52 protein-coding genes and 5 tRNA genes (2 of these 57 cut by a window edge) are annotated in these 56318 nt (G+C 60.4%); 34 read left to right on the top strand and 23 right to left on the bottom strand.

Annotation, left to right across the window (positions count from 1 at the left end):
• Positions 1–277, top strand: the end of a protein-coding gene (locus tag ACM6IT_RS25720) for an undecaprenyl-diphosphate phosphatase (RefSeq protein ID WP_223542357.1). Its footprint begins 557 nt before the window's first position; only the last 277 of its 834 coding nucleotides appear in the window; its start codon lies off the left edge, out of view; it ends in the stop codon at positions 275–277.
• Between the two features lie 55 nt (positions 278–332).
• On the opposite strand, the gene dusA is transcribed toward ACM6IT_RS25720, so the two are convergent.
• Positions 333–1328, bottom strand: a complete 996-nt coding sequence (dusA, locus tag ACM6IT_RS25715; RefSeq protein ID WP_414918953.1) for a tRNA dihydrouridine(20/20a) synthase DusA — start codon at positions 1326–1328, stop codon at positions 333–335.
• 229 nt (positions 1329–1557) lie between these two features.
• Here dusA and ACM6IT_RS25710 point away from each other — a divergent pair, with 229 nt between their 5' ends.
• Positions 1558–1776, top strand: a complete 219-nt coding sequence (locus ACM6IT_RS25710; protein WP_409079151.1) for a hypothetical protein — start codon at positions 1558–1560, stop codon at positions 1774–1776.
• Between the two features lie 50 nt (positions 1777–1826).
• Here ACM6IT_RS25710 and ACM6IT_RS25705 read toward each other — a convergent pair whose 3' ends face one another.
• The 9 genes from ACM6IT_RS25705 to ACM6IT_RS25665 form a co-directional block, all read right to left on the bottom strand.
• On the bottom strand, positions 1827–2255 hold the full coding sequence (locus ACM6IT_RS25705) for a DUF2628 domain-containing protein (protein WP_409079160.1): 429 nt from the start codon (positions 2253–2255) through the stop codon (positions 1827–1829).
• 231 nt (positions 2256–2486) lie between these two features.
• Positions 2487–3272 (bottom strand): transporter substrate-binding domain-containing protein, encoded by a 786-nt coding sequence (locus tag ACM6IT_RS25700; RefSeq protein WP_414918952.1) that lies wholly within the window; start codon positions 3270–3272, stop codon positions 2487–2489.
• 104 nt (positions 3273–3376) lie between these two features.
• A complete protein-coding gene (locus tag ACM6IT_RS25695; protein WP_414918951.1) occupies positions 3377–3664 on the bottom strand; it encodes a type II toxin-antitoxin system RelE family toxin in 288 nt (95 codons plus the stop codon).
• Positions 3654–3893 carry a type II toxin-antitoxin system RelB/DinJ family antitoxin gene (locus tag ACM6IT_RS25690; RefSeq protein ID WP_223457013.1) on the bottom strand — a complete coding sequence of 80 codons (240 nt, stop codon included), beginning with the start codon at positions 3891–3893 and terminating at the stop codon, positions 3654–3656. Before ACM6IT_RS25690 ends, ACM6IT_RS25695 begins: the two co-directional genes overlap by 11 nt.
• Positions 3894–4112: 219 nt before the next feature.
• Positions 4113–5036, bottom strand: a complete 924-nt coding sequence (copD, locus tag ACM6IT_RS25685) for a copper homeostasis membrane protein CopD (RefSeq protein WP_414918950.1) — start codon at positions 5034–5036, stop codon at positions 4113–4115.
• 3 nt (positions 5037–5039) lie between these two features.
• Positions 5040–5423: a copper homeostasis periplasmic binding protein CopC gene (gene copC, locus ACM6IT_RS25680; RefSeq protein ID WP_056722101.1), complete on the bottom strand. Its 384-nt coding sequence runs from the start codon at positions 5421–5423 to the stop codon at positions 5040–5042.
• A 52-nt stretch (positions 5424–5475) separates the two neighbouring features.
• A complete protein-coding gene (locus tag ACM6IT_RS25675; RefSeq protein ID WP_414918949.1) occupies positions 5476–6363 on the bottom strand; it encodes a copper resistance protein B in 888 nt (295 codons plus the stop codon).
• A gap of 10 nt (positions 6364–6373) precedes the next feature.
• Entirely contained in the window at positions 6374–8065 is a 1692-nt protein-coding gene (locus ACM6IT_RS25670; RefSeq protein WP_414918948.1) for a copper resistance system multicopper oxidase, read from the bottom strand.
• Positions 8066–8144: 79 nt separating this feature from the next.
• A complete protein-coding gene (locus tag ACM6IT_RS25665) occupies positions 8145–8873 on the bottom strand; it encodes a murein L,D-transpeptidase catalytic domain family protein (protein ID WP_056722106.1) in 729 nt (242 codons plus the stop codon).
• Positions 8874–8954: 81 nt separating this feature from the next.
• Between ACM6IT_RS25665 and ACM6IT_RS25660 the strand changes: the two genes are divergently transcribed.
• Positions 8955–10709, top strand: a complete 1755-nt coding sequence (locus tag ACM6IT_RS25660; protein ID WP_414914731.1) for a L,D-transpeptidase family protein — start codon at positions 8955–8957, stop codon at positions 10707–10709.
• A gap of 42 nt (positions 10710–10751) precedes the next feature.
• On the opposite strand, the gene ACM6IT_RS25655 is transcribed toward ACM6IT_RS25660, so the two are convergent.
• On the bottom strand, positions 10752–11219 hold the full coding sequence (locus ACM6IT_RS25655) for a hypothetical protein (protein WP_414918947.1): 468 nt from the start codon (positions 11217–11219) through the stop codon (positions 10752–10754).
• A 212-nt stretch (positions 11220–11431) separates the two neighbouring features.
• Between ACM6IT_RS25655 and ACM6IT_RS25650 the strand changes: the two genes are divergently transcribed.
• Positions 11432–13003, top strand: coding sequence for a diguanylate cyclase (locus ACM6IT_RS25650; RefSeq protein ID WP_414918946.1), 1572 nt, complete (start codon positions 11432–11434; stop codon positions 13001–13003).
• 136 nt (positions 13004–13139) lie between these two features.
• Here the strand turns inward: ACM6IT_RS25650 and ACM6IT_RS25645 are convergent, their stop codons facing one another.
• Positions 13140–13463 carry a hypothetical protein gene (locus tag ACM6IT_RS25645; protein WP_082562895.1) on the bottom strand — a complete coding sequence of 108 codons (324 nt, stop codon included), beginning with the start codon at positions 13461–13463 and terminating at the stop codon, positions 13140–13142.
• Positions 13464–13668: 205 nt separating this feature from the next.
• On the opposite strand from ACM6IT_RS25645, the gene ACM6IT_RS25640 reads away from it, so the two are divergent.
• Together ACM6IT_RS25640 and ACM6IT_RS25635 are read left to right on the top strand one after the other, a co-directional pair.
• Complete coding sequence (locus ACM6IT_RS25640) at positions 13669–14463, top strand: exodeoxyribonuclease III (protein WP_056722114.1); 795 nt, start codon at positions 13669–13671, stop codon at positions 14461–14463.
• A gap of 114 nt (positions 14464–14577) precedes the next feature.
• Positions 14578–15408 (top strand): arylamine N-acetyltransferase family protein, encoded by an 831-nt coding sequence (locus ACM6IT_RS25635; protein WP_223542398.1) that lies wholly within the window; start codon positions 14578–14580, stop codon positions 15406–15408.
• A gap of 55 nt (positions 15409–15463) precedes the next feature.
• On the opposite strand, the gene ACM6IT_RS25630 is transcribed toward ACM6IT_RS25635, so the two are convergent.
• Together ACM6IT_RS25630 and ACM6IT_RS25625 are read right to left on the bottom strand one after the other, a co-directional pair.
• Positions 15464–15769: a BrnA antitoxin family protein gene (locus ACM6IT_RS25630; RefSeq protein WP_414918945.1), complete on the bottom strand. Its 306-nt coding sequence runs from the start codon at positions 15767–15769 to the stop codon at positions 15464–15466.
• Positions 15770–15772: 3 nt separating this feature from the next.
• Positions 15773–16054, bottom strand: a complete 282-nt coding sequence (locus tag ACM6IT_RS25625) for a BrnT family toxin (RefSeq protein WP_108217825.1) — start codon at positions 16052–16054, stop codon at positions 15773–15775.
• Positions 16055–16309: 255 nt separating this feature from the next.
• Between ACM6IT_RS25625 and ACM6IT_RS25620 the strand changes: the two genes are divergently transcribed.
• The gene (locus ACM6IT_RS25620; RefSeq protein WP_414914735.1) at positions 16310–17827 is read left to right on the top strand and encodes a nucleobase:cation symporter-2 family protein; all 1518 of its coding nucleotides are present in this window, start codon (positions 16310–16312) and stop codon (positions 17825–17827) included.
• A 125-nt stretch (positions 17828–17952) separates the two neighbouring features.
• Positions 17953–18579 (top strand): TetR/AcrR family transcriptional regulator, encoded by a 627-nt coding sequence (locus ACM6IT_RS25615; RefSeq protein ID WP_056722125.1) that lies wholly within the window; start codon positions 17953–17955, stop codon positions 18577–18579.
• 148 nt (positions 18580–18727) lie between these two features.
• Here the strand turns inward: ACM6IT_RS25615 and ACM6IT_RS25610 are convergent, their stop codons facing one another.
• On the bottom strand, positions 18728–20188 hold the full coding sequence (locus ACM6IT_RS25610) for an efflux transporter outer membrane subunit (RefSeq protein WP_056722128.1): 1461 nt from the start codon (positions 20186–20188) through the stop codon (positions 18728–18730).
• Positions 20189–20404: 216 nt separating this feature from the next.
• On the opposite strand from ACM6IT_RS25610, the gene ACM6IT_RS25605 reads away from it, so the two are divergent.
• A complete protein-coding gene (locus tag ACM6IT_RS25605) occupies positions 20405–21514 on the top strand; it encodes an efflux RND transporter periplasmic adaptor subunit (RefSeq protein ID WP_414918944.1) in 1110 nt (369 codons plus the stop codon).
• Positions 21511–24666, top strand: coding sequence for an efflux RND transporter permease subunit (locus ACM6IT_RS25600; protein WP_414918943.1), 3156 nt, complete (start codon positions 21511–21513; stop codon positions 24664–24666). Before ACM6IT_RS25605 ends, ACM6IT_RS25600 begins: the two co-directional genes overlap by 4 nt.
• 113 nt (positions 24667–24779) lie before the next feature.
• On the opposite strand, the gene ACM6IT_RS25595 is transcribed toward ACM6IT_RS25600, so the two are convergent.
• Positions 24780–24855, bottom strand: a tRNA-Asn gene (locus ACM6IT_RS25595).
• Between the two features lie 227 nt (positions 24856–25082).
• On the opposite strand from ACM6IT_RS25595, the gene ACM6IT_RS25590 reads away from it, so the two are divergent.
• On the top strand, positions 25083–25313 hold the full coding sequence (locus ACM6IT_RS25590; protein WP_056722139.1) for a hypothetical protein: 231 nt from the start codon (positions 25083–25085) through the stop codon (positions 25311–25313).
• Here ACM6IT_RS25590 and ACM6IT_RS25585 read toward each other — a convergent pair.
• The 3 genes from ACM6IT_RS25585 to ACM6IT_RS25575 all read right to left on the bottom strand — a co-directional run bounded on the left by ACM6IT_RS25585 (position 25310) and on the right by ACM6IT_RS25575 (position 27283).
• A complete protein-coding gene (locus ACM6IT_RS25585; protein ID WP_414914739.1) occupies positions 25310–25519 on the bottom strand; it encodes a hypothetical protein in 210 nt (69 codons plus the stop codon). The two genes, ACM6IT_RS25590 and ACM6IT_RS25585, sit on opposite strands and share 4 nt — an antisense overlap.
• A gap of 232 nt (positions 25520–25751) precedes the next feature.
• Positions 25752–26948, bottom strand: a complete 1197-nt coding sequence (locus ACM6IT_RS25580; protein ID WP_008050829.1) for an amino acid aminotransferase — start codon at positions 26946–26948, stop codon at positions 25752–25754.
• Positions 26948–27283: a hypothetical protein gene (locus ACM6IT_RS25575; protein ID WP_223542285.1), complete on the bottom strand. Its 336-nt coding sequence runs from the start codon at positions 27281–27283 to the stop codon at positions 26948–26950. Before ACM6IT_RS25575 ends, ACM6IT_RS25580 begins: the two co-directional genes overlap by 1 nt.
• Between ACM6IT_RS25575 and uvrB the strand changes: the two genes are divergently transcribed.
• Positions 27282–29297 (top strand): excinuclease ABC subunit UvrB, encoded by a 2016-nt coding sequence (gene uvrB / locus ACM6IT_RS25570; protein ID WP_056722145.1) that lies wholly within the window; start codon positions 27282–27284, stop codon positions 29295–29297. The two genes, ACM6IT_RS25575 and uvrB, sit on opposite strands and share 2 nt — an antisense overlap.
• Positions 29298–29405: 108 nt before the next feature.
• Here uvrB and ACM6IT_RS25565 read toward each other — a convergent pair whose 3' ends face one another.
• The gene (locus tag ACM6IT_RS25565) at positions 29406–30896 is read right to left on the bottom strand and encodes an MDR family MFS transporter (protein WP_409079157.1); all 1491 of its coding nucleotides are present in this window, start codon (positions 30894–30896) and stop codon (positions 29406–29408) included.
• 49 nt (positions 30897–30945) lie between these two features.
• Positions 30946–32034 carry an HlyD family secretion protein gene (locus ACM6IT_RS25560; protein WP_056722149.1) on the bottom strand — a complete coding sequence of 363 codons (1089 nt, stop codon included), beginning with the start codon at positions 32032–32034 and terminating at the stop codon, positions 30946–30948.
• A 230-nt stretch (positions 32035–32264) separates the two neighbouring features.
• On the opposite strand from ACM6IT_RS25560, the gene gltX reads away from it, so the two are divergent.
• The 10 genes from gltX to ACM6IT_RS25510 all read left to right on the top strand — a co-directional run bounded on the left by gltX (position 32265) and on the right by ACM6IT_RS25510 (position 38268).
• Entirely contained in the window at positions 32265–33746 is a 1482-nt protein-coding gene (gltX, locus tag ACM6IT_RS25555; RefSeq protein WP_414918942.1) for a glutamate--tRNA ligase, read from the top strand.
• Between the two features lie 256 nt (positions 33747–34002).
• Positions 34003–34078, top strand: a tRNA-Ala gene (locus tag ACM6IT_RS25550).
• A gap of 79 nt (positions 34079–34157) precedes the next feature.
• A tRNA-Glu gene (locus ACM6IT_RS25545) sits at positions 34158–34233 on the top strand.
• Positions 34234–34286: 53 nt separating this feature from the next.
• Positions 34287–34362, top strand: a tRNA-Ala gene (locus ACM6IT_RS25540).
• A gap of 80 nt (positions 34363–34442) precedes the next feature.
• A tRNA-Glu gene (locus tag ACM6IT_RS25535) sits at positions 34443–34518 on the top strand.
• A gap of 186 nt (positions 34519–34704) precedes the next feature.
• Entirely contained in the window at positions 34705–35244 is a 540-nt protein-coding gene (locus tag ACM6IT_RS25530) for a TetR/AcrR family transcriptional regulator (RefSeq protein WP_056722152.1), read from the top strand.
• Between the two features lie 29 nt (positions 35245–35273).
• Entirely contained in the window at positions 35274–36107 is an 834-nt protein-coding gene (locus tag ACM6IT_RS25525) for an alpha/beta fold hydrolase (RefSeq protein ID WP_056722154.1), read from the top strand.
• Positions 36108–36156: 49 nt separating this feature from the next.
• Complete coding sequence (locus ACM6IT_RS25520; RefSeq protein WP_056722156.1) at positions 36157–36606, top strand: acyl-CoA thioesterase; 450 nt, start codon at positions 36157–36159, stop codon at positions 36604–36606.
• A 123-nt stretch (positions 36607–36729) separates the two neighbouring features.
• Complete coding sequence (locus ACM6IT_RS25515; RefSeq protein WP_008050845.1) at positions 36730–37689, top strand: tRNA dihydrouridine synthase; 960 nt, start codon at positions 36730–36732, stop codon at positions 37687–37689.
• Positions 37690–37821: 132 nt separating this feature from the next.
• Positions 37822–38268, top strand: a complete 447-nt coding sequence (locus ACM6IT_RS25510; RefSeq protein WP_057715580.1) for an Hsp20 family protein — start codon at positions 37822–37824, stop codon at positions 38266–38268.
• Between the two features lie 46 nt (positions 38269–38314).
• Here the strand turns inward: ACM6IT_RS25510 and ACM6IT_RS25505 are convergent, their stop codons facing one another.
• Both ACM6IT_RS25505 and ACM6IT_RS25500 read right to left on the bottom strand, forming a co-directional pair.
• Positions 38315–41593, bottom strand: coding sequence for an EAL and GGDEF domain-containing protein (locus tag ACM6IT_RS25505; RefSeq protein ID WP_414918941.1), 3279 nt, complete (start codon positions 41591–41593; stop codon positions 38315–38317).
• A gap of 65 nt (positions 41594–41658) precedes the next feature.
• The gene (locus tag ACM6IT_RS25500) at positions 41659–42549 is read right to left on the bottom strand and encodes a LysR family transcriptional regulator (protein ID WP_056722165.1); all 891 of its coding nucleotides are present in this window, start codon (positions 42547–42549) and stop codon (positions 41659–41661) included.
• A gap of 147 nt (positions 42550–42696) precedes the next feature.
• Between ACM6IT_RS25500 and leuC the strand changes: the two genes are divergently transcribed.
• From leuC to ACM6IT_RS25440, 12 genes are all read left to right on the top strand, one after another.
• A complete protein-coding gene (leuC, locus tag ACM6IT_RS25495; protein ID WP_056722167.1) occupies positions 42697–44115 on the top strand; it encodes a 3-isopropylmalate dehydratase large subunit in 1419 nt (472 codons plus the stop codon).
• 11 nt (positions 44116–44126) lie between these two features.
• On the top strand, positions 44127–44771 hold the full coding sequence (gene leuD, locus ACM6IT_RS25490; RefSeq protein ID WP_056722170.1) for a 3-isopropylmalate dehydratase small subunit: 645 nt from the start codon (positions 44127–44129) through the stop codon (positions 44769–44771).
• Positions 44772–44942: 171 nt separating this feature from the next.
• A complete protein-coding gene (locus tag ACM6IT_RS25485) occupies positions 44943–45710 on the top strand; it encodes a class I SAM-dependent methyltransferase (protein ID WP_414914742.1) in 768 nt (255 codons plus the stop codon).
• Positions 45711–45761: 51 nt separating this feature from the next.
• The gene (gene leuB, locus ACM6IT_RS25480; protein WP_056722174.1) at positions 45762–46844 is read left to right on the top strand and encodes a 3-isopropylmalate dehydrogenase; all 1083 of its coding nucleotides are present in this window, start codon (positions 45762–45764) and stop codon (positions 46842–46844) included.
• Between the two features lie 66 nt (positions 46845–46910).
• The gene (asd, locus tag ACM6IT_RS25475; protein WP_007975660.1) at positions 46911–48023 is read left to right on the top strand and encodes an aspartate-semialdehyde dehydrogenase; all 1113 of its coding nucleotides are present in this window, start codon (positions 46911–46913) and stop codon (positions 48021–48023) included.
• Positions 48024–48231: 208 nt separating this feature from the next.
• Complete coding sequence (locus tag ACM6IT_RS25470) at positions 48232–49242, top strand: aspartate-semialdehyde dehydrogenase (RefSeq protein WP_414918940.1); 1011 nt, start codon at positions 48232–48234, stop codon at positions 49240–49242.
• A 206-nt stretch (positions 49243–49448) separates the two neighbouring features.
• A complete protein-coding gene (locus tag ACM6IT_RS25465; protein WP_414918939.1) occupies positions 49449–52058 on the top strand; it encodes a FimV/HubP family polar landmark protein in 2610 nt (869 codons plus the stop codon).
• A 276-nt stretch (positions 52059–52334) separates the two neighbouring features.
• Positions 52335–53159, top strand: a complete 825-nt coding sequence (truA, locus tag ACM6IT_RS25460) for a tRNA pseudouridine(38-40) synthase TruA (RefSeq protein WP_056722181.1) — start codon at positions 52335–52337, stop codon at positions 53157–53159.
• A 63-nt stretch (positions 53160–53222) separates the two neighbouring features.
• Positions 53223–53849, top strand: coding sequence for a phosphoribosylanthranilate isomerase (locus ACM6IT_RS25455; protein ID WP_414918938.1), 627 nt, complete (start codon positions 53223–53225; stop codon positions 53847–53849).
• Positions 53850–54066: 217 nt separating this feature from the next.
• Positions 54067–54987: an acetyl-CoA carboxylase, carboxyltransferase subunit beta gene (accD, locus tag ACM6IT_RS25450; protein WP_056722184.1), complete on the top strand. Its 921-nt coding sequence runs from the start codon at positions 54067–54069 to the stop codon at positions 54985–54987.
• Positions 54984–56291, top strand: coding sequence for a bifunctional tetrahydrofolate synthase/dihydrofolate synthase (gene folC / locus ACM6IT_RS25445; protein WP_056722185.1), 1308 nt, complete (start codon positions 54984–54986; stop codon positions 56289–56291). Before accD ends, folC begins: the two co-directional genes overlap by 4 nt.
• Positions 56275–56318 carry the 5' end (the start) of an SPOR domain-containing protein gene (locus ACM6IT_RS25440; RefSeq protein WP_414918937.1) on the top strand. Its footprint extends 619 nt past the window's final position, so only the first 44 of its 663 coding nucleotides appear in the window; it begins with the start codon at positions 56275–56277; its stop codon lies off the right edge, out of view. Before folC ends, ACM6IT_RS25440 begins: the two co-directional genes overlap by 17 nt.

The raw sequence follows: 56318 nt of genomic DNA, 5'->3' as shown, positions 1-56318 counted from the left end.
GTACTCGTTCTTCCTGGCAATGCCCACCATGGTCGGTGCGGCAGTGTATTCAGGCTACAAGTACCGGGAGTTGTTCCAGGCCGGCGACCTGCCGGTTTTCGCCCTGGGCTTCGTCACAGCGTTCTTCTTCGCCATGATCGCCGTACGCGGCCTGCTCAAGTTCATTGCGAACCACAGCTATGCCGCCTTCGCGTGGTACCGGATCGTTTTCGGACTGTTGATCCTGGCAACCTGGGCATTCGGTTGGGTGAACTGGACGGCAGCGGCCGCCAGCTGACAGGCGAGCCAGGCGGATCAAACCGCCTGGCTGAAATGGCGAGAACAACCCGGCATTAACGCCCTTCAAGCAACCCGGCAGCTTGATCCAGCAGGGCCAGGGGCTCCTTGGCCTTGTGGATATCCACCGACAACAACTGCCGAAACTTGCGCGCCCCCGGGAACCCGGTCCCCAGCCCCAGCACATGGCGAGTGATGTGGTGCATCGAACCGCCGGCGTCGATGTGTGCAGCGATATACGGCCGCAACTGCGCCAGTGCTTCGGCACGGGTGATCACCGGCGCCGTGCTGCCGAACAGCTGCTGGTCCACCTCGGCCATCACATAAGGGTTGTGATACGCCTCGCGGCCCAACATCACACCGTCGAACGTCTGCAAATGCTCGTGGCAGGCCTCCAGCGTCTTGATCCCGCCGTTGAGGATAATCTCCAGCTCGGGAAAATCCGCTTTCAACCGCGCCGCCACGTCATAACGCAGGGGCGGGATGTCACGGTTCTCCTTCGGCGACAACCCCTCCAGAATCGCAATCCGCGCATGCACGGTAAAACTGGTGCACCCGGCATCCCGCACCGTACCAACGAAATCACACAGCTGCTCGTAACTGTCCCGCCCGTTGATCCCGATACGGTGCTTGACCGTCACCGGAATCGACACCGCATCCCGCATCGCCTTCACACAATCGGCCACCAACTGCGGATGCCCCATCAGGCACGCGCCGATCATATTGTTCTGCACCCGATCACTCGGGCAGCCGACATTCAGGTTCACCTCATCGTAACCATGCTCCTGCGCCATGCGCGCACACGCGGCCAGGTCCAGGGGAACACTGCCACCGAGCTGCAGGGCCAGCGGGTGCTCGGCTTCGTTGTGCCGCAGGAAACGCTCGTGATCGCCATTGAGCAGGGCACCGGTGGTGACCATTTCGGTGTAAAGCAGGGCGTTTTTCGACAGCAGGCGCAGGAAGAAGCGGCAGTGGCGGTCGGTCCAGTCCATCATCGGCGCGACGGAGAAACGGCGGGAGAGCGGGTCAGGTGTGGCGGTGGTTACGGACATGGGGGATCTGGAATCGGTGAGGCTGGGAGGTGGGGAGTTTATCAGGAATGGGCTTGTGGGGCGCGAACGGGTCCCAGGACGATTTAACGGGCGTTGCGTTGCCGACATTTCGACTGTTCCTGAACCGGAGCTGTCGCAGCGCTAAGTTTCATCATGCCTGGCCATTAACCTGCATAGGATCCAGGCCAAAGCACTTCAATCTGCTTCCACACCCACAGGAACCTGCAAAATGATCGCAAACCTGATCAAAGTCTCGCTGATCGCGGGCGCCGTGCTGTTGAGCGCCTGTTCGGGTGTGAGTACCGATGACCGTTATCCGGATGACTCGCAGTCGTCTAACGGTTTCGGTCCAGGGCCGACCCACAACCCCAACCAACTGAATTTACATGGCAGTGCGCTCGGCAACAGCTTCGGCGAGTACAGTTCGGGGTTGTTGCACGACGATTGACCGGTGGCGCAACGGTGGAGTGATTTCCACCGTTGCGCTTCGGGTGAGACTCAGACGAACCTCAAGCCTTCAAAAGGATTCCAGCCTTGCGAACCTTTTACCTGTTTCAGGTAGTAGGCGTAGTTGGCGCTCAATCCGTACATAAGTGCAAAGGCGACGTTCATGCCGGTGTCAAGGGCCTTGGGCGCTTCTTCATAACCCAGCAGGGTGAAAATCAATGCCAGGGCAAAGGAAAGGGCAACGATGATCGCGATGATTGCCAGGTTCTTTTTCCACAGCCCAAGTACGAAGAAATAGATCGGCCCGAAAAAAAACGCGATGAAGTTCAGGTTGATCAGGATGCGCTTGCGCGCTGGCAACTGTTTGAAAGCCGTTTTGAAATCGGGGCTTTTGGGGCTGCCGTGTTGATCAAAAAAAGCGAAACGTTCTTGCCATTTCGGGCTGGCGTTGTAGGTTTGCAATTCATCCGTGCTGCTCATTGTCTGTCCTTTTTTGAGGGGGCTGCTCGGTCGAGGCATCGACCGAGTTTTCGTTCGGTGCGTGTCAACGCGTCTTGCATATGACCGGCTTGCTACCGGTGCGATAGTAGTTTTAATCATGTAACGATATTTAACAAGCCATGAGGTAGAGCCTTGGCGGGCTGTTGGCGCGTCACGGCTTGCGGGACAGTCGATCAGGCGGCGGTCTCCATTTCAGTGGCGGGCACGCCGTTATTTACCCCCAGGCACCGCCAGCCACTGGCGCAGGATCTTCTGGTAGTTGCCTGTCGCTTTGGCCAGGTGCAGCCACTGATCGACGTACAGCTTCCAGGTGATGTCGTCGCGGGGCAGCAGGTAGGCTTTTTCGCCGTATTGCATGTAGTGCGTGGGGTTGACCGCGCACAGGCCCGGCTTGAGCTTCTGCTGGTACAGCGCCTCCGAGGCGTCGGTGATCATCACGTCGGCTTTTTTATCCAGCAGTTCCTGAAAGATGCTCACGTTGTCGCGCAGTTGCAACTGCGCCTTGGGCAGGTAGGCGTGGACGAAGGCTTCGTTGGTGCCGCCGGCGGGTTCGACCAGGCGAACCGTTGGCTGGTTGATCTGTTCGACGGTCTGGTACAGCGCCTGGTCTTCGCAGCGCACCAGGGGGATTTTGCCGTCGACGTCGAGGATGCTGCTGAAGAAGGCTTTTTTCTGCCGTTCCAGGGTGACCGAGATGCCGCCCATGGCGATGTCGCACTTGCCGGCGAGCATGTCGGGCATCAGGGTTTTCCAGGTGGTGGGCACCCACTCGACCTTGACGCCAAGGCTGTCGGCCAGGGCGCGGGCCATGGCGATGTCGATGCCGGAATATTCGCCGTCCTCGGCTTTGAGGGTGTAGGGCTTGTAGTCGCCGGTGGTGCAGACGCGCAGTTGTCCCTGTTGCATGACGCTGTCCAGGTGCGAAGGTTCTGCCAGGGCGCCAAGGGAGAGTGCGAGCAAGCCGCCGAGCATCATTGCTCTTTTGATTTTCGTCATTGTTATCGGGCTTTTGTACTGGAGTGGTTTTGAAGGGGAGTGTAGTGAAACTTTCACCGGAGTGAAAAAATCAGCGCCCCATGGATGGCTAACACCTTGCGTCATTACTTCAAGCGTTCAGCCGCCTTGCGATAAGCCTGCTCACGTTCCCGTTTATCCACGGCTACCACAAACACAGTAATTTCCTGGTCAATCACTTGATAGACCAAGCGGTAACCGCTGCTACGTAGTTTGACTTTGTAGCAGTCGGGAAAACCATGCAGGCGGTTAGCTTCAATGCGTGGATTGTTCAGGATCTCCACCAGCTTCTTTTTGAGCTGCTGTCGGACTGTGTCGCCAAGTTTTTGCCATTCCTTCAATGCACGGGCATCAAACTCAAGGCTATAGGTCATCTATGGAAACCTTTACTCGTTGAGGAGATGCAAGCCGTTCCCGCACGGTGGCCAATAGCGCTTCATCGTCTTCAGTCATCAAGACAGGCTTGAAAGGCAACTGACCACGCTCCGCCACATATTGCAGTGTCTGGCGCATCAGTTCAGAGGGCGTGACGCCGAGTTTTTCCAGTTCGAGATAGGCGCGAGCTTTGAGGTCGTCATCGATACGGATGTTGATAGATGCCATGGGGTAGATTCTCATGTAATGACATTTGTCATTACATTGAATCAAGAGTTCCTCATTGGCAAGTGCGTCAGGACGTACGGCTGATTTAGAGACAATTCGTACTCGGGAGGGTGAAAATGCCTACCAGCAAAGATCCCACAGCCTGGGGCATTGCCCTGGCCTGGCTGGCCCAAGTTTAAATCAGTACGTAAGTGTCAGAGATTTCCCCCTGAAGAGGGCTCACTCCATTTCCGGACTCAACGTCCCCAACCACGCCACCAACCCCACAATCAAAAACGCCGCGGCCATTTCCACTACCACACTGCGCCGAAGCGCATGGGCTGCCACGCGATACTGGCCCTCCCGCAACGACCGCTCCAGCAAGGGGCCAAGATGAAAGCGGTTCAGCGCCGCCAACGCCAGCATCCCGGCAAACAACAGCACTTTGATCGCCAGCAGAACTCCGTACTGGCTGAGTAAAACCTCATCGAGTTTCGGCCCGACGATGAACAGGTAGTTCACCACGCCCGTGACGGTGATGATCAGAACGACCAGCGCGCCGACAAGCTCAAATCGCCTGACTGCGCGAGCCAACAAGCGTATGTGTGCTTCGGTTTGCAGGGCCCGGGGTTGCGCCATCAACGCAAACGCCAGCAGCGCACCGAGCCAGGCGCCGGCGGCCAACAGGTGCAGGATGTCCGTTGTAAAGTGCCAGAAACGGCGGCTGCCGTCGTCCATGGCGCCATGCCCGCTCCAGGCCAGGCTGGCGAGGGCGATGCCGCCGGCCGTGGCGGCGATCACCAGGCTGATGCCGGGGGCGCGTGGGTTGAGCATCAACGCCAAACCCGCGACTGCTAACGCAATCATCCGCACGGCCCAGGCCAACCCCATGTCTGTCTCGGACAGCATCATTTCGAGGTGAGGGCGCAACTCGGTGACGTCTGATTCGCCGCTCATGGCGCGGACCATCAGCACCATGCCGGCGATGGACAGCAGTGCGCCGAGCCCGACTGTTGCCGTCGACAATCGGTGAAAGGGCAACACGGTGCCGGATAGCCGTTCCTGTCCCTTGAGGCTGTAGAGCCCGAACAGCGCCACGCCAAACAACAGCATCAAATCCACATACAACACAAACCGCAGCACGACGTTGGCCGAGTCGCTCATCGATCATTTCACTTTGAAGGTGACGTTGCCGGTGATCGGGTGGGTGTCCGACGACACCGCACGCCATTCGACCTTGTAGGTGCCGGCAGCCAGGGGGGCTGTCGGGGTGATGAACATGGTTTTCGGATCGCTGCCGCCGCTGACCTTGGCCTTGACCGGCATCGGGGCGTGGGCCATGCCGGCCATTTCGGTCATCAGCAGTTTGGCGCCGGAAAACTGGGTGACGAGGTTTTCCGAAAAGTGCAGTTCGATCTTCTCGGGTGGCGCACCTTCCGCGCCATCCGCTGGGGTGGAGGCGAGCAGTTTGGGGTGTGCCTGAGCGAGGGTGCTCATGAGCAGGCCGCTGAGCAACGCGATAACGACGGCGGTGGGTTTGATGATGCGCATGCAAGGTCCTTTACCGCTTGAAGCGGTTGTTGTTGATTTTAGGTGAGTCTGTTCAGAACCACATCCGAATACCGAGCACCAGGCGGGTTTCGCCGCGGTCCTCGTCTTCGTCGTTGGCGTAGTCGGCGGTGTTGCCGTAGGTGCGGTTCCAGGTCACGCCGAGGTAGGGCGCGAATTCCCGGCGGATTTCGTAGCGCAGGCGCAAACCCGCCTCGGTGTTGGACAGCCCCGAGCCGATGCCCCGTTGCGGATCGTTTTTGCCGTAGGCGTTGAGTTCGACGGTCGGCTGCAGGATCAGCCGATTGGTCAGCAGGATGTCGTAGTCGCCTTCCAGCCGCACGGCGCTCTGGCCGCCTTCGCCGATGAAGGCCGTGGCTTCGGCCTCGAAGTTGTACAGCGCCATGCCCTGCACGCCGAACGCGGCCCAGGTTTGCGGGGCGCCGGGTTTGAAGTCCTGGCGCACGCCGCTGACGACGTCCCACCACGGGGAAATGGCGTGGCCCCACAGGGCCTGGATTTCCGCGTCCTCGGTCACGCCGTTGGTGCGTTCGCCTTCGGAGCGCAGCCACAGGCGATCAATGTCGCCGCCGACCCAACCGGACAAATCCCAGGCCAGGGTGCTGCCGTCATCGGCGTCCTGCCATTCCAGTTTGTCGGCGAGGAAGAATGAATTGAGCGTGCTGTCATGTACGTGGTGGCCGGCGGGATCGGCATACACCGCCGCGCGATCGGCGTCGGTCAGCACCGGGATCGGCGTACGGCTTTCGCTGGGGGCGGCGGGCTGCATCTGGCCCTCGTCCATGGTTTGCATCTGATTGTCGTCCATGCCCTGCATCTGGCTGTGGTTCATCTGGCTGTGATCCATGCCTTGCATGTCATCGCTGGCGGCCATCGCCGTCGAGGTCGCGAGGGCCAAAAAAAACGGGGTGAATCGAATCATTGGGTGCACCTCATTCTTCCACGCGAACTTCACGGAACATGCCCATTTCCATGTGGTACAGGAGATGGCAGTGGTAGGCCCAGCGGCCGAGCGCATCGGCAGTGACCCGGTAGGTGCGCCGGGAGCCCGGTGGCATGTCGATGGTGTGTTTGCGCACCATGAACTGGCCGTTCTCGTCTTCGAGGTCGCTCCACATGCCGTGCAGGTGGATGGGGTGCATCATCATTGTGTCGTTGACCAGCACGATCCGCAGCCGCTCGCCGTATTTGAGGCGCAGGGGCTCTGCATCGGAGAACTTCACACCGTTGAACGACCAGGCGAATTTTTCCATGTGGCCGGTCAGGTGCAGCTCTATGGTGCGGCCGGGCTCGCGGCCGTCCGGGTCTTCGAAGGTGCTGCGCAGGTCGGAGTAGGTGAGCACGCGGCGCCCGTTGTTGCGCAGGCCCATGCCGGGATCGTCGAGTTTCGGTGAGGTGGACATGGCTTGCATGTCCACCAGCGGGTTGTCGGTTTCCGAGGCCGGGTGGGACTGCATGCCGGGCATGTTGCTGTGATCCATGCCTGCCATGCTGCCGTGGTCCATGCCGCCCATGCCCATGTCATCCATGGTCACCAGGGGGCGCGGATCCAGTGGCGGCAGTGGCGCAACCAGTCCCGCTTTCAGCGCCAGGGTGCCCCGTGCGTATCCGGTGCGATCCATTGCCTGGGCGAACAGGGTGTAGGCCGCTTCGGTCGGCTCGACGATAACGTCGAAGGTTTCCGCCACGGCAATGCGAAACTCGTCGACGCTCACCGGTTTGACGTGCAGGCCATCGGCGGCGACCACGGTCATTTTCAGGCCGGGGATGCGCACGTCGAAGTAGCTCATGGCCGAGCCGTTGATGAAGCGCAGTCGCAGCTTTTCCCCCGGGCGGAACACCCCGGTCCAGTTCGAATCCGGCGCCAGGCCGTTCAACAGGTAGGTGTAAGTGGCGCCGCCGACGTCCGCCAGGTCGGTGGGGTTCATCTTCATCTCGGCCCACATCTTGCGGTCGGCGACGGTCGGCCCCCAACCTTTTTCGCTGACGTCGTGGATGAAGTCGCCCACGGTGCGTTTGTTGAAGTTGTAGTAATCGGACTGTTTTTTCAGGGTCTTCATCAGGCCGACCGGGTCTTCATCGGTCCAGTCGCTGAGCATCACCACGTAGTCGCGGTCGTACTGGAACGGCTCCGGGTCCTTGGCGTCGATCACCAGCGGGCCGTAGACCCCGGATTGTTCCTGAAACCCCGAATGGCTGTGATACCAGTAGGTACCGTTCTGGCGCACGGTGAACTGGTAGACGTACATGCCGCCCGGCTCGATGCCCTTGAAGCTCAGCCCCGGCACGCCGTCCATGTTCGCCGGCAGCAAGATGCCGTGCCAGTGAATGGAGGTGTTGTCCTTGAGTCTGTTGCGCACCCGCAGCGTCACCGTATCGCCTTCACGCCAGCGCAACAGCGGGCCGGGGATGCCGCCGTTGATGGTCATCGCGGTGCGCGGGCTGCCGCTGAAGTTGACCGGGGATTCACCGATGAACAGCTCGAAATCATTACCGGCCAGCACCTGGGGTTCGCCGGGGCTGCTGATCGCCCAGACCGGCGTGCGCCATAACCCGAGGCCGCCGAAGAGCCCGCCGATGGCCAGGCCTTTGACGAAGGTGCGTCTTGAAGTGTGGGAGTGCATGCCGTGTGTTCCGCCCGTCAGCCTGTTGAACTTGTCGACTAGTCTAGCGGGCGGTGCTTTCAGCAGGCTGAGGCGAAGATTACAGTTTTGACAGGTTGGGCGTCGTTTTCTGGCTTGAAGTGGACTTTTCCCTAGAGGCCACGGTGTCGCCGCCGCAGTTGATGTAGGACGACGACTTCAGCCAGCGTTGGTCCGGGTAGTAGGAAAACAGCAACTGCCCGTCCTTCATCGAATCAATCAGCCGATGGGCAATCGCCGGTCTGACGGCGGGGCAACCCAGGCTGCGGCCGATACGGCCATTGGCGCGGGCCAGCACCGGGCTGACATAGGGCGCGCCGTGAATGACGATGGCCCGGTCAAAGGCGTTGTCGTTGAAGCCGGGCTCCAGGCCTTCCATGCGCAACGAGTAACCGTTCTGGCCGAGGTAGCTTTGCTGGGTGCGGAACAGGCCGAGGCTGGTGGCGTGGCTTTCGTTGCGGTTGGAAAACAGCGTGGCCATGTTTTCACCGCTGTTGCGACCATGGGCGACGAGTTCGTGAAACAGCAACTTGCGCCGCTTAAGATCGAAGACCCACAGGCGTTGTTCGGTCGAGGGCAGGGAGTAATCGATCACCGCCAGTCGTTGGGCGGGGGCGACACCCTGGGCGCGGCTGCATTGGGTGGCGCGAACGGCCAGGGCAATCACTTTGGCGTCGGCGCCGGGTGCTGCTTTGACCAGCGCGTTTTCAAGCGAATCGGCGTAGGCTGACGTTACTGAAAGGCACGTCAGTAAAATGGCAAATAAAAGGCCAAAGCGGTTTAGCGCCATAGTCGGGTCTCATCATGATAATTTCGAGTCTAGCAGCGAGTGGAAAGCTAGCCGTTTGAAACGGAGGATTAAGGATTATCCATGGTGCAATTAACAAGGTCATTCGTCATAAGCCGCATATTTTTTATGGGCTTTCTGATCAGCGGTGCGGCGTTTGGGCAAACTTCGCCGATTGAGCCGGTATCTGCGCCGAGCAGCACAATCGATGCCGCGGCGCCCGACGACGCGGTCGGCCAAGCGATTCAAGCGACGCTCGAACCGCTGCGCTCGGCCTTTCCGCCGTTGCTCACCTCCAGGCGCCATCAGCGTGTGGATGTCAGCCGGGTGGTGCTGGATTTCTATATGCATCGCAACTATCGCGCCGCGTGGACGGACGATCGTGACGTGGCGCAATTGCTCAAGAGCCTCGAAGACACCCGGATCGACGGCCTGAACCCATCGGATTTCCGCATAGCCGAACTGGCCCAGGCCCATGAATCGCTGGTGGCGGCCATGCCATCCACGGCGCAACGGGCGATGTTCGACATGGCGGCGACCCGCACCTTCATCACCGCGCTGCTGCAACTGCGACGGGGCAAGGTCGATCCGTCGCGGCTGGACATTCACTGGAATTTCGAACCTGCCGGCGGCGATGCCCACGAAGACATTAACAATCTGTTTGCCGCCCTCGATGCCCACGACGTGGCGCGTGCATTCGCCGATGCACCGCCTCAGGAAGAGATTTACCGCAATTTGCGTGAAGGCCTGGCCCGGTTGCGTCAGGTCCAGGATGCGGGCGGCTGGCCGAAAGTCACCGAAGGTCAATCGCTCAAGCCCGGTATGGACGGGGTGGCGGTCTCACAACTGCGTGCGCGCCTGGTGGCGGGCGGTTACCTGGACCCGCACCTGTCGAAAAAAGCCGGCTACGACGATAAGGTCATTGCCGCGGTGAAGAAATATCAGGCCGAGCAATACCTGGGGGCCGATGGCGTGGCGGGGGCGGCGACGCTGGCGGCACTGAACGTGCCGGTCGCGGCGCGGATCGATCAGGTGCGGGTCAACATGGAGCGCGCCCGGTGGCTGTTGTACAAGCTTCAGGGCACCTTCGTGATCGTCGATATCGCCGGCTATAAGGTGGCGATGTACCGCGACGGTCTGCCGATCTGGCGTTCGCGGGTGCAAGTCGGTAAACCGGTGCGCAGTACGCCGGTATTCCAGGCCGAAATCACCTACATCACGTTCAACCCGACCTGGACCGTGCCGCCGACCATTCTCAAGCAGGACGTGATTCCAAAAGTCCAGAACGATCCGGGCTATCTGGCGGCCAACCGGATTCGCGTGCTTGATCGCGAAGGCAATGTGCTCGATCCGTCGAGTGTCGACTGGAGCAACCCGCGGGGCATCCACCTGCGTCAGGATGCTGGCCCCGACAGTTCGCTGGGGCAGGTGGTCATCCGTTTCCCCAACGACTATGCGATTTACCTGCATGACACGCCGCACCGCGAACTGTTTGCCAAAACGGTCCGGGCCACCAGTTCAGGCTGCATCCGCGTGGAAAACCCGCTGCAACTGGTCGAGTTGTTGTTCAACGACCCGGTGCGCTGGAACAGCGCCGGCATCCAGAAGCAATTGGCCAATGGCCGGACCGAGAACGTCCTGCTGCCGGTGAAAGTGCCAGTGTTGTTGGCTTACTGGACCGTGGACTTGAGCAATGACGGGCGGGTGACGTTCAAGCCCGACATTTATGATTACGATGCCAGGGTGCTGCAGGGCCTGAGTCAGCCTACGAAGTTGCCGGCCCTGGACTTGCGTCGTGCAGAGATACCGCTGGTGGTGACGGGGCAGAACCAACAGTAACGAATAACACCGGGCATTGTGGATTTGCGGGGGGGGCCCTTTTTACAGCGCCAACCCTTGTTGCACCACCACAAGCAGATCGGTTTCAGTCAGCGCCACCGCATCTGCCTGCGCGGTGGCTTGCTCGATCGTTTGTAGCCACCAGTGTGTTTCACCGTGTTCATCCACGGTGCGCAACAGGGCGAGTTCATTGCCTGCGGTGTGGATTTCGACCCGCCCCTCGCCATCGGTGGTGAAGCGTGCAACCGGGTCAAAGGTAATGCTGTGCTCGTTGCCGGTGATCACCAACTGGTCGATGGCGTAGTCGTAAGCGTCGCCATCGGGGTGACTCTCGAACACGTGGGTGGGGTTGCGCCGCAGGACCAGGCCCGCTTCGGTCAAGGGCAGCAGCCAGGTTTCTATCCGCTGATACAGTTCGTAGACCAGGCCCGGCCAGCCATCGATCGCCTGATCCGCGCTGGTCAGCCGTGTCTGTTTCAATTTTGCAGCGAGCTCGTCTGCTTTGTTCATGTCGATTCCCTGTATTGAGGTCTGTCTAATCGTAGCTCGTTGATGCGCAGGCAGTGTTTGCCCTGGGTCATGTTCGCAGCTCAGGCAGGGCAGGCGTGATACCGCTGGGCAAGTGGCCACCCATTTGTCCTGGATAACCCCGTAAACTACGCCCCACGAAGACTGAGGGCTTTGGGTTGTTGCCCATGCCTTGCCCCCGACAGGATGAATTTTTGCCCACGCGCTTTAACGACCTGGACCACACCCCTGGCATCGCATTGAAACGCATACCGCTGCGCAAGGCCGCGGTATTGTTCATTGCGACGGTGTGCCTGTGCCTGTGCGGTTTGCTCTACCTGCAACTGGAACAGTCCCGTCGCCACGACCTGAGCCTTGCGCAAGTGGCGTCTTCGAACCTGACGCGGGCCATGGCGCAGCAAGCCGAAGATACCTTCATGAAGGCCGACCTGGTGCTGACCAGCCTGGTGGACTGGATTCAGGTCGATGGTTTCGGCCCGGACCAGCGGCCACGCTTGCAGCAGACCTTCGCCCGGCGGGTGCTGGCGCTGGATCAATTGCACGGCATCCTGCTGTTCGACCAGAAGGGCCAGTGGGTGGTGACCTCGTTTGAAAACCTGCCCCGGGGTCCCGGCGTCGCCGATCGCGAGTACTTCAAGTATCACCAGCAGAACGTATCGTCGGTGGCGCATATCGGCCCGGCCATCCGCAGTCGGGAAAACGGCGAGTGGATCATTCCGGTTTCCAGGCGGGTCAACGACAGGAGCGGGCACTTCCAGGGCGTATTGCTGGCCGGCATCAAGATGTCGTACTTCGACCAGTTCTTCAAAAGCTTCAGCCTCGACGACAACGGCTCGATGTTTCTCGGCCTGACCGATGGCACGTTGTTGGCGCGCCGGCCTTTTGTAGAGGCGCAGATCGGCGTTTCGCTGGCCCAGAGCGAGATCTTCCAGAAGTTCCTGCCGCTGGCTACCTCCGGCAATGCGATGTTCGCGTCCACCATTGATGGTGTGACGCGCATGTACGGTTACCGACAGCTGGAGGGCTATCCGCTGGTGGTCGCTGCTGCGTCGTCCACGGAGTCTATTCTCGCGGGCTGGTACGACACGGCGTTTCGCTCCAGTCTCATCGTTGCCGTGGTGCTGCTGGGTGTGGGGCTGTTCGGGTGGGTGTTCCTGCATCAGGTGCGTGTTGGCGAGCGGGTCGAGTCGGATTTGCGCAGGGCCCAGCAAGCGCTGGAACTGATCGCCACCCACGACAGCCTGACCGGGCTGGCCAACCGCCGACTGTTCGAGCGGGCACTGGACGTCGAGTTTGGGCGCGGTGCCCGGCAGGCCAGCCCGTTGAGCCTGATCATGCTCGATATCGATTACTTCAAGCGTTACAACGACACCTACGGCCACGTGGTGGGGGATCACTGCCTGGCCGAAGTGGCGCGCGCGCTGAAAAGTTGCTGCCAGCGCAAGGCCGATCTGGCGGTGCGTTACGGCGGCGAAGAGTTTGCGGTGCTGCTGCCGGACACCGACATCCATGGCGCCATGACGATTGCCGAGCATATCCGTCGCAGCGTCATCGACAGGCACATCAGTCACACCGGCTCGCCCAACGGCTATGTGACGGTCAGCCTCGGTTGCTATTCGTTTGTGCCGTCGGGGCGTGACAGCATGGATGTGTTTGTCGAGCGGGCGGATGCGGCGCTGTATCAGGCCAAGCATTCGGGGCGAAACCGCGTGGCAACCTTGTCGATGGCCGGTGGCGTCGAGGCGTTGATGCGCTCCGACCGCTGAAGTGCCGTTGCTGCCGATGGTCTGTCTCCCGGACCTGGCTGGATTGATCGTCTAGAGTTCGGTCAGCGCTGCCGAACCCGCCGGCGGTCAAGCCGATGCAAGCCTCGGGCGACCAAAGGCCCTCAACGACTGCAGGTCATTGGCGGCTTTGGCCTGTCCAGCTACCCGTTCCGCCGCCAGCTCCGCCGGTTCCGCCACCGGGCGCACCGGTGCCACCGCCCGCGCCACTGCCCGGACCATTGACGCCGGTAGTGCCGCTTGAGGAGCTGGGGCCACGACTGCTGCTGTTGCCCGAGGGGGCACTGGGGCGGTTGTTGTCTGGCAGCAGGGTTGAATTGCGGGTTGCGCCGGGTGCCGTACCGGGCGTGCCAGGGCTATCGCCGGACGCCGCAAAGGTGGCCAGGGACGTTGCCGACAAGCATCCGGCCAAGAGCAACGAAGTCATTCTGATGTTCATCATGGTCGTCTCCCGGAGTGAGTCGTTACCTGATGTTGGTGTGACGGGGCACGCGGTTGGTGCTGACCGGATGACGAGCGGCTGTCTCAGCGCCGGCCATCATCTTCCAGCTTACGCTCAAGGGTCTACGCCCCCGAGATTGGTGACGCAACCTCCGAAACGTGCCGCTGTCACACGTCAGGCATCTCGCCCTCAGGAGTGTCCATTCATGAAGAAACTGCGGATTGCCACGTTCAACGTCAATGGCCTGCGCGCACGGTTGCCGAATCTGCTGGCCTGGCTTGAGCGGGAAAAACCGGACATCGCCTGCCTGCAGGAGTTGAAGGCGGTGGACAGCGCATTCCCGGCGGCTGAACTTGAGGCGGCCGGCTACGGCGCCATCTGGCAGGGGCAGGCGTCCTGGAACGGCGTGGCGATCCTGGCGCGGGATGCGCAGCCGCTGGAAAGCCGACGCGGATTGCCCGGCGATGACAGCGACAACCACAGTCGTTATCTGGAAGCCGCTGTCCACGGGGTTCTGGTGGGTTGTCTGTATCTGCCCAACGGCAACCCGCAACCGGGGCCGAAATTCGAGTACAAGCTGGCGTGGTTCGAACGGCTTATCCGTCATGCGCAGACACTTCAAGGCAGCGAACATCCGGTGGTGCTGGCGGGCGACTACAACGTGGTGCCCACCGACCTGGACATCTACAACCCGCGCTCCTGGCTCAAGGACGCCTTGCTGCAACCGGAAAGTCGCGAGTGCTACCAGCGGTTGCTGGACCAGGGCTGGACCGATTCGTTGCGGCACTTGCATCCGCAGGACCGGCTCTACACGTTCTGGGATTATTTTCGCCAGCATTGGCAGAAAAACTCGGGGCTGCGCATTGATCATCTGCTGCTCAACCCGGCCCTGAGTCCGTATCTGCAAGACGCCGGGGTGGATGCGTGGGTGCGCAACGAGCCCCATGCCAGCGACCACGCGCCGACCTGGATTCAATTGGGCTCGCACAAGCGGCGTTGAGTTTTTTCATGCCGGGTGATTGGCTAAATCAATTGTCGGCGACAGTGCTTGATCCCGTATACATAGCGGCCACTGGCGGAACAATCCGCCGCTTGCGTGCAAAAGGATTGAACGATGAGCGAGCCACGCCTGACCGACCTTGTCTTGTATCTGCGACGCCTGGGCTTCGATGCACCTCCGGCACCGACCCTGGAAACCTTGCGCCAGCTGCAATTGCGCCATACCGGCGTTTTCCCGTTTGAAAACCTCACCACGTTATCCGGCGAACCGGTGCTGATCGACTTGCCGTCCATCGAGCAGAAGGTCTTGCACGATGGTCGTGGCGGGTACTGCTACGAACTCAACAACCTGTTCCTGGCCTTGCTTCAGGATTTGGGTTTTGACGCCCGTGCCATCAGCGGCCGGGTGGTGATGGGCCAGCCGGAGGGTGCCTGGACGGCCCGGACCCATCGCCTGAGCCTGGTCATCATCAATGACGTGCGCTACATCACCGACGTCGGCTTCGGCGGCATGGTGCCGACCGCGCCCCTGCTGCTTGATACTCGCGCCGAACAACCCACCCCGCACGAGTCGTATCGCATCGACCTGCACGTCGATGGTTTTACCCTGCGCGCCAACGTCGCGGGCGAATGGCGAGCGATGTACATCTTCGACCTGCAACGCCAGGAAGACATCGATTTCGCTGTGGGCAACTGGTACGTCTCGACCCACCCCGAGTCGACTTTCGTCAAGCAGTTGATGGTGGCGCGCACCGGGGAGGGATGGCGGCGCACGCTCAACAACGGCAGCTTCGCGATTCACCGGATTGACCATGACAGCGAGCGGCGGGAGGTGACGGATGTTCAGGAACTGATTGGCCTGCTGGGCAGCGAGTTCGGCATTCGCGTACCGGAACAGGCGCAATTGGCGCGGACGCTGGAACGATTGATCACTGCACCCCGGTAGCTGGCTGATCCTGGATATCACCAAGGGCTGATCCGATTGATCGGCCCTTGGTGTTTCAGGGCCGGACTCCCGGCGCCATCACCCGCTGGATTTCGCGCAAGGCCTCTGCCAGTTTCTGCTCCAGGCCCTTGAGTTCGGCAGGGGTCAGGGGTTGCTTCAGGTGCGCGCGCTTGCCTTCGTTGAGCAAGGCTCGGCGCAAGGTATTGTTGATCGCCGTCTGGTAGCCGTACCCCTCGTTTTCCGCCAGTGCCCGGGCGGCTTCGATGACAGCGTCATCGAGCATGATGGTTATGCGGGTCTTGCCTTTGGCGGGCACCACGGCCCCGCGCCTGGCGTTGCTGAAATCGTATTCGTCTTTCATCGGTCATGCCTCCAGGTACTGACGGCGCTCGCTTTTGGTGGCGATGCGCGCGGAAATGATTCGAACGAAATTCGGATCGCGATGGGTGTACGCGACGACCAGCAATCGGCCTTTGGCATCCAGCCCCAGGGTGATCCAGCGTTGTTCATCATGGTGGTTGTCCTCGATGGTCAGCGCTCGTTCGTCATGGAATACCGGTTCAGTCTCTGCGAGGCTGATGCCTTGGTGCTTGAGTTTGTTGGCTGCGTTCTTTGCCTTGTGGAACTGAATTTCGAATGGCTTCATTATGCATACTTTATATGTATATAGAAGGGGCAGACCTTACCGATGGTCGCCAGGAATTCAAAAGACTAGTCAGCACCCGGTGGTGGGCGGCGAGGGATGTATTTCGAGGTTTTTGGCGGGGCCGGGAAGGTGGGGATCGGGCGGAAATGGACAAGTATCCATTTTGTGACTGACAAGTTGTATACAACTCTATAGACATTTGTCCTATGTCTTGCATACAGTGTGCGCATAACAAAAACCAGGGAACCCCCTACCATGAAAACGCCCCATGTTTCACACCAACGGCCCGAGGACGAAAACCTAGGGATCGGCGCGAATATGGCTTATGGCCTGCAACATGTTCTGACCATGTATGGCGGTATCGTCGCTGTGCCATTGATCATCGGCCAGGCGGCCGGGCTCTCGCCAGCGGACATCGGTTTGTTGATTGCTGCTTCATTGTTTGCGGGGGGGTTGGCAACGCTGCTGCAAACCCTGGGTCTACCGTTTTTTGGTTGTCAATTGCCGCTGGTGCAGGGCGTATCTTTCTCTGGCGTCGCGACCATGGTGGCGATTGTCAGCAGTGGTGGGGAGGGCGGGTTTCAATCGGTGCTGGGGGCGGTGATAGCGGCGTCCCTGATCGGGTTACTGATAACCCCGGTGTTCTCGCGTATCACCAAGTTCTTCCCGCCGCTGGTGACCGGCATCGTGATTACCACCATCGGCCTGACGCTGATGCCGGTAGCCGCGCGCTGGGCAATGGGCGGCAACAGCCATGCGCCGGACTTCGGCAGCATGGCGAACATCGGTCTGGCGGCGGTAACGCTGGTGCTGGTGCTGTTGCTGAGCAAAATCGGTAGCGCGACCATCTCCCGCCTGTCGATTCTGCTGGCCATGGTCGTCGGCACGGTGATCGCGGTGTTCCTCGGTATGGCGGATTTCTCCTCCGTGACCCAGGGCCCGATGTTCGGCTTCCCGACGCCGTTCCACTTCGGCATGCCGACCTTCCACTTCGCTGCGATCCTGTCGATGTGCATCGTGGTGATGGTGACGCTGGTGGAGACCTCGGCGGACATTCTTGCCGTCGGCGAAATCATCGGCACCAAGGTTGACTCCAAGCGCCTGGGCAACGGCCTGCGCGCCGACATGCTGTCGAGCATGTTCGCGCCGATCTTCGGTTCCTTCACCCAGAGCGCCTTCGCCCAGAACGTCGGCCTGGTGGCGGTCACCGGCATCAAGAGCCGCTACGTGGTGGCCACTGGCGGTCTGTTCCTGGTGCTCCTCGGCCTGCTGCCGTTCATGGGCCGGGTCATCGCCGCCGTACCGACCTCCGTACTGGGTGGCGCCGGCATCGTGCTGTTCGGCACCGTCGCGGCCAGCGGCATTCGGACCTTGTCCAAGGTCGACTACCGCAACAACGTCAACCTGATCATCGTTGCCACCTCGATCGGCTTCGGCATGATCCCGATCGCGGCACCGAGCTTCTACGATCAATTCCCGAGCTGGTTCGCAACCATTTTCCATTCGGGCATCAGTTCGTCGGCGATCATGGCCATCGTGCTGAACCTGACCTTCAACCACCTCACCGCCGGTAACTCCGACCAGCAATCGGTGTTTGCGGCCGGTACCGAGCGAGTGCTGCGTTATCAGGATCTGGCGGCGTTGCGTGAAGGGGACTACTTCAGCGACGGTAAACTGCACGATTGCGACGGCAAGGAGATTCCGGTGGTTGAGGTGGGCCACGAGCATGGCGAGCCACGGGCGGCGCACGTGAAAAGCAGTGAGCATGTCTGACGCTCACGGCGACTGAAAGGGCCGATCTGTTGAATAGACAGATCGGCTTTTTGCTGTCGGTTTGTGACTATAAAACTAATCGGTCACAAGTTGTCAGTCTTTGATAGGGTGAGTAAGCTGTACTCATGAATCAGCCATCAAAATCTTCCTCTTCGCCTAGCCTCCGTGGCCCGGCCGATCACGACATTCGAGACCAGATTGTCGCAGCGGCCAATGAACATTTCAGTCAGTACGGCTACGGCAAAACCACGGTTTCCGACCTGGCTAAGGCCATCGGGTTTTCAAAGGCCTACATCTACAAATTTTTTGATTCCAAGCAGGCGATCGGTGAAGCCATCTGCGCAAATTGTCTGGCAGAAATCGTCGCGGCTGTGGAGCAGGCAATCAATGTAGAAGACCTGTCGCCGACGGAGCGCTTTCGACGCTTGGTCAAGACGGTGATCGCCACAGGTGTGAATCTGTTCTTCAACGACCGAAAACTGTATGACATTGCAGCGTTCGCGGCGTCGGAAAGCTGGCCCAGTACGCAGGCTTATGACGCGCAGATCAAACGCTTCGTGGCGCAAATCGTGCGAGAGGGGCGAGAGATTGGCGAATTTGAACGCAAGACTCCGCTGGATGAGACAGTAGAAGCGATACATCTCGCGCTGCGACCATTCGTCAACCCTTTACTGCTGCAGTACAACCTCGATTTCGTCGAGGAGGCGCCCACGCTCACCTCCAATCTCATCTTGCGTAGCCTCATGCCTTGACCTTCGGCTAAAGGTTTACGGCATACCCGGGTAAGCACCAGATCATCAAAACGGCTTTTAACTTTGCCCTTCTTCCCATCCATCGAAGGGCATTTTATTTATCTGTTTTGTGATTATTTATTGAGTTGGTCACTTCGCTCCTATCAGGTCATCGTGTCGCAACAGGCTGGGCTTCAGGAGGTTGCCAGCCACCACCTAGCGACTTGAATGCCGCAACCGCCGCTCGTGCCGATTCCGTTCGTGCTTGAGCTCGGGCATCAGAAGCCTGCAGCAACGTCTCGTCAGCGTGCAGGACATCGATCAGGCTGGCCGTGCCTTTCTCATAGGCAATGAACGACGATTGGCGAGCCTGTGTCAGAGACGCCTCTCCAACAGTGAGGGTGGTTGCTTGAGCTTCCCGATTCACCAGTGAGGAGAGCGCGTTCTCGACATCCTCGGTGGCACGCAGTACGGACTGACGGTAAGCGGCCAGGGTTTCGGTCTCCTGTCCCTTGGCTTGGTCGATTTGGGCGTTTATGCGACCGAAGTCGAAGAGTCTCCAGCGCAGTCCCAATACGCCCGCCGACTGGCTGGCGCCGCCGGTAAAAAGGTTGCCTGCGGAGACAGCCGTGGCACTACCCAGCAATGCGCCAAGGGAGAATTTCGGGTAGTACTCAGCAATCGCCTCTCCGATGCGTGCGTTTGAGGCTGCAAGATGGCGCTCAGCCACAATGAGATCTGGCCTGCGGCGCAGCAAATCGGCCGGCGTTCCCATTGCCTTTATCTGCGGCGCTACCGGAATGCTCCCCGCACTTGCCAATTGCGTGCGGTGAGTGCCTGGCGGCGTGCCGAGCATGACATCCAGCGCATTCATCGCAGCATCCAGTCCGGTCTGCAGGGCCGGCACTGTTGCTTGGACCTGCGATAGCGCCCCCTCGGTCTGGCGAACCTGATAGTTGGCGGCGAGCCCCTTGCTGTAGAGCAATTGGACTTTCTCTAACAAATCCTGCTGCGTTTTGACTTGCCTATTCGCAATGTCCAGCCGGGTCTGCAGTCCGCGGATAGTGATGTAGATATCAGCGGTCTGCGCGGCGATGGCCAATCTTGTGGCAGCGACGCCCGCCTGGGAAGCCTGGTACTCGGCAAGAGCAGCCTCGTGTCCGCGGCGCAATCCGCCAAAGACATCTGCCTCCCAGCTGGCATCGAGGTTGGCCTCGTAGGAACTTGCGTACCGATCATTGCCAGGTGTTGAGTTCAACACCTGGCCGAGCGGCGTCTCGATTGACTGGTAGGAGCGCGCGGCCTGTGCGCTGATGTTCCCTGAGGGGAGTAAAGCGGCATTTGCAGCACCTAGTCCGGCCCGCGCCTGTGTGACTCGCGCCGATGCCTGCGCCAGGTCCAGATTCTGCTCAAGCGCCTTGGAGATGAAGTCGGTGAGCACTGGATCACCAAAGCCTTCCCACCAGGCTACAAGGCTGGCCGGCGTCGCTCCACGCCGCTGCTCGACAGAAGACTGACCCAAGTAACGATCCGAAAGCGGAGCGTCTGGACGATGGTAGTCCGGACCGACCGCGCAACCTGCCAATAAGCCGGCGCTGACCAAAAGAGCGATGGGGCGGAGGGGAGGCATTGAGATTCCTTCAATAGAGGATATTTGTGACCATATTACGCAATAGTCACAACCTGTCAATTGAGGTGATTTGAGCGAATTTTGGGTTTTCTCGTTGGTGGCTCCGTTTATGTGTTGAGCTTGAGACGCTGAATGTTTCATGGTTTGTGACCATTGACACATATGGTCACTAGGCTGAGAATGGGGCACTCGTCCTATTTTCAAGTAAGGGAACCTATGCGCCGGCTTCGACCTTTCCCCATTGCCGCTTGCTTGTTACCTCTCGTCCTGACGGCATGCGGCGACTCATCCACCGTTGAAGATCCACGCACGCATGCTCCTCTGGTCAGGTCCGCAGCGGTTCAGGGTTCCTCCGACGCCTCACGTTCTTTCACGGGGGTCGTGGCTGCCCGCGTCCAGGGCGATCTGGGTTTTCGGGTATCAGGCAAGGTGCTTGAGCGTCTGGTTGACACCGGTCAGACCGTTAAACGTGGTCAGCCACTCATGCGCCTTGACCCAATCGACCTGGGGTTGCAGGCGCGAGCACAGCAAGAGTCAGTCATGGCCGCTCGGGCCCGAGCCAAACAGACAGCAGATGACGAGGCGCGATACCGCAGTCTGGTTGCCGCAGGCGCTATTTCTGCATCGGCCTACGACCAGATCAAAGCCGCGGCGGATACCGCAAAGGCGCAGCTTAGCGCCGCCCAAGCGCAGGCTGATGTAGCCCGTAATGCTTCTGGTTATGCGGTGCTGTTTGCGGATTCCGACGGCGTTGTGGTGGAGACGCTCGCCGAGCCCGGACAAGTTGTCGGCCCGGGGCAGCCCGTGGTTCGATTGGCGCGGGCAGGGCAGCGCGAAGCGATCGTGCACCTGCCCGAGACGTTGCGCCCCGCAGCAGGATCCACCGCGCAGGCGACGCTTTATGGCAATGCCACGGATGCTGTTACAGCGAAGCTGAGATTGCTTTCTGATTCGGCCGACCGAATGACACGTACCTTCGAGGCGCGGTATGTGCTTGAGGGCGCGCTGGCCAATGCACCGATAGGTTCGACCGTCACGCTTCGGATCGCTGAAGGCGCCACGCAAGGGCAGGGGCTGCAAGTACCGATCGCTGCTGTCTATGACCCAGGCCAAGGCACTGGCGTGTGGGTCATCGCCGGTACACCGGCGAAGGTGGCCTGGCGACCTGTACAAATCCTGGGTTTGAGCGACGATACCGTGCGAGTCGCGGGCGACCTTAAAGTCGGCGAGCAGATCGTAGCGTTAGGTGCACATCTGTTGCGCGAAGGTGAAGAGGTGAGATTGCCTCAACAGGACGACGAAAAAGTTGCCGGGGGTCGTCCATGAGCGAGGGGCGCTTCAATCTTTCCGCGATCGCCGTTCGTGAGCGTTCCATCACGGTATTTCTGATCTTCCTGATTGCCGTTGCGGGCACCCTGGCGTTCTTCCAGCTGGGGCGTGCGGAAGATCCTCCGTTTACGGTCAAGCAGTTGACGGTCATTACCGCATGGCCGGGCGCCACGGCGCAGGAGATGCAGGATCAGGTAGCAGAGCCACTTGAAAAACGCCTGCAAGAACTGAAATGGTACGACCGCACGGAAACCTACACCCGTCCTGGCCTGGCCTTCACGATGGTGTCACTGCTCGATAGTACGCCGCCCTCGCAAGTGCAGGAGGAGTTCTATCAGGCGCGTAAAAAACTCGACGACGAGGCCAGGAAGCTGCCGGCGGGTGTCATCGGGCCAATGGTCAACGACGAGTTTTCGGACGTGACATTTGCGCTTTTCGCCCTGAAAGCCAAAGGCGAGCCGCAGCGACTGTTGGTGCGAGATGCAGAGTCGTTGCGCCAACAACTGTTGCATGTGCCCGGCGTGAAGAAGGTCAACATTATTGGGGAGCAGCCCGAACGTATCTTTGTTTCCTTTTCCCATGATCGGTTGGCCACCTTGGGTGTCTCTCCTCAGGACATCTTTGCCGCGCTGAATAATCAAAACGTGCTCACGCCCGCCGGTTCGATCGAAACCAATGGGCCGCAGGTCTTCCTCCGGCTGGATGGCGCCTTCGATAAGGTGCAAAAGATTCGTGACACGCCCATTGCGGTTCAGGGGCGCACGCTCAAGCTCGCCGACGTGGCGACGATCGAGCGTGGGTATGAAGATCCGGCAACCTTTCTCGTACGCAATAATGGTGAAGAAGCCTTGTTGCTGGGGATCGTGATGCGTGAGGGCTGGAACGGCCTTGACCTCGGCAGGGCGTTGGACGCGGAGACGGTCAAGATAAATGAAGGCATGCCGCTGGGCATGACGCTCTCCAAGGTCACCGATCAATCTGTAAATATCGATTCGGCCGTCGGCGAGTTCATGGTCAAGTTTTTCGTCGCGCTGCTTGTGGTGATGCTTGTCTGCTTTCTCAGTATGGGCTGGCGTGTAGGCGTTGTGGTCGCCGCGGCTGTGCCGTTGACGTTGGCCGTGGTGTTTGTGGTGATGGCGGCCACGGGAAAGAACTTTGACCGAATTACCCTCGGTTCGTTGATTCTGGCGCTCGGACTGCTGGTGGACGACGCCATTATCGCTATCGAAATGATGGTGGTGAAAATGGAAGAGGGCTACGACCGCATCAAAGCCTCCGCGTACGCCTGGAGTCATACGGCCGCGCCGATGCTTTCCGGCACGCTAGTGACGGCAATCGGCTTTATGCCAAACGGTTTCGCGCAGTCGACAGCCGGCGAGTACACCAGCAACATGTTCTGGATCGTGGGCATTGCCCTGATTGCCTCCTGGGTGGTTGCGGTCGCTTTTACCCCTTACCTGGGGGTGAAGCTGTTGCCGAACATCAAGAAGGTCGAGGGTGGTCATGCGGCCATCTACAACACCCCTGGCTACAACCGCTTCCGCCAGGTTCTGACGCGAGTCATCGCTCGCAAATGGCTGGTGGCCGGCACTGTCATCGCTGCGTTTGTCGTGGCGATCCTCGGCATGAGCCTGGTCAAGAAGCAGTTCTTCCCGACCTCGGACCGTCCCGAGGTATTGATTGAAGTGCAAATGCCTTATGGGGCCTCCATTGAGCAGACCAGCGCGACCACCGCCAGGATAGAGGCCTGGCTGCAAAAGCAGGATGAGGCAAAGATCGTCACGGCCTATATCGGGCAAGGCGCGCCGCGCTTCTATCTGGCGATGGCGCCGGAACTCCCTGATCCGTCGTTCGCGAAGATTGTGGTGCTGACGGACAGCCAGGAAGCGCGCGAGACCCTCAAGTTCCGTATCCGCGAAGCGACGGCTGAGGGACTTGCCCCGGAAGCGCGTGTCCGGGTGACTCAGCTTGTGTTTGGTCCGTACTCGCCATTCCCTGTTGCCTACCGGGTGATGGGACCTGATCCGACAAAGTTGCGCGAGATTGCGAGCCAGGTACAGGGCGTGTTGCAGTCGAGCCCGATGATGAGAACCGTCAACACCGATTGGGGACCGCTGGCGCCGACGCTGCATTTCGCTCTGGATCAGGATCGCCTGGAGGCGGTGGGGTTGACGTCAAATTCAGTCGCGCAGCAATTGCAGTTCCTGCTGGCCGGAGTACCGATCACCGCGGTTCGTGAGGACATTCGTTCGGTGCAGGTGGTTGGTCGCGCAGCGGGTGATATCCGGCTCGATCCCGTCAGGATAGAAGGCTTTACGCTGGTGGGTGCGGCGGGGCAGCGGATTCCGTTGTCTCAGGTCGGAGCGGTCGATGTGCGTATGGAAGATCCGATCCTGCGGCGTCGTGACCGCACGCCGACCATCACCGTGCGTGGCGACATTGCCGAAGGCTTGCAGCCGCCAGACGTCTCGGGCGTGATCATGAAGGAGCTACAGCCGGTCATCGACAAGCTGCCTGGCGGATATCGGATTGAACAGGCGGGTGCAATCGAGGAGTCGGGCAAGGCCGGTAAAGCGATGTTGCCGTTATTCCCGATCATGATTGCCATGACGCTGCTGATCATCATTGTCCAGGTGCGTTCGATCTCGGCGATGATCATGGTGTTCCTCACCTCGCCACTGGGATTGATTGGCGTGGTGCCGACACTGCTGATCTTCCAGCAACCGTTTGGAATCAACGCTCTGGTCGGCCTGATCGCCCTTTCGGGCATTTTGATGCGCAATACGCTGATTCTGATTGGGCAAATCCATCACAACGCGCAAGAAGGGCTGGACCCGTTTCACGCAGTGGTTGAAGCCACGGTACAGCGTGCCCGCCCGGTACTGCTGACAGCGCTGGCGGCCATCCTGGCATTCATTCCGCTGACACACTCCGTCTTCTGGGGGACGCTGGCCTACACGCTGATCGGAGGTACGTTCGTCGGAACCATCATGACACTGGTGTTCCTGCCAGCGATGTACGCCATCTGGTTCAAGATCCGTCCAGACAATACGGGTCAAACGGAGGCAGCGAATAAGCAGGCAAGCCTGGTGGACAGGACGCCACCCCGTCCTCTCGCCACTCACCTGAGCACCAAGCTCTACCCTTAAAACGGGTGGTACCCACCGGGATCCCACAGAACGCCAAAACGAAAAAACCCGCCTGAGAAGGCGGGTTTTTCGGTGGTTTCAGAAATTTTGGAAGCTTTCTCTGGAACCTTGTCTGGCTCCACGACCTGGACTCGAACCAGGGACCCAGTGATTAACAGTCACTTGCTCTACCAACTGAGCTATCGCGGAATGGCGCGTATCTTACTGATTCAAAAAGAGAAGTCAAGCATCGAATAACAATTGGCGCGAATCAGCGGGATGGGCGGTGGTTTGGTGGCGATTGACGGTTACCAGGATGGCCCCAGAGGTCTACCATGGCCACCCGGAAGTGGTGACACGCGCTGCCGGCCATTCGCCGAAAAGGTACGCGCCATGAATCATTTGACCCTCACACCTCGATACCACGGGGTGCGCCGATGAGCATCTCTCAGATCAGCCTGCCCAAAGGTGTCGGCCCCCACGCCGAAAAGTTGTTCGACGCCATCATCCAGGCCGGCACCGCTGAAGCATTGAACCGCGCTGGCGGCAAGGCCGAAGGCTTTGTCCTGGGCCTGGAAAGCACCAAGGCGATCAAGAGCCAGGTTGCGGAATCGCTGTATGTCGCCTACGACGACGCTGCCACACAGCGTGCGACCGAGCTGGCTTAACCGCCGAAAGTAATCGTGGCAAGCATCAGCTTGGCGTAGAGCGCCGTGGCCCCCAATTGCACCAGCCACAGGGCCAGGCCGCCAAGAAACACACCGGTGGCCACTTGCATCACCAGGTTGTTGCCGCGTTTGGTCGGGACGCGGGGGGTGAAGTGATCCAGGTCATCCAGGTCATCGCGGTCGGCGCGCAGGTCATCGTTTTTCATTTGAGTTCTCGGGAATGCTTCGTACACAAATCCTGTGGGAGCGGGCTTGCTCGCGAAAGCGGTGGGTCAGGTTGTACAAGTATTGAATGTACTGCCGTCTTCGCGAGCAAGCCCGCTCCCACATTTTGACTTGTGTGGAGTTTAGAGGGCTGCGTCGTTGCGTTGAGAATTATCTGAAGCAAATAAAAAAACGGGAAGCCACATGGCTTCCCGTTTTCATTCCAAGGCGTAATCAGATGACCTGGACGATAGCGTCCGTCACAACCTTGATGTTGCTCTGGTTCAGCGCGGCCACGCAAATGCGGCCGGTGTCCAGGGCGTAGATGCCGAACTCGTTGCGCAGGCGGTGAACTTGCTCAACCGTCAGGCCGGAGTAGGAGAACATGCCGCACTGGCGACCGACGAAGCTGAAATCACGCTGAGGCGCTTTTTGTGCCAGCAGGTCGACCATCTGGGTGCGCATGCCACGAATGCGCAGGCGCATCTCGGCCAGCTCGGCTTCCCACTGGGCGCGCAGTTCCGGGCTGTTCAGTACTGCAGCGACAACGCTGGCGCCGTGGGTCGGCGGGTTGGAGTAGTTGGTGCGGATCACGCGTTTGACTTGCGACAACACGCGCGCGCTTTCTTCTTTCGATTCGCTGACGATCGACAGGGCCCCAACGCGCTCGCCGTACAGCGAGAACGACTTGGAGAACGAGCTGGAAGCGAAGAAAGTCAGGCCCGATTCAGCAAACAGGCGCACGGCGGCGGCGTCTTCGTCGATGCCATCGCCAAAGCCCTGGTAGGCCATGTCGAGGAACGGCACGTGGCCTTTGGCTTTAACGACTTCCAGGACGTTCTTCCAGTCCGCCGGGCTCAGGTCCACGCCGGTCGGGTTGTGGCAGCAGGCGTGCAGCACAATGATCGAGCCGTTTGGCAGCGCGTTCAGGTCTTCCAGCATGCCGGTACGGTTCACGTCGTGGGTCGCGGCGTCGTAGTAACGGTAGTTCTGCACCGGGAAACCGGCGGTTTCGAACAGGGCGCGGTGGTTTTCCCAGCTCGGGTCGCTGATCGCCACGACGGCGTTCGGCAACAGTTGCTTGAGGAAGTCGGCACCGATTTTCAGTGCGCCAGTACCACCAACGGCCTGGGTGGTGATGACGCGGCCAGCGGCGATCAGCGGCGAGTCATTGCCGAACAGCAATTTCTGCACAGCCTGGTCGTAGGCGGCGATGCCGTCGATTGGCAGGTAGCCACGGGAAACGTGTTGAGCGGCGCGAATGGTTTCGGCTTCGACAACGGCGCGCAGGAGTGGAATTCGCCCCTCCTCGTTGCAGTAAACACCGACTCCCAGGTTGACTTTGTTGGTCCGGGTATCGGCGTTGAATGCTTCGTTGAGGCCCAGGATTGGATCGCGTGGTGCCATTTCGACAGCGGAGAACAGGCTCATTATTGCGGCGGCTCTGAATGGAGTGTGGAGGGACGTGTCGCGCTCCAGCCGAATGCACTAGAGCGGTGCACAAACGGGGAGCTAGTATAGAGGCCATCGGCGATGGCTGGCGACAGGCGAATCAACATTTCGGGTAAGTTTTTCCTATTATTTCTCGACCGGTAGTCGAATGGCGTCGGCAAAGGTTTTGCGCGATGTAGGACGTTTACCTTGAAAGCGCTGGCAATCGGCTCCACATTGAGCACAATCCAGTTTTTTTCGGGCGACATCGGTCGTTTGCGGTCTTTCTCGTTCGTGCCGGTTTTACCGGCAAGAGTGATCCAGAGGTATTTCATGTCTGAATTCCAGCTAGTCACCCGTTTCGAGCCCGCCGGCGATCAGCCGGAAGCCATCCGACTGATGGTCGAGGGCATCGAGGCCGGGTTGGCGCACCAGACGCTGCTCGGTGTGACCGGCTCGGGCAAGACCTTCAGCATCGCCAACGTGATCGCCCAGGTGCAGCGTCCGACCCTGGTGCTGGCGCCGAACAAGACCCTGGCGGCGCAGTTATACGGGGAGTTCAAGGCGTTCTTCCCGAACAACGCGGTGGAATATTTCGTTTCCTACTACGACTACTACCAGCCGGAAGCCTACGTGCCGTCCTCGGACACCTTTATCGAGAAGGATGCGTCGATCAACGACCACATCGAGCAGATGCGTCTGTCGGCGACCAAGGCGTTGCTTGAGCGCAAGGACGCGATCATCGTCACCACGGTGTCCTGCATCTACGGTCTGGGCAGTCCGGAAACCTATTTGAAGATGGTGTTGCACGTGGATCGCGGTGACCGGCTCGATCAGCGCGAACTGCTGCGACGCCTGGCCGACCTGCAGTACACCCGCAACGACATGGATTTTGCCCGTGCGACCTTCCGTGTGCGCGGCGATGTGATCGATATCCACCCGGCGGAATCCGATTTCGAGGCGATCCGCATCGAATTGTTTGACGATGAAGTGGAAAGCCTGTCGGCGTTCGACCCGCTGACCGGCGAAGTGATTCGCAAACTGCCGCGCTTCACCTTCTACCCGAAGAGCCACTACGTAACGCCCCGGGAAACCCTGATGGGCGCGGTCGAAGGCATCAAGGTCGAGTTGCAGGAGCGCCTGGAATACCTGCGCTCCAACAACAAACTGGTGGAAGCCCAGCGTCTGGAGCAGCGCACCCGTTTCGACCTGGAGATGATCCTCGAACTGGGTTACTGCAACGGCATCGAAAACTACTCGCGCTATCTGTCCGGCCGCGAAGCCGGCGCGGCGCCACCGACGCTTTACGATTACCTGCCGGCCGATGCCTTGCTGGTGATCGACGAGTCCCACGTCAGCGTGCCGCAGGTCGGTGCGATGTACAAAGGCGACCGTTCGCGTAAAGAGACCCTGGTGGAATACGGTTTCCGCCTGCCGTCGGCGCTGGACAACCGGCCGATGCGTTTCGATGAGTGGGAACGCATCAGCCCACAGACGATTTTCGTCTCGGCGACCCCGGGCAACTACGAAGCCGAACACGCTGGCCGCGTCATTGACATGGTGGTGCGCCCGACCGGGCTGGTGGACCCACAAATCGAGATTCGCCCGGCACTGACCCAGGTCGACGACTTGCTGTCGGAAATCAGCAAGCGCGTCGCTCTGGAAGAGCGGGTGCTCGTCACCACGCTGACCAAGCGCATGGCCGAGGATTTGACCGATTACCTGGCCGACCACGGCGTGCGCGTGCGTTACCTGCACTCGGACATCGACACCGTGGAACGGGTCGAGATCATCCGCGATTTGCGCCTTGGCACCTTCGATGTGCTGGTGGGCATCAACCTGCTGCGCGAAGGCCTGGACATGCCGGAAGTCTCGCTGGTGGCGATCCTCGATGCCGACAAGGAAGGCTTCCTGCGTTCCGAGCGCTCGCTGATCCAGACCATCGGCCGGGCGGCGCGTAACCTCAACGGTCGGGCGATTCTGTATGCCGACCGGATCACCGGCTCCATGGAGCGCGCGATCGGCGAAACCGAGCGCCGTCGCGACAAGCAGATCGCCTTCAACCTGGCCAATGGCATCACCCCCAAAGGCGTGTTCAAGGACGTCGCCGACATCATGGAAGGCGCCACCGTGCCCGGTTCACGTAGCAAGAAGCGCAAGGGCATGGCCAAGGCTGCCGAGGAAAACGCCCGGTACGAGGCCGAACTGCGCTCGCCGGGCGAGATCGCCAAGCGTATCAAGGCCCTGGAAGAGAAGATGTACCAACTCGCCCGCGACCTGGAATTCGAAGCGGCGGCGCAGATGCGCGACGAGATTGCCAAGTTGCGCGAAAGACTTCTGACGGTCTGACACAAATTCTGTAGGAGCTGCCGAAGGCTGCGATCTTTTGATCTTGTTTTGAAAGGAACAATCTAAAGATCGCAGCCTTCGGCAGCTCCTACGGTAATTTGCGGTGAGTCAATGAGCCTCACCCGCCTTCAACCCTTCCGGCAATTTCCTGGTCAGCAGCACCGCCACCATGCTGATCCCCAGCGCAATCCCGACAAAGTGAAACGCATCGTTATAGGCCATGATCGACGCCTGTTGGTGGGCGATCTCGCTGAGTTTGCCCAGGGCTGCCGTTTCGTTGCCCAGCCGGTCAGCCAGCGAGGCAATCCGTTCAGCCACCTGCGGATTGCCCGGCACGATGGATTCACGCAGGTAGTCAAAGTAAACCTTGGTCCGCGCATCCAGCAGGGTGGCGAGCAGGGCGATGCCGATGGCGCCGCCGAGGTTGCGCAGGATGTTGAACAGGCTCGAGGCCGACCCCGCGTCTTGCGGAAGAATGTACGCCGTGGCGATCAACGAAATAGTGACCATGATCAGCGGCTGCCCCAGGGCACGGATGATCTGGATCTGATTGAACTGCGGCCCGGCAAAGTCCGGGTTCAGCACGCCCGAGGAGAAGCTCGCCAGACCGAATAGCCCGAAGCCCAGGGTGCACAGCCATTTCGGCGAGACGTATTTCATCAACTTGGGCACCAGCGGGATCAGGAACAGCTGCGGCACGCCCATCCACATGATCACTTCACCGATCTGCAGGGCGTTGTAGTTCTGGATCTGCGCCAGATATAGCGGCAACAGGTAGATCGAGCCGTACAGCCCGACCCCCATCCCGAGACTGGAAATGCTCGATAGGCCAAAGTTGCGATTGCGCAGGATGCCGAGGTTGATCAGCGGATTGGGTTTGGAGGTCTGCACGATCACAAAGCTGATCAGGCTGACCAGTGCGATGCTGCCCAGGGTTACGATCAGGCTCGATTCCAGCCAGTCCTTGCGATGGCCTTCTTCCAGGAACACCTGCAAGCAACCGAGCCCGACGCCGAGGGTGAGAATTCCGGCGTAGTCGGTGCTTTTGAGCAATTCCCAGTGGGCTTCTTTCTTCTCCAGGCCGTACATCAGGCCGGCGATCATGATCAGGCCGGGCGGGATGTTGATGTAGAAGATGTATTCCCAGCCCCAGTTTTCCGTCAGCCAGCCGCCGAGGGTCGGGCCGATGGAGGGCGCGAATGTGGCGGTCATGGCGAACATGGCCATGCCTTTGGCGCGGTGGTGTTCCGGGAGCTTGATCAGGGTCAGGGTGAACGCCAGCGGAATCAGCGCGCCACCGGTAAAGCCTTGCAGGGCGCGGAACACGATCATGCTTTCCAGGCTCCACGCCATGGAGCAGAGCAGGGATGCGACCAGGAACCCGAGGGACACCCACACCGCCAGGCGTCGCGCCGACAGCAACTGCACGAGCCAGGCGGTGAGCGGGATCATGATGATTTCCGCCACCAGGTACGAGGTGGAAATCCACGAACCTTCTTCCAGGGTCGCCGACAGCGCACCCTGGATGTCCTTGAGCGAGGAATTGGTGATCTGGATGTCCAGCACCGCCATGAACGCACCGAGCATCACGCTCATCACTGCAATCCAGTCCCGCCGGGTCGGTTCGCCGACCGGGCGGATCAGTTGATCACCGGCCATCGTCAGGGGCGTCTTTGTGGCTCACTTTGGGGGTGACTTCTTCAGGGGTGTCCTTGATGTTCACCTTGGCGGTGACCGACATGCCTGGGCGGATCTTGCCGCGCAGCGGATTGTCCGCGGCGAAGGTCAGTTTTACCGGAATCCGTTGTACGACTTTGGTGAAGTTGCCCGTGGCATTGTCCGGTGGCAACAGGCTGAACTGCGCACCCGAGGCGGCGAACAGGCTGTCGACCCGGGCTTTGATCGGGGTGTCGCTGTAGGCGTCGAAGGTCAGTTCGGCTTCCTGGCCGGGTTGCATGTGGCCAATCTGGGTTTCCTTGAAATTGGCCTGAATCCAGATGTCTTCGTCCGGCACGATCGACAACAGGTAAGCGCCGGCCTGCACGTATTGGCCTTCGCGGGCTGCACGCTGACCGATCAGGCCGCTGATGGGCGCGTGGATTTCGCTGCGGGTCAGGTTCAGTTCGGCCTGGGCCAGGTCGGTTCTGGCGTTGGCGATCTGCGCGTCGAGGCGTTTGATTTCCGCATTCAGTGCATTGACCTGCTGGCGCTGGCCTTGCGCGTCTGCCTGGGCCTTGGCCACTTGCGAGCGGGCGATGTGGTTGTCGGCGGAGAGGGTGGTCACCCGTTCTTCCGAAATAAAGCCTGGTTTGCGCAAGGTCTCGGCGCGGGTCAGGTCGATTTGCGAGCGACCCAGGCTGGCCTGGCTGGACGCGACTTGCGCTTCGCTGGCGGCAATCAGGCTGGCCTGCTGGGTCAGTTTGCTCTGGGCTTGCAGGCGCTCGGCCTCGCGGGTGGCCAGGGCGGCATTGGCGCGGTCGACCGCGAGGCGGAAGTCGTCGCCTTCGAGTTTGACCAGCAACTGGCCTTTCTCGACATGCTGGTTGTCCTGCACCAGCACCTTATCGATACGCGCGCCCAATTGGCTCGACACGCGGGTGATCTCGCCCTGGACATAAGCGTTGTCGGTGCTTTCATAAAAGCGCCCCTTGAACAGCCAATGGGCAAACAGGCCCCCGGCAATCAACAGGACAATCAGCAGGAACGAGAAGAGGCGACGCTTGAGTTGGGCAGGCATGGGGCAAACTGTAGTCGAGAAATTGTAAGAGAAGTTATCAGCAGGCAAATCTGGCATACAGCCGATAAGCGGTAAATGCCATCGGCTGATATTCGGCCATTCACCTCCCTATACGGGCGTTACAGACGCAACCTTGGCTTAAATGCCCTGTTCACTGGAGCCGGGCGGGTGTCGCCTGTTACCATTCGCGCCTTGTTTGAACTTCGCTTTTATTCTTTTCGAGACATGCCATGACCACCGTCCGCACTCGCATCGCGCCATCGCCTACCGGGGATCCCCACGTAGGTACCGCCTACATCGCCTTGTTCAACTATTGCTTTGCCAAGCAACACGGCGGTGAGTTCATCCTGCGGATCGAAGACACTGACCAGTTGCGTTCGACCCGCGAGTCCGAACAGCAGATTTTCGACGCCTTGCGCTGGCTGGGCATCGACTGGAGCGAAGGCCCGGATGTCGGCGGCCCGCACGGTCCGTACCGTCAAAGCGAGCGCGGCGACATTTACCAGAAGTATTGCCAGCAGCTTGTAGAGCTCGGTCATGCTTTCCCGTGCTTCTGCACCGCCGAAGAGCTGGACCAGATGCGCGCCGAGCAGATGGCTCGCGGTGAAACCCCGCGTTACGACGGCCGCGCGCTGCTGCTGTCCAAGGAAGAAGTCGACCGTCGCCTGGCCGCTGGCGAGCCCCACGTTATCCGCATGAAAGTACCGAGCGAAGGCGTCTGCGTGGTGCCGGACATGCTGCGTGGCAACGTTGAAATCCCGTGGGACCGCATGGACATGCAAGTCCTGATGAAGACCGACGGCCTGCCGACGTACTTCCTGGCCAACGTGGTCGACGACCACCTGATGGGCATCACCCACGTATTGCGTGGCGAAGAGTGGTTGCCATCGGCACCGAAGCTGATCCTGCTGTACGAGTACTTCGGCTGGGAACAACCGGAGCTGTGCTACATGCCGCTGCTGCGTAACCCGGACAAGAGCAAGCTGTCCAAGCGCAAGAACCCGACCTCGGTGACCTTCTACGAGCGCATGGGCTTCATGCCCGAAGCGATGCTCAACTACCTGGGCCGCATGGGCTGGTCGATGCCGGACGAGCGCGAGAAGTTCTCGTTGCAGGAAATGGTCGACAACTTCGACCTCAAGCGTGTGTCCCTCGGCGGACCGATCTTCGATATCGAGAAACTGTCGTGGCTCAACGGCCAGTGGCTGCGTGACCTGCCGGTGGAAGAGTTCGCCGCGCGCGTGCGGAAGTGGGCGTTCAATTCCGAATACATGATGAAGATCGCACCGCACGTGCAGGGCCGGGTCGAAACCTTCAGCCAGGTGGCACCGCTGGCCGGGTTCTTCTTTGCCGGTGGCGTGAACCCCGATGCCAAGCTGTTCGAATCCAAGAAGCTGTCGGGCGATCAGGTTCGGCAGTTGATGCAATTGATCCTGTGGAAGCTCGAAAGCCTGCGTCAGTGGGAGAAGGACAGCATCACCGCGACCATTCAGGCGGTGGTCGAGTCCCTGGAGCTGAAGCTGCGTGATGCCATGCCGCTGATGTTCGCTGCGATCACCGGCCAGGCCAGCTCTGTGTCGGTGCTCGATGCGATGGAAATCCTCGGGCCGGACCTGACCCGTTTCCGTCTGCGCCAGGCCATTGACCTGCTGGGCGGCGTGTCGAAGAAAGAAAACAAGGAATGGGAAAAGCTGCTGGGCGCCATCGCCTAAGCGCATTTGACCTTGTGCAGGAGCTGCCGAAGGCTGCGATCTTTTGATCTTGCTTTCTGGTTGCTCCGAAAAGATCGCAGGCTTCGCCAGCTCCTACGGGCCTGCGCTCTTTCCCCAAACCCCGGATTTCCGGGGGGAGGGCGGTAAGTGGTTGTTATGTCGGCAAAAAATTTTAAATTTTTTGAAAAATAAGTTTGACAGGCTTTCGATACGCCCTTAAGATTCGCCCCGTCCTCAGCGATGACATCAACGATGAGGGGCTATAGCTCAGCTGGGAGAGCGCTTGCATGGCATGCAAGAGGTCGACGGTTCGATCCCGTCTAGCTCCACCAATTTACACTTCGAGGCCTGGCCACACCGGCCTTGAAGCGATCAACACTCAGCGTTGATCAGTTGTATAGAAGGGTTTGCGTCCCCTTCGTCTAGTGGCCTAGGACACCGCCCTTTCACGGCGGTAACAGGGGTTCGAGTCCCCTAGGGGACGCCAGTTTTACAGAAGCGATGTTGCAAGATGTCGCTCCGCCGCGAGGCGAAAAATCCGGGGCTATAGCTCAGCTGGGAGAGCGCCTGCATGGCATGCAGGAGGTCAGCGGTTCGATCCCGCTTAGCTCCACCAATTTTACAGTTCAAGGTCTGGCCACACCGGCCTTGAATCGATCAGCACTCAGCACTGATCAGTTGTATAGAAGGGTTTGTGTCCCCTTCGTCTAGTGGCCTAGGACACCGCCCTTTCACGGCGGTAACAGGGGTTCGAGTCCCCTAGGGGACGCCACGATTACCCGCTCTGCGGGATTTTATAAGGGTCATTCAATTATTGAATGGCCCTTTTGTTTGTCTGGCGTTTGGCCAAATTCCTCCTTTTCCCAAAAAAACTGTTCTTCAGACCAGCGGTCACACCCATGACTTGCTAAAATTTATTATGAGAATAATATTTCAATCGTAATATTCGGAGGCAACGATGAACGATAAAAAAGCTCAAACCCGCGAGCGCATCCTCAAGGCTGCCAGCGCAGCGCTGATTCAGCGCGGCCCGGCCGAGCCAAGCGTGGGCGAAGTGATGGGCGCGGCGGGCCTGACGGTCGGCGGCTTCTACGCCCACTTCGAAAGCAAGGACGCGATGATGCTCGAGGCGTTCAGGCAATTGCTCGGTCACCGCCGTGACCTGATTGCCGACATGGACTCGGAGTTGACGGGTGAAGAGCGCCGGGCGCTGGTGGCGGCGTTTTATTTGTCGCGCAAGCACCGTGATTCCTCCGAATCGGCCTGTCCGATCCCGGCATCGGTCGGCGAACTGGGGCGGTTGCCGGAAGCGTTTCGTGTTGCGCTCAATGAGCACGTGGAACTGATGGTCGCGCAGTTGGCGGCCAGCCCCGAAGAAACCGAAAAAGCCCTGGCCGACATGGCCTTGATGGTGGGTGGGCTGGCTCTGGCGCGAGCGCTGGGGCCGGGAGAGTTGTCCGATCGATTACTGCGCGCCGCCAAATCGGCAGTGCGCTGACCTGAAGGCCGCGGCCTGAGGAGAATGCGATGAGCGCGTTAAAGTGGGTTCGTGGCGTTAATGGCACCTTGGGCTGGTTTGCCCCGAAATTGGTCGCAAGCAAAATGCGACAGGCGTTCATGACGCCACGGGATCTGCCGCTGCGTGACTGGGAGCTGCCACTGTTGGCCAGGTCCGAGCGAATCACCCTGCGTTTCGGCCTCTCGGCCTTGCGCTGGGGCCAGGGCCCGGCAGTCTTGCTGATGCATGGTTGGGAAGGGCGGCCCACGCAGTTTGCCAGCCTCATCACCGCGCTGGTCGATGCCGGTTACTCGGTCGTGGCTCTCGATGGTCCGGCCCACGGTCGCTCGCCGGGCAGCGAAGCGAATGTGGTGCTGTTCGCCCGCGCCATGCTTGAAGCGGCCGCCGAACTGCCCCCCCTGCAAGCGGTCATCGGCCACTCCATGGGCGGCGCCAGTGCGATGCTCGCGGTCCAGTTGGGCTTGCGCACCGAAACCCTGGTCACCATTGCCGCTCCGGCGCGAATTCTCGGCGTGTTGCGTGGCTTTGCCCGCTATGTCGGGCTGCCACCGAAGGCCCGCTCGGCGTTCATTCGCCAGGTCGAGCAAGACGTTGGCATGCGAGCCGCGATGCTGGATGTCGCGCACTATCAACTCGACATGCCTGGCCTGATTGTCCACGCCGAAGACGACAACTTCGTCCTGGTGAAGGAATCCCAGCTGATTCACGAAGCCTGGTTCGACAGTCGCTTGTTGCGTTTGAAGGACGGTGGTCATCAGCGAGTGTTGGCTGACCCGCAGGTGATTGATGGCGTGTTATCACTGCTGGCCGGGCGCAGTCTGCAATCGCGCCAATCCGCCTGAGCTTCCGTTACACTGCCCCGGTCGAAATTATCTGACCAGGGAGTCGGGCATGGGCTGGGATCGGGAAACGCCGTTCATCATTGATCTGCAAGTGAGCGCCGAGGACATTGACGGGTTGGGGCATGCGAACAACGCGGTCTACGTGACCTGGCTCGAACGCTGTGCCTGGCGCCACTCCCAGCGCCTTGGCTTGGACCTGGTCGAATATCGGCGGCTGGACCGGGCCATGGCGGTGGTGCGACACGAGATCGATTACCTGGCGGCAGCCTATGAGGACGATGAGTTGCAATTGGCGACCTGGATCGTCGATTGGGATCAGCGCCTGAAAATGACCCGGCACTTCCAGTTGATCCGCCCCAGCGACAACACCACGTTATTGCGCGCGCAGACCACGTTTGTCTGCATCGAACTGTCCACCGGCAAACCCAAGCGCATGCCGACTGAATTCATCGAGGGCTATGGCCCGGCGATCCGGGCGCAGGAGTTGGTACAACCCTGACTTTCTGTGGGAGCGGCGGTGCGGCGGTCCGACTTGCTCGCTCCCACAATGGATCTGCGATGTTCTGCAGATTTTCTCTGAACCCAGTAAACTGCCGCACGTTTTTCCTCGAGTGTGTTTTTCATGCAAATTGCTTTGGCGCCCATGGAGGGGTTGGTCGACGACATCCTGCGCGATGTGCTGACCCGCGTGGGTGGTATTGACTGGTGCGTGACCGAGTTCATTCGGGTCAACGACCAGTTGCTGACACCTGCCTATTTCCACAAGTTCGGCCCGGAGTTGCTCAACGGTGCCCGGACGGCCTCCGGTGTGCCGCTGCGTGTGCAACTGCTCGGTTCCGACCCCGTGTGCCTGGCGGAAAATGCCGCGCTGGCCTGCGAGCTGGGTTCCGAAGTGATCGACCTGAACTTCGGTTGCCCGGCCAAGACGGTCAACAAATCCCGTGGTGGCGCGGTATTGCTCAAGGAACCCGAACTGCTCAACCAGATCGTCGAGCACGTCCGTCGTGCCGTCCCCGCGCACATTCCAGTCACCGCCAAGATGCGCCTGGGCTTCGACAGCCCGGACGGTTCGCTGGTGTGTGCCACGGCCCTGGCCGAAGGCGGCGCCGAACACATCGTGGTGCATGCGCGGACCAAGGTCGACGGCTACAAGCCGCCAGCGCACTGGGAATGGATTCCGCGGGTGCAGGACGTGGTCAAGGTGCCGGTGTTCGCCAATGGCGATATCTGGAGCGTCGAAGACTGGCGGCGCTGCCGCGAGATCAGCGGCGTGGAAGACATCATGCTCGGTCGCGGCCTGGTTTCGCGTCCGGATCTCGCCCGGCAGATCGCCGCGGCGCGGGCCGGTGAGGAGGTGGTCGAGATGACCTGGGCCGAGCTGCTGCCGCTGATCCAGGACTTCTGGCTGCAAGCCAAGGCGCAGATGACGCCACGCCAGTCGCCGGGTCGCCTGAAGCAATGGCTGGCGATGCTGACCCGCAATTATCCCGAGGCGGTGGAACTGTTCACCGTGCTGCGTCGTGAGACCGAGCTGGATAACGTCTCGCGTTTGCTGGGGCTGCCGGTGGCAGAGGCGGCCTGAAACTTTTTACAAAAAAAGCAGAAAATAATCTCTTGAAATGCAATCAGCGATCCCTATCTAAGGATTACGCGATGCCGAATTCGGGTCGCGGAGACAAAAAACCTTGCTGATTGTTTTCAGGAGATTTGCATCATGGCTACTACATTATCCCTGGCCCCACTGTTCCGTTCCTCGGTAGGTTTCGACCGTTTCAATGACCTGTTCGAGACCGCCCTGCGCAACGAACCAGGCAGCAGCTATCCACCCTATAACGTGGAGAAACACGGCGACGATCAATACCGCATCGTCATTGCCGCAGCCGGTTTCCAGGAAGAAGATCTGGAACTCGAAGTCGAGAAGGGTGTGCTGACCATCAGTGGCGGTAAACGCGACGCGAACGAAGACGTCACTTATCTGTATCAGGGCATTGCGCAACGTGCCTTCAAACTGTCCTTCCGTCTGGCGGACCACATCGAGATCAAGGCTGCCGGCCTGAGCAACGGTCTGTTGAGCATCGACCTGCTGCGGGTGATTCCGGAAGAGGCGAAAGCCAAGCGCATCCCGATCAACGGGACGCAAAAGCCGGCTCTGCAACACTGAGTCAGAGCAAGAAGAAGGGCGCCATTGGCGCCCTTTTTTGTGCACGTCACTTCAGCAGTTTTTGAAACTCCTCCAACGGCAACGGCTGGCTGTGCAAATACCCCTGATAGAAATGGCACTCCAGCCCCTGCAGGAACTCTAGCTGCTCCGCTGTTTCCACCCCTTCGGCAATTACTTTCAAATCCAGGCTGCGGGCCATGGCGACGATGGCGCGGATGATCTCGGCGTCGTTCGGGTCGCTGGTGGCGTCGCGGATGAACGACTTGTCGATTTTCAGGGTGTCGACCGGCAAGCGCTTGAGGTAGGTCAGTGAGGAGTAGCCGGTGCCGAAGTCGTCCATGGCGAAGCTCACGCCGAGTTTTTTCAGGCGACGCATTTTGTTGATGGTGTCTTCCAGGTTCTGGATCACGATGCCTTCGGTGATTTCCAGCTTCAACAGGGAGCAGGGCAGGCCGTAGCTGGCCAGGCTGTTTTCAATTCGTTCGACGAAGTCGTTCTGGCGGAACTGGCGCGGGCTGATGTTCACGCACAGGCTGAATTTGTACGGATTCACCAGACCGTTGTCGATCAATTGCTTGAAGGCCTGGCAGGCTTCGTCGAGGATCCAGTTGCCGACTTCCAGAATCAGCCCGCTGTCTTCCAGCACCTTGATGAACTCGTTGGGTGACTGCGCGCCGAGCTCCGGATGACTCCAGCGCACCAGCGCCTCGGCACCGACGATGCGGTCGCCCCGGGCGTCGACCTGGGGTTGGTAATGCACGCGAAACTCGCCCCGGGAAAGCGCCAGGCGCAGGTCGGTTTCCATGCGCAGGCGTTCGCTCGCGGCCTTCTGCATGGTGTTGTGGTACATCTGCGCGGTATTGCGCCCCGAGTCCTTGGCGCGATAGAGCGCGATGTCGGCGCGCTTGAGCAGGTCGGTCGGGGTCGAGCCGTGATCGGGGATCAGGGCAATGCCGATGCTGGGCGTCACTTGCAGGCGCTGGCCGTCGAGGAACATCGGCTCGGACAGCAGCTCGCGGATGGTGTCGGCCACTTCGCGAACCTGATCGCTGACCTCGCTGCGCGAGCCTTCGAGGCCGCTGAGCAGGACCACGAATTCGTCACCGCCCAGGCGCGCAACGGTGTCCTCCATGCGCACGCTGGCCTCCAGGCGCGCGGTGATGATTTTCAGCACCGTATCGCCCACCGGGTGCCCGAGGGAGTCGTTGATGTGCTTGAAATGGTCGAGGTCGAGGAACATCAGTGCGCCGCGCAGGTTATGCCGTTTGAGCAGGGCGATCTGCTGGCTCAGGCGGTCCATCAGCAAGGCGCGGTTGGGCAGGTTGGTCAGTGGGTCGTGGTAGGCCAGGTGGCGGATCTGCGCTTCGGCGTTTTTCAACAGGCTGACGTCTCGCGCGGTCAGCAGCAGGCAGGCGGTCTCATTGAGGGTGATCGGTTCCACCGAGACTTCGACGGTGAGCAGTTCGCCGCGCTTGTTGCGCCCGAGCATTTCCTGGTGATGAACCCGGCCCTTGATCTGCAATTCGGCCAGCAGCGCCGAGCGTTGTTTTTCTTCGGCCCAAATTCCGACCTGATACACCGTGCGGCCCACCACTTCCTCGGCGCGGTAGCCGGTCAGGCGGCAGAAGCCGTCGTTGACCTCCAGATAGCGCCCGGTGTCGCGCTCGGTGATGGTGATGGCGTCGGGGCTGGAGTGGAAGGCCTTGGCGAATTTCTCTTCACTGGCCTTGAGCGCCGCTTCCGAGCGCTGTTGCTGGGTGATGTCGCGCAGCGTGGTGACGATGCAGGGCTGGTCGCCGACGCTGATCTGGCGGCTGGAAATCACGCAAGTCAGGGCCTGTCCGTCCTTGTGCTGGACCAGAATGGCCACGTTGTTCAGGCCTTGTTCGCGGATCACTTGTTCGATCCGTCGCAGGCTTTTCGCCGAAGCGTCCCACAGGCCGATTTCGTCGGCGCTGCGGCCGATCACATCGGCGGTGCTCCAGCCGAAGGTCTGGGTGAAGCTGGAGTTGATCTCAATGAACTGGCCGGAATCCTGGTGGGTGACGCAGATCGGATCGGGGCTGACCTGGAACAGCGTGGCGAATTTTTCTTCGGAGGCCACCAGCCGTTGTTCACGCTCCACTTGGTCGGTGATGTCGAGCAATGTGCCCGCCATGCGCACCGGCACGCCGCTGTCATCACGGTAGAGGCGGGCACGGCTTTCCAGGTAGCGCGAACTGCCGTCGGGCAATTGCACGCGGTAGGTCAATTGATAGTTGCCGGCCGGGCCTTCACGCAGGCTGCGGTAAGCGTCGCGCATGGTGTCGCGTTCTTCGCCGGGCACGCCTTCGAAGAACTCGTCGAAGGACTCGTGGAAAGGTTTGGCGTCCAGGCCGTGCAGTTGGGCGGCCCGTGCCGATCCGTAGAGCATGCCGCTGGGAATGTGCCAGTCCCAGGTGCCCAGTTGCGCCGAGTCCAGGGCCAGGTCGAGGCGTTCCTGGCTGTCCTTGAGGGCTTGTTCGGCGACTTTGCGTTCGGTGGTGTCAAGGAAAGTGCTCAGTAGATAGGGCTGGCCTTCGAGCTCGACCTTTTGCGCACTGAGGATGCCGTCGTGGATCAGGCCATTGCTGGCGCGAAACTGCACTTCCATGCTGACCAGGTCGCCTTTGGCTTTGGTGGCCTTGACCAGTTCGTCCCGTTGCTCGGGGTGTACCCACAGGCCCAGCTCCAGGGTGGTGCGGCCGATTGCATTCTGTACCGGCCAGCCGAACAGGCTTTCGAAATACTGGTTGGCTTCGGTGATCAGGCCGTCTTCCTGGCGGGTCAGCAGGACCATGTTCGGGCACAGGTGGAACAGGGTGGCGAAGCGTTTTTCCGAGCTGCTCAACGCCTGTTCGCGCTGGCGCTGGTGGGTAATCTCGCGGATCACACCGATCATCCGTGGCCGGCCGTGCTTGTCGGGCAACAGGCTGCCGCTGATTTCCAGCCAGTGCAGGCTGCCATCGGGCCAGCGGATGCGGTGGTGCATCATTTGCTCCAGCGGCGCGCCAGCGATGACCGCGTGGAACGCGCGAACGGTTTTCGCGCGATCTTCCGGGGGCAGCAGGTCGAGGTATTCCAGATCCGCTGGCAACGGTTTGCGGGGGTCGAAGCCAAACAACGCCTGCGTACCCCGGGACCAGCTGATCTGCCCGCGCTCGATATCCCAATACCAGGCACCCAGGCGCGCGCCGTTGAGCGCGGCCAACAGTTGCGAGGCACTTTCCCAGCTCTGTTCGGAGTTTTTCGGGTCAAGTGCCTGTATACGCGGCATAGGCGGAATACGATCAACAGATTTGGGCATTGGCAAGCCTTAGGCTGAATGGGCGTTTGGCACGGGAATTCGCGGCTCTATAGGAGTAGCACAACTTAGCCTTGAGTCCCTGGCGGATCGAGTTGAGCATCCAGCAGCGCCATGAAGGCCCGCGCGGCGTTCGACAGTGTCCTTTCCGTGTGCAGGATATAGCCTAGCTGGCGAGTGAGTTGTATGCCCGGCAAAGGTATGCGCGCCACCTGCTCATCGAGCATGGTGCGCGGCAAAACGCTCCAGGCCAGGCCGATCGAGACCATCATCTTGATGGTTTCCAGGTAATTGGTACTCATGGCAATGTTGGGCGTCAGGCCCTGGGCTTCAAACAGCCGCTGCACAATGTGGTGGGTGAAGGTGTTGCCGCCGGGGAAGACCGCCGGGTGTCGGGCGATGTCCGCCAGGCTGACCTTGCCGTTATTGAGCAACGAATGCTCCGGGGCAACCACGAAATCCAGCGGGTCGTCCCACACCGGGGTGGCCTGGACCAGCGCATGGGGTTCCGGTGCCAGGGTAATGACCGCCAGTTCGGCGCGGCCATGGAGAATTTCCTCGTAGGCCACTTCCGAATCGAGGAACTGAATATCCAGCGCCACCTGTGGGTAGCGTCGGGTGAACTCCCTTAATAAGGGCGGCAAACGGTGCAGGCCGATGTGGTGACTGGTGGCCAGGGTCAGACGGCCGGTCACTTCGCCCGTGAGGTTGGTCAGGGCACGGCGCGTATCATCGAGGACATTGAGAATCTGGTAGGCCCGTGGCAGCAGGGCGCGCCCGGCCTCGGTCAGGCTCACTTCACGCCCCAAACGATCGAACAGGCGCACCTTCAATTGCTGCTCCAGCCCGGCGATGCGTTTGCTGATAGCAGGCTGGGTCAGGTGCAGTCGCTCGCCGGCGCCGGAGAAGCTTCCGGTCTCGGCGATGGCAATAAAAGCATTGAGGTTGGCCAGGTCCATGGTTGTATTCCAGTTGGTTATCCAAAGCATAAAAAATATGAATTTGAGTTATTTAATGTAACCCCATAGGATCAGCCTCACAAGCCAAAGGGTTATTGAGCACTTCAAGACCCGGGGCATAGAAACAAGCTGATGAGGAACCGTCTGATGGCCGGCAAAACGCTCTACGACAAGCTCTGGGATTCGCATTTGGTCAAGCAGCGCGACGATGGCTCCGCGCTGATCTACATCGATCGTCACATCATCCACGAAGTGACCTCGCCGCAAGCCTTCGAAGGCCTGCGTCTGGCCGGGCGCAAGCCATGGCGCATCGATGCCAACATCGCGACCCCGGACCACAACGTACCGACCACGCCGGAGCGCAAGGGCGGCATCGACGCCATCGTTGACCAGGTCTCGCGCCTGCAAGTCCAGACCCTCGACGACAACTGCGATGAATACGGCATCGTCGAGTTCAAGATGAACGACGTTCGCCAGGGCATCGTCCACGTCATCGGCCCGGAGCAGGGCGCGACCTTGCCGGGCATGACCGTGGTCTGCGGCGACTCCCACACCTCGACCCACGGCGCGTTCGGCGCATTGGCTCACGGTATCGGCACCTCCGAGGTCGAGCATGTGCTCGCCACCCAGTGCCTGGTCGCCAAGAAAATGAAGAACATGCGGGTAGTGGTCGAAGGCCAATTGCCGTTCGGCGTGACCGCCAAGGACATCGTGCTCGCCGTGATCGGCAAGATCGGCACCGCTGGCGGTAACGGCCATGCCATCGAATTCGCCGGCAGCGCGATTCGCGACCTGTCCGTTGAAGGCCGCATGACCATCTGCAACATGTCCATCGAAGCCGGCGCTCGCGTAGGCCTGGTGGCTGCGGACGAAAAGACCGTGGCTTACGTCAAGGGCCGTCCATTTGCTCCGAAAGGCGCGGAATGGGAACTGGCCGTTGAAGCCTGGAAAGACTTGGTGTCCGATGCCGATGCGGTGTTCGACACCGTGGTTGAGCTCGATGCGACCCAGATCAAGCCGCAAGTCAGCTGGGGCACCTCGCCTGAGATGGTGTTGGCGGTGGACCAGAACGTGCCGGATCCTGCGAAGGAAATGGACCTGGTCAAGCGCGGTTCCATCGAGCGCGCCTTGAAGTACATGGGTTTGACCGCCAACCAGGCGATCACCGACATTCAGCTCGACCGCGTGTTCATCGGTTCGTGCACCAACTCGCGGATCGAAGACCTGCGTGCCGCGGCGGTGATCGCCAAGGGCCGCAAAGTGGCCTCGACCATCAAGCAGGCCATCGTCGTGCCGGGCTCGGGTCTGGTCAAAGCCCAGGCGGAGTCGGAAGGCCTGGACAAGATTTTCCTCGAAGCCGGTTTCGAATGGCGCGAGCCGGGTTGCTCGATGTGCCTGGCGATGAACCCGGACCGTTTGGAGTCCGGCGAGCATTGCGCCTCGACCTCCAACCGTAACTTCGAAGGCCGTCAGGGCGCCGGTGGTCGTACCCACCTCGTCAGCCCGGCCATGGCCGCGGCCGCCGCTGTGAACGGTCGTTTCATCGACGTCCGTGAATTGATCTAAAGGAGCGCAGCATGAAAGCTTTTACCCAGCACACTGGTCTTGTCGCGCCTTTGGATCGTGCCAACGTCGACACCGACCAGATCATCCCGAAGCAGTTCTTGAAGTCGATCAAGCGCACGGGCTTTGGCCCGAACCTGTTCGATGAATGGCGCTACCTGGATGTGGGCCAACCTTACCAGGACAACTCCAAGCGTCCGCTGAACAAGGACTTCGTCCTCAACGCCGAACGTTACCAGGGCGCCAGCGTGTTGCTGGCCCGTGAGAACTTCGGTTGCGGCTCCAGCCGCGAGCACGCGCCGTGGGCCCTGGAAGAGTACGGTTTCCGCAGCATCATCGCGCCGAGCTATGCCGACATCTTCTTCAACAACAGCTTCAAGAACGGCTTGCTGCCGATCATCTTGAGCGATGCCGAAGTCGATGAACTGTTCCAGCAGGTCGAGGCCAATCCGGGCTACCAGTTGCAGGTCGACCTGCAAGCCCAGACCGTGACCCGCCCTGACGGCAAGGTGTTGAGCTTCGAAATCGATGCGTTCCGCAAACACTGCCTGCTCAACGGCCTGGACGATATCGGCCTGACCTTGCAGGACGGCGATGCGATTGCGACGTTTGAAGCCAGGCATCGTGCGAGCCAGCCTTGGTTGTTTCGCGACGCTTGATTGATCTGATATTTCGGTAGGTAGGGCCGGCCTCTTCGTCGGATCGCCGCCCGGAGCAAGCCCGCTCCCACATTGGATTTGTGGCGTATACAAAACCCCTGTGGGAGCGGGCTTGCTCGCGAAGACGGTAGCTCAGACGACATAAGGCTAAACCCCAAAAAGGAAGTCCCCATGACCAGCACCGCCCGACACACCCAGGTAGTCCAGAAGCAATTCGGTGAACAGGCCTCGGCCTACCTGAGCAGCGCCGTACACGCTCAAGGCACTGAATTCGCGCTGCTACAGGCCGAGCTGGCGGGGCAGGGCGATGCCCGGGTCCTGGACCTTGGGTGCGGTGCCGGTCACGTGAGTTTTCACGTAGCCTCATTGGTGAAAGAAGTGGTGGCCTACGACCTGTCCCGGCAGATGCTCGACGTGGTGACCGCTGCCGCTGTCGACCGTGGCTTGAGCAACGTGACCACGGTCAATGGTGCCGCTGAGCGCCTGCCGTTTGCCGATGGCGAATTCGATTTCGTCTTCAGCCGCTATTCGGCGCACCATTGGAGTGATCTGGGCGTGGCCCTGCGTGAGGTCCGTCGAGTCCTGAAGCCGGGCGGCGTGGCGGCGTTCGTCGACGTGTTGTCACCAGGTAGCCCGCTGTTCGACACGTACCTGCAAAGCGTCGAAGTGCTGCGCGACACCAGTCATGTGCGCGATTATTCCGCCGGCGAGTGGTTGCGCCAGGTCAGCGAGGCGGGGCTGCACACCCGCAGTACCACTCGTCAGCGCCTGCGCCTGGAGTACAACAGCTGGGTCGAGCGCATGCGCACGCCTGAAGTGATGCGCGCGGCGATCCGCGAGTTGCAGCAGTCGATGGGCAATGAAGTACGCGAATATTTCGAGATTGAGGCCGATGGTTCGTTCAGTACCGATGTACTGGTACTGATGGCTGAACGATAGAATTTTTCCGGGTGCGTCCATGGGCGCACCGACTGATGACATGAGGAAAGCATGAGCAAGCAGATTCTGATTCTCCCAGGTGACGGTATTGGCCCGGAAATCATGGCCGAAGCGGTCAAGGTGCTGGAATTGGCCAGCGACAAGTTCGCCCTGGGTTTCGAGCTCAGTCATGACGTGATCGGCGGCGCAGCCATCGACAAGCATGGCGTGCCCTTGGCCGACGAAACCCTGGAACGTGCCCGCGCGGCTGACGCCGTATTGCTGGGCGCCGTTGGCGGTCCGAAATGGGATGCGATTGAGCGTGATATCCGCCCTGAGCGCGGCCTGCTGAAGATCCGTGCGCAACTGGGCCTGTTCGGCAACCTGCGTCCGGCGATCCTGTACCCGCAATTGGCCGAGGCTTCCAGCCTGAAGCCGGAAATCGTTTCCGGGCTGGACATCCTGATCGTTCGCGAATTGACCGGCGGCATCTACTTCGGTGCGCCACGCGGTACCCGTACCCTGGAAAACGGCGAGCGTCAGTCCTATGACACCCTGCCGTACAGCGAAAGCGAAATCCGCCGCATCGCCCGTGTCGGTTTCGACATGGCCATGGTCCGTGGCAAGAAGCTGTGCTCGGTGGACAAGGCCAATGTACTGGCCTCCAGCCAACTGTGGCGTGAAGTGGTCGAACAAGTGGCCAAGGATTATCCTGAAGTCGAACTGAGCCACATGTACGTCGACAACGCCGCGATGCAGCTGGTGCGCGCACCGAAGCAGTTCGACGTGATCGTCACCGACAATATGTTTGGCGACATCCTGTCCGACCAGGCTTCGATGCTCACCGGTTCCATCGGCATGCTGCCGTCGGCGTCCCTGGACACCAACAACAAGGGCATGTATGAGCCGTGCCACGGTTCGGCGCCGGACATCGCGGGCAAGGGCATTGCCAACCCGTTGGCGACCATTTTGTCGGTGTCGATGATGTTGCGTTACAGCTTCAACCAGCAGGCCGCGGCCGATGCCATCGAGAAAGCCGTCAGCCTGGTGCTGGATCAGGGCTTGCGCACCGGTGACATCTGGTCGGCCGGTTGCACTAAAGTCGGTACGCAGGAAATGGGTGACGCAGTAGTCGCCGCGCTGCGGAATCTGTAATCTCTCGGGCCCGCTGCCAAATTCAAGACAAGGTAGCGGTCCACATTTCAAGAAGGTGTAGTTGCGATGAAACGTGTAGGTCTGATCGGTTGGCGCGGCATGGTCGGTTCCGTGCTCATGCAGCGGATGCTGGAAGAGCAGGATTTCGATCTTATCGAGCCGGTGTTTTTCACCACTTCCAATGTCGGTGGCCAAGGCCCGTCCGTGGGCAAGGACATTGCTCCGCTCAAGGACGCTTACAGCATTGAAGAGCTGAAAACCCTCGACGTGATTCTGACCTGCCAGGGTGGCGACTACACCAGCGAAGTCTTCCCCAAGCTGCGTGAAGCCGGCTGGCAGGGTTACTGGATCGATGCCGCTTCCAGCCTGCGCATGCAGGATGACGCGGTGATCGTTCTGGATCCGGTGAACCGCAAGGTCATCGACCAGCAGCTGGATGCGGGCACCAAGAACTACATCGGCGGCAACTGCACCGTCAGCCTGATGCTGATGGGCCTTGGTGGCCTGTTCGAGGCTGGCCTGGTGGAGTGGATGAGCGCCATGACCTATCAGGCGGCATCCGGTGCCGGCGCGCAGAACATGCGTGAACTGATCAAGCAAATGGGCGCGACCCACGCCGCTGTTGCCGATCAACTGGCCGATCCGGCCAGCGCGATCCTCGACATCGACCGTCGTGTGGCTGAAGCCATGCGCAGTGACGCGTACCCGACCGAAAACTTCGGTGTACCGCTGGCCGGCAGCCTGATCCCATGGATCGACAAGGAACTGCCGAACGGTCAGAGCCGCGAAGAGTGGAAGGCCCAGGCCGAGACCAACAAGATCCTCGGTCGCTTCAAGAGCCCGATCCCGGTCGATGGCATCTGCGTGCGCATCGGCGCCATGCGCTGCCACAGCCAGGCGCTGACCATCAAGTTGAACAAAGACGTACCGATCGCTGATATCGAAGGACTGATCAGCCAGCACAACCCTTGGGTCAAGCTGGTGCCGAACAGCCGCGAAACCAGCATTCAGGAGCTGAGCCCGAACAAGGTCACCGGCACCCTGAACATCCCGGTTGGCCGTCTGCGCAAGCTGAACATGGGTTCGCAATTTGTCGGCGCGTTCACCGTCGGCGACCAGTTGCTGTGGGGCGCGGCCGAACCGCTGCGCCGCATGCTGCGGATCCTGCTCGAGCGTTGATCGGTTGATGCAATGAAAGAACCCGCGCCTTGAAAGAGGTGCGGGTTTTTTTATTGGCCGTTAAAAGATCGCAGCCTTCGGCAGCTCCTACAGGTGCTCGCATTCCTTTGTAGGAGCTGCCGAAGGCTGCGATCTTTTGTTCTAAATTGCCGAACCGCCAACCACCCGGTAAAGTGCCGCTCCCCCCGTTTCGCCAGAGGTAAAACCCATGAGCCAGACCATTGATATTGCCGTGATCGGCGCCACCGGTACTGTCGGCGAAACACTCGTGCAGATTCTCGAAGAGCGCGATTTCCCGATCGGCACCCTGCACCTGTTGGCCAGCAGCGAATCGGCCGGCAGTTCGCTACCCTATCGCGGCAAGAACGTGCGGGTACGGGAAGTCGATGAGTTCGACTTCAGCAAGGTGCAATTAGCATTCTTTGCCGCCGGCCCGGCGGTTTCGTTGAGTTTCGCTTCCCGCGCCAGCGATGCCGGTTGCTCGCTGATCGATCTCTCCGGTGCCTTGCCGGCCGAAAAGGCGCCGCAGGTCGTGCCAGAGGCCAACGCCCAGGTGTTGGCCGGTTTGAAAAAGCCCTTTCAGGTCAGCAGCCCAAGCCCGTCGGCCACCACGCTGGCAGTGGTGCTCGCGCCACTGATGGATTTGCTCGATTTGCAGCGCATCAGCCTGACCGCGAGCCTTGCGGTATCGGCCCAGGGCCGTGAAGCCGTGAGCGAGCTCGCCCGGCAGACCGCTGAACTGCTGAATGTGCGGCCGCTGGAGCCGAAATTCTTTGATCGGCAGATGGCCTTCAACCTGTTGGCCCAGGTCGGTAAGCCGGATGAGCAAGGTCATACGTTGCTGGAAAAACGCCTGGTACGTGAGCTGCGTCAGGTCATGGCGCAGCCTTCATTGAAGATTTCCGTCACTTGCATTCAAGCCCCGGTGTTTTTTGGCGATAGCTATAGCGTGACCCTGCAGTCCGCGAGTGAAATCGACCTGGGGAAAGTCAATGTGGCCCTGGAAGATGCGCCCGGCATCGAGCTGGTGGAAGCCGGCGATTACCCGACCCCGGTGGGCGATGCAGTAGGGCAGGATGTGGTCTACGTTGGTCGGGTTCGTCATGGTATTGACGACACGTCGGAACTTAATCTGTGGCTGACGTCAGATAACGTACGCAAAGGCGCGGCGCTCAACGCTGTGCAACTGGCCGAGTTGTTGATTAAAGACCTGCTGTAAAAGATACTTTGCAACAATTTGTCGAATGATTCCCCGCGAGCCTATGCTTGCCGGAGTACTGAAGGCAGAGCCACTCTGCGGGGCTTTGCCGGGCATCAATGAAATGATCGCGCGCGACGACCCTCGCCGTTGCGCGCAATGCCTTACGGCAGCGACTATCAATACCTTCTCGCTGGCCGAGGAATGTTCAAACTAAGGATGAGCTAATGGTTCAAGTTCGCAAACTGGTGTTAGCAATAGCGGCCGCCTCGGCGCTGTCCTCCGGTATGGCGCATGCCCTCGGGCTCGGGGAGTTGACCCTGAAATCGACGCTCAACCAGCCGTTGGTGGCAGAAATCGAGCTGCTCGATGTCAAGGATCTCACCGCTGCCGAAGTGGTGCCGAGCCTGGCTTCACCAGATGATTTCGCCAAGGCCGGTGTCGACCGCCAGGCATTTCTCAACGACTTGACCTTCACCCCGGTGCTCAACGCCAGCGGCAAAAGCATCCTGCGCGTGACCTCCAGCAAGCCTCTGTCCGAACCTATGGTGAAGTTCCTGGTTCAGGTCATGTGGCCGAACGGCCGTTTGCTGCGCGACTACAGTGTGCTGCTCGATCCGTCCAAGTTCTCGCCGCAAACCGCTGAAGCGGCTGCGCAGCCGACGTCAACGGTTGCTGCGCCCGTCACCGGTGCGACCAAGCCGTCGCAATACACCACCACGCCGCGCGATACCCTGTGGGAAATCGCCGCGAAGGCGCGTAATGGCGGTTCGATCCAGCAAACCATGCTGGCCATCCAGGCGTTGAACCCGGATGCCTTTATCGACGGCAACATCAACCGCCTGAAAACCGGCCAGGTGCTGCGCATGCCGGACCAGGCACAGAGCGCGGGCCTGCCGCAAGCCAAGGCCATTGCTGAAGTGGCCGCGCAGAACAAGGCCTGGCGCCAGGGCCGCCGCTATGTGGCGAAACCCGGGGCAGGGCAGCAACAGCTCGACGCCACCAATCGCGCTCGCACCGAGGGTGCTCCGGCGCAGTCGGCCACCGACAAGCTGAGCCTGGTGTCTGCAGAATCCGGCAAGAACCCTGGTAAAGGGGCGGCGGGAGATGCCAAGGCCCTCAGCAACAAGCTGGCGGTGACCCAGGAAAGCCTCGACACCAGTCGTCGTGATAACGCCGAACTGAAAAGCCGCATGGCCGACCTGCAAAGCCAGGTGGACAAGCTGCAACGCTTGATCGAGCTGAAGAACAATCAATTGGCCAAGTTGCAAACCGAAGGTGCTGCGACTGCACCAGCGGCTGCGACCGCGCCGGCAATGTCGGCCGAGCTGGCTGCCAACCCGGCCACGGCACCTGCTCCGGCTGAAACTGCACCGGTTGCGCCTGTGCCCGAGGCAACTCCGGCGCCGACCGAGAAGCCTGTCGAGGCGGCACCGGCGGCATCCGACGATCAGAAATTCAATGAATTGCTGACCAATCCGGTGCTGCTGGGCCTGGTCGGTGGCGGTGCGGTGATTCTGCTGCTCCTGCTGCTGTTGCTGGCGCGTCGCCGCAAAGCCCAGCAAGAAGCCGAAAAACATCTGCGCATGGCCCGTGCCCTGGCCGAAGAACAGCCGTTCTCGGCCGATCTCGACTTGCCGGAAAGCAGCTTCGATGGCCTGGAAGTTCCGCCGCCGAGCGTGAAGCTGGCGACTGCTCCGACGCCAGCTCCCGCGCCCGCGCCGGTGATTGCACCGGTGGTGATGACCACGCCGATCGCCGCGCCTTTGGTGGCGCCGGCTGCCGAACGTTCCAGCGACGTGCTGGGCCAGGCTCAGTCGCACATCAATGCCGGTCGCCTGAACCAGGCTGCCGCGTTGCTGGAGGACGGCGTCAAGCAAGAGCCCAAGCGCAGCGACTTGCGCCTGAAGCTGATGGAAGTCTATGGCCAGCAAGGCGACCGCGATGCGTTCGTCGGCCAGGAGCGTCAGTTGGTGGCCAATGGCGACAACTTCGCCCAGGTTGAAAAGCTCAAAAGCCGCTTCCCGGCCATGGCGCTGGTGGCTGCCGGTGGCATCGCCGCAGCCGCCGTTGCTGCGGAGCTGGACGCGCAATACGTCAAGGACCTGTTGCTTGATGAGCCGCAAGCACCGGTGTCAGAGCCAGAGCCAACGCCGTTCGAAGATGACCTCGACAGCGCCTTCGACCTGAGCCTGGATGATCTGGACGCGACGCCTGTGCCTGCACCGGAGCCTGAGGTGGCAGCACCAGCGGACCTGGACGAGTTCCCGCTGGACGACGATCTGAGTTTTGAGTCGGTGTTGCAGCAGCAGACTGAAATCAAGGAAAACCTCGACGATCTGTCGGACTTCGACCTCGACCTGGATCTCGGTGCGCAACCGTCGCCGGCGATGCTGGCAGAAGACGATTTCCTGCTGGATCTGGATGAGGGTGTGAAGGATTTTCCGGTTGCCGAAACCCCGGCTGTTCCTGAGGTCGCGCTGGATGACCTGGAATTGCCGGCCGATTTCGATCTGTCGCTGGCCGACGAACTGGACGAACTGGGCACGCCGGATGCGTTCGCGGCAGAGCTGGATGATGTCAACGCCGAGCTTGAGAGCCTGTCCAACAGCATCGGCGAGCCGACCTTTACCGAAGCGGATGCCGCACTGGATAGCGATGATGACTTCGACTTCCTCTCCGGCACCGACGAAGCCGCTACCAAGCTCGATCTGGCTCAGGCCTATATCGACATGGGCGACAGCGACGGTGCTCGCGACATCCTCAATGAGGTGGTAAGCGAAGGCAATGCCGAGCAGAAGAGTGAAGCCGAGGAAATGCTTTCGCGCCTGGCTTGAGTGATCGGCAGGTTGTAAAAAAAGCGGCAGCCCATTGAGGCTGCCGTTTTTGTTTGACCGATGAGTTGATGTCGTTTGCTGTGGCGCCTTCGCGGGCAAGCCCCACAGGTTTTGTGAACGCCACAGAACCCTGTGGGAGCGGGCTTGCCCGCGAAGGCGTCGGAACAGTCAATGGAGATCCCTCTGGCATCCCCGCCCGGCGGCCTTATAATGCCCGCCTTTGGTACATCATCAGGCTGTCCCTCCTTGGCAAATATAGATAACCCGGCCGCCGAAATGGCAGCCGACGGCTTTTTCCGGATCGCGCTGGGCGTCGAATACAAAGGCTCGCGCTACCGCGGCTGGCAACGCCAGGCGTCCGGGGTGCTTACCGTGCAGGAAACCCTCGAAAACGCCTTGTCCAAAGTCGCCGACTCACCCGTTTCGCTGATGTGCGCCGGGCGTACCGACGCCGGGGTGCATGCCTGCGGGCAGGTGGTGCATTTCGATACCCGGGTCGAGCGTTCGATGAAGGCCTGGACCATGGGCGCCAACATCAACCTGCCCCACGATGTCAGTGTCAGTTGGGCCAAGGTCATGCCGGCGCACTTCCATGCGCGGTTCAAGGCCATTGCCCGGCGTTATCGCTACGTGATCTACAACGATCAGATTCGCCCGGCGCACCTGAACGAAGAAGTGACCTGGAACCACCGTCCGCTGGACGTCGAACGCATGGCCGAGGCCGCCCAGTACCTGCTCGGCACCCATGATTTCAGCGCTTTTCGCGCCGGCCAGTGCCAGGCCAAGTCGCCGATCAAGGAACTGCACCACCTGCGCGTCACCCGTCACGGCAAGATGATCGTGCTGGATATTCGCGCCAGCGCGTTCTTGCATCACATGGTGCGCAACATTGCCGGCGTGCTGATGACCATTGGCGCTGGAGAACGCCCCGTGGAGTGGATGAAAGAGGTGCTGGAGAGCCGGATTCGACGGACCGGTGGCGTGACCGCGCATCCATTCGGTTTGTATCTGGTGCAGGTCGAGTACCGTGACGAGTTCGAGTTGCCCGAGCGTTACATTGGTCCACACTTTCTGACCGGCTTCTCGGAACTTGGCGGCTGACGCCCTCGAATGCTTTTGTTACCATCCGGGACTTTCCCGGATTTGTCTTGGAGTTGTGTCGACATGTCAGCCGTTCGCAGCAAGATCTGTGGGATTACCCGCATAGAGGATGCGCTGGCAGCCGTCGAGGCCGGGGCGGACGCCATCGGATTCGTGTTCTACGCCAAAAGCCCCCGTGCGGTGACGTTCCAGCAGGCGCGCTCGATCATCAAGGCGCTGCCGCCGTTCGTGACCACCGTGGGCTTGTTCGTCAATGCAAGCCGGTGCGAATTGGGCGAGCTGCTCGACGCGGTGCCCCTGGACCTGCTGCAATTTCACGGCGATGAATGCGTGGCCGAGTGCGAAGGCTGGCACCGCCCGTACATCAAGGCGCTGCGGGTCAAGGCGGGTGATGACATCGCCGCGGCCTGCGATGCTTATGCCAGTGCCAGCGGAATTCTGCTCGACACCTATGTCGAAGGCGTTCCCGGAGGAACCGGCGAGGCATTTGACTGGTCATTGATACCGCAAGGCTTGAGCAAGCCGATCATTCTGGCGGGTGGTCTGACGCCGGATAACGTCGCCGAAGCGATTGCGCGCGTGCGGCCTTATGCCGTGGATGTCAGCGGCGGGGTAGAGGCGAGCAAGGGCATCAAGGATCACGCAAAGATCCAGGCATTTATCAAAGCGGTACGCGGTAGCACCTGTTGATGTGACGGCTGGCAGACTGCCGCCGTCCACTGCACTGTACAAAGCGGATGCACTGCACACAGCAGGCAGATCCGAGGGTTTTTGGTTGCACGCAGGTCATGTTTCGCGCTGACCGTGGCAGTCCATCGACCCTCTTCGCACACATGAATTTAGCGCTAGGGCATACACGGGGCCGCGAACCAGAGCGTTCGGGCCGCCGGTACTGGAGAAAGAAAGCATGAGCAACTGGTTAGTAGACAAACTGATCCCTTCGATCATGCGTTCCGAGGTCAAGAAGAGCTCGGTGCCTGAAGGTCTTTGGCACAAATGCCCGTCTTGCGAGGCTGTGCTGTATCGTCCGGAGCTGGAAAAGACCCTGGACGTTTGCCCCAAGTGCAACCATCACATGCGTATCGGCGCCCGTGCCCGTATCGACATCTTCCTCGATGTTGAAGGCCGTGCCGAGCTGGGTGCGGACCTTGAGCCGGTTGACCGTCTGAAATTCCGCGACGGCAAGAAATACAAGGACCGCCTGACCGCTGCACAAAAGCAGACCGGCGAAAAAGATGCGCTGGTTTCCATGAGCGGTACTTTGCTGGGCATGCCGGTGGTGGTTTCTGCGTTCGAGTTTTCCTTCATGGGCGGTTCGATGGGCGCCATCGTCGGCGAGCGTTTCGTGCGCGCCGCCAACTACGCCCTGGAAAAACGTTGCCCGATGATCTGCTTCGCCGCTTCCGGCGGTGCGCGGATGCAGGAAGCGCTGATTTCCCTGATGCAGATGGCCAAGACCTCCGCGGTGCTGGCTCGTCTTCGCGAAGAAGGCATCCCGTTCATCTCCGTGTTGACCGATCCGGTCTACGGCGGCGTTTCCGCCAGTCTGGCGATGCTGGGCGACGTGATTGTCGGCGAGCCGAAGGCATTGATCGGTTTTGCCGGTCCGCGCGTGATCGAGCAGACCGTGCGTGAAAAACTGCCGGAAGGCTTCCAGCGCAGCGAGTTCCTGCTGGAGCACGGCGCCATCGACATGATCATCGACCGTCAGGAACTGCGTCCGCGCCTGGGCAACCTGCTGGCGCAAATGATGGGGCTGCCGACGCCGAAGTTCGTGGCTACACCCATCGAGCCGATCGTGGTTCCACCGGTACCTGCCAACCTATGACCCAACGTACCCTTGGCGAATGGCTCGCCTACCTTGAACAGTTGCACCCTTCGGCCATCGACATGGGCCTGGAGCGGTCGCAGCAGGTAGCGTCCCGCATGGGATTGGGCAAGCCGGCGCCTCGGGTGATCACGGTCACCGGGACCAACGGCAAGGGTTCCACCTGTGCGTTCGTGGCGTCCTTGCTGCGGGCCCAGGGCTTGAAAGTGGGGGTCTACAACTCCCCGCACCTGCTGCGGTACAACGAGCGGGTAACGGTCAATGGCATCGAAGCCACGGACACCGAGCTGTGCGAAGCCTTTGCCGCGGTAGAGGCCGGGCGCGGCGACACTTCCCTGACCTACTTCGAAATGGGCACCCTGGCGGCATTCTGGCTATTCCAGCGCTCCGGGCTCGATGCAGTGGTGCTGGAAGTCGGACTGGGCGGTCGTCTGGATACGGTCAACGTGGTGGATGCCGACATGGCGCTGGTCACCAGTATCGGCGTCGATCATGCGGATTACCTGGGTGATACCCGGGAGTCCGTGGCCTTCGAGAAGGCCGGTATTTTCCGTCAGGGCGCGCCTGCGCTCTGCGGCGATCTGAATCCTCCACAACCTCTGCTGGACAAGGCGCGCGAGCTCAATTGCCCGTTTTTCCTGCGGGGGCGCGATTTTGACCTCGGTGTGACCGATCACAACTGGCAGTGGCGCGGTGTCGATGGGCAAGGGCGCGCGGTTGAACTGCGCGACCTGCCACTGCTCGATCTGCCGATGGAAAACGCTGCGCTGGCGTTGCAGGCGTTCCTGCTGCTCGGCTTGCCTTGGGTGGATGCGCAGATTATCGAGGCGCTGCGGGCAACGAAGGTGGTCGGTCGTCTGGATCGCCGTGAGTTCGAGTGGCAAGGCAAGCGCTTGAATCTATTGCTGGATGTGGGGCATAACCCCCATGCGGCGGAGTATCTGGCTCGTCGCCTGGCCAGTCGCCCGCCGGTCGGCAAGCGTCTGGCGGTGTTCGGGCTGCTGGCGGACAAAGACCTGGGTGGTGTTGTCGGCGAATTGAGTGCTAGTGTCCAGCACTGGGCCGTTGCACCGCTGGATTCGCCTCGGGCGCGTCCGGTTGCGGATCTGCACGCCGCGCTGCAAGGTCTTGGTGCGTCGGTCACGTCATACGGCAGCGTCGCGGCCGCCCTGGAAGGGCAGTGCGCGCAGGCCACGAACGACGACGAAATCCTGTTGTTCGGATCATTTTATTGTGTCGCCGAGGCCCTTGAATGGCTGGCCCGGCGCTCCACGGAGGAAGCGGCAAATGGCATTGCTGGATAAGGCATACAAACAGCGCATGGTTGGCGC

The sequence above is a fragment of the Pseudomonas sp. IT-P4 genome (assembly GCF_949767755.1).
Classification (GTDB): domain Bacteria; phylum Pseudomonadota; class Gammaproteobacteria; order Pseudomonadales; family Pseudomonadaceae; genus Aquipseudomonas; species Aquipseudomonas monachiensis.
The sequence above is the reverse complement of the archived record's forward strand: the minus strand, read 5'-3'. Positions and strand labels throughout refer to the sequence as shown.

Coding starts and splice junctions, on each gene's coding strand:
- dusA (WP_414918953.1), bottom strand. CDS start 1,328: ATGTCCGTAACCACCGCCACACCTGACCCGCTCTCCCGCCGTTTCTCC.
- ACM6IT_RS25710 (WP_409079151.1), top strand. CDS start 1,558: ATGATCGCAAACCTGATCAAAGTCTCGCTGATCGCGGGCGCCGTGCTG.
- ACM6IT_RS25705 (WP_409079160.1), bottom strand. CDS start 2,255: ATGAGCAGCACGGATGAATTGCAAACCTACAACGCCAGCCCGAAATGG.
- ACM6IT_RS25700 (WP_414918952.1), bottom strand. CDS start 3,272: ATGACGAAAATCAAAAGAGCAATGATGCTCGGCGGCTTGCTCGCACTC.
- ACM6IT_RS25695 (WP_414918951.1), bottom strand. CDS start 3,664: ATGACCTATAGCCTTGAGTTTGATGCCCGTGCATTGAAGGAATGGCAA.
- ACM6IT_RS25690 (WP_223457013.1), bottom strand. CDS start 3,893: ATGGCATCTATCAACATCCGTATCGATGACGACCTCAAAGCTCGCGCC.
- copD (WP_414918950.1), bottom strand. CDS start 5,036: ATGAGCGACTCGGCCAACGTCGTGCTGCGGTTTGTGTTGTATGTGGAT.
- copC (WP_056722101.1), bottom strand. CDS start 5,423: ATGCGCATCATCAAACCCACCGCCGTCGTTATCGCGTTGCTCAGCGGC.
- ACM6IT_RS25675 (WP_414918949.1), bottom strand. CDS start 6,363: ATGATTCGATTCACCCCGTTTTTTTTGGCCCTCGCGACCTCGACGGCG.
- ACM6IT_RS25670 (WP_414918948.1), bottom strand. CDS start 8,065: ATGCACTCCCACACTTCAAGACGCACCTTCGTCAAAGGCCTGGCCATC.
- ACM6IT_RS25665 (WP_056722106.1), bottom strand. CDS start 8,873: ATGGCGCTAAACCGCTTTGGCCTTTTATTTGCCATTTTACTGACGTGC.
- ACM6IT_RS25660 (WP_414914731.1), top strand. CDS start 8,955: ATGGTGCAATTAACAAGGTCATTCGTCATAAGCCGCATATTTTTTATG.
- ACM6IT_RS25655 (WP_414918947.1), bottom strand. CDS start 11,219: ATGAACAAAGCAGACGAGCTCGCTGCAAAATTGAAACAGACACGGCTG.
- ACM6IT_RS25645 (WP_082562895.1), bottom strand. CDS start 13,463: ATGATGAACATCAGAATGACTTCGTTGCTCTTGGCCGGATGCTTGTCG.
- ACM6IT_RS25640 (WP_056722114.1), top strand. CDS start 13,669: ATGAAGAAACTGCGGATTGCCACGTTCAACGTCAATGGCCTGCGCGCA.
- ACM6IT_RS25635 (WP_223542398.1), top strand. CDS start 14,578: ATGAGCGAGCCACGCCTGACCGACCTTGTCTTGTATCTGCGACGCCTG.
- ACM6IT_RS25630 (WP_414918945.1), bottom strand. CDS start 15,769: ATGAAAGACGAATACGATTTCAGCAACGCCAGGCGCGGGGCCGTGGTG.
- ACM6IT_RS25625 (WP_108217825.1), bottom strand. CDS start 16,054: ATGAAGCCATTCGAAATTCAGTTCCACAAGGCAAAGAACGCAGCCAAC.
- ACM6IT_RS25620 (WP_414914735.1), top strand. CDS start 16,310: ATGAAAACGCCCCATGTTTCACACCAACGGCCCGAGGACGAAAACCTA.
- ACM6IT_RS25615 (WP_056722125.1), top strand. CDS start 17,953: ATGAATCAGCCATCAAAATCTTCCTCTTCGCCTAGCCTCCGTGGCCCG.
- ACM6IT_RS25610 (WP_056722128.1), bottom strand. CDS start 20,188: ATGCCTCCCCTCCGCCCCATCGCTCTTTTGGTCAGCGCCGGCTTATTG.
- ACM6IT_RS25605 (WP_414918944.1), top strand. CDS start 20,405: ATGCGCCGGCTTCGACCTTTCCCCATTGCCGCTTGCTTGTTACCTCTC.
- ACM6IT_RS25600 (WP_414918943.1), top strand. CDS start 21,511: ATGAGCGAGGGGCGCTTCAATCTTTCCGCGATCGCCGTTCGTGAGCGT.
- ACM6IT_RS25590 (WP_056722139.1), top strand. CDS start 25,083: ATGAGCATCTCTCAGATCAGCCTGCCCAAAGGTGTCGGCCCCCACGCC.
- ACM6IT_RS25585 (WP_414914739.1), bottom strand. CDS start 25,519: ATGAAAAACGATGACCTGCGCGCCGACCGCGATGACCTGGATGACCTG.
- ACM6IT_RS25580 (WP_008050829.1), bottom strand. CDS start 26,948: ATGAGCCTGTTCTCCGCTGTCGAAATGGCACCACGCGATCCAATCCTG.
- uvrB (WP_056722145.1), top strand. CDS start 27,282: ATGTCTGAATTCCAGCTAGTCACCCGTTTCGAGCCCGCCGGCGATCAG.
- ACM6IT_RS25575 (WP_223542285.1), bottom strand. CDS start 27,283: ATGAAATACCTCTGGATCACTCTTGCCGGTAAAACCGGCACGAACGAG.
- ACM6IT_RS25560 (WP_056722149.1), bottom strand. CDS start 32,034: ATGCCTGCCCAACTCAAGCGTCGCCTCTTCTCGTTCCTGCTGATTGTC.
- gltX (WP_414918942.1), top strand. CDS start 32,265: ATGACCACCGTCCGCACTCGCATCGCGCCATCGCCTACCGGGGATCCC.
- ACM6IT_RS25530 (WP_056722152.1), top strand. CDS start 34,705: ATGAACGATAAAAAAGCTCAAACCCGCGAGCGCATCCTCAAGGCTGCC.
- ACM6IT_RS25525 (WP_056722154.1), top strand. CDS start 35,274: ATGAGCGCGTTAAAGTGGGTTCGTGGCGTTAATGGCACCTTGGGCTGG.
- ACM6IT_RS25520 (WP_056722156.1), top strand. CDS start 36,157: ATGGGCTGGGATCGGGAAACGCCGTTCATCATTGATCTGCAAGTGAGC.
- ACM6IT_RS25515 (WP_008050845.1), top strand. CDS start 36,730: ATGCAAATTGCTTTGGCGCCCATGGAGGGGTTGGTCGACGACATCCTG.
- ACM6IT_RS25510 (WP_057715580.1), top strand. CDS start 37,822: ATGGCTACTACATTATCCCTGGCCCCACTGTTCCGTTCCTCGGTAGGT.
- ACM6IT_RS25505 (WP_414918941.1), bottom strand. CDS start 41,593: ATGCCCAAATCTGTTGATCGTATTCCGCCTATGCCGCGTATACAGGCA.
- ACM6IT_RS25500 (WP_056722165.1), bottom strand. CDS start 42,549: ATGGACCTGGCCAACCTCAATGCTTTTATTGCCATCGCCGAGACCGGA.
- leuC (WP_056722167.1), top strand. CDS start 42,697: ATGGCCGGCAAAACGCTCTACGACAAGCTCTGGGATTCGCATTTGGTC.
- leuD (WP_056722170.1), top strand. CDS start 44,127: ATGAAAGCTTTTACCCAGCACACTGGTCTTGTCGCGCCTTTGGATCGT.
- ACM6IT_RS25485 (WP_414914742.1), top strand. CDS start 44,943: ATGACCAGCACCGCCCGACACACCCAGGTAGTCCAGAAGCAATTCGGT.
- leuB (WP_056722174.1), top strand. CDS start 45,762: ATGAGCAAGCAGATTCTGATTCTCCCAGGTGACGGTATTGGCCCGGAA.
- asd (WP_007975660.1), top strand. CDS start 46,911: ATGAAACGTGTAGGTCTGATCGGTTGGCGCGGCATGGTCGGTTCCGTG.
- ACM6IT_RS25470 (WP_414918940.1), top strand. CDS start 48,232: ATGAGCCAGACCATTGATATTGCCGTGATCGGCGCCACCGGTACTGTC.
- ACM6IT_RS25465 (WP_414918939.1), top strand. CDS start 49,449: ATGGTTCAAGTTCGCAAACTGGTGTTAGCAATAGCGGCCGCCTCGGCG.
- truA (WP_056722181.1), top strand. CDS start 52,335: ATGGCAGCCGACGGCTTTTTCCGGATCGCGCTGGGCGTCGAATACAAA.
- ACM6IT_RS25455 (WP_414918938.1), top strand. CDS start 53,223: ATGTCAGCCGTTCGCAGCAAGATCTGTGGGATTACCCGCATAGAGGAT.
- accD (WP_056722184.1), top strand. CDS start 54,067: ATGAGCAACTGGTTAGTAGACAAACTGATCCCTTCGATCATGCGTTCC.
- folC (WP_056722185.1), top strand. CDS start 54,984: ATGACCCAACGTACCCTTGGCGAATGGCTCGCCTACCTTGAACAGTTG.